The sequence below is a fragment of the Streptomyces sp. NPDC030809 genome, from assembly GCF_055572195.1.
This window is the reverse complement of record NZ_JBVIDV010000031.1, coordinates 8640-65246: the sequence shown is the minus strand read 5'-3', so window position 1 is coordinate 65246 and position 56607 is coordinate 8640. Positions and strand designations below refer to the sequence as shown.

The 56607-nt window shown below is 73.2% G+C and carries 52 protein-coding genes and 1 tRNA gene (1 of these 53 cut by a window edge); 29 read left to right on the top strand and 24 right to left on the bottom strand.

Annotated features, from left to right (window positions below):
- The 4 genes from ACZ407_RS31210 to bldG form a co-directional block, all read right to left on the bottom strand.
- Window positions 1-297, bottom strand: the 5' portion of a protein-coding gene (locus tag ACZ407_RS31210) for a small secreted protein (RefSeq protein ID WP_468134192.1). It extends 279 nt beyond the left edge of the window; 297 of the gene's 576 nt are visible here — the first part of the coding sequence; the start codon lies at window positions 295-297; its stop codon lies beyond the left edge, outside the window.
- 128 nt (window positions 298-425) lie between these two features.
- Complete coding sequence (locus tag ACZ407_RS31205) at window positions 426-2825, bottom strand: sodium-translocating pyrophosphatase (protein WP_468134190.1); 2400 nt, start codon at window positions 2823-2825, stop codon at window positions 426-428.
- Window positions 2826-3107: 282 nt separating this feature from the next.
- The gene (locus ACZ407_RS31200) at window positions 3108-3536 is read right to left on the bottom strand and encodes an ATP-binding protein (RefSeq protein ID WP_468134188.1); all 429 of its coding nucleotides are present in this window, start codon (window positions 3534-3536) and stop codon (window positions 3108-3110) included.
- Between the two features lie 98 nt (window positions 3537-3634).
- Entirely contained in the window at window positions 3635-3976 is a 342-nt protein-coding gene (gene bldG / locus ACZ407_RS31195) for an anti-sigma factor antagonist BldG (protein ID WP_046926810.1), read from the bottom strand.
- 81 nt (window positions 3977-4057) lie between these two features.
- On the opposite strand from bldG, the gene ACZ407_RS31190 reads away from it, so the two are divergent.
- Window positions 4058-6550 carry a DEAD/DEAH box helicase gene (locus tag ACZ407_RS31190; RefSeq protein WP_468134186.1) on the top strand — a complete coding sequence of 831 codons (2493 nt, stop codon included), beginning with the start codon at window positions 4058-4060 and terminating at the stop codon, window positions 6548-6550.
- Here the strand turns inward: ACZ407_RS31190 and ACZ407_RS31185 are convergent.
- The 7 genes from ACZ407_RS31185 to ssd form a co-directional block, all read right to left on the bottom strand.
- On the bottom strand, window positions 6477-7079 hold the full coding sequence (locus ACZ407_RS31185; RefSeq protein ID WP_468134184.1) for an Rv3654c family TadE-like protein: 603 nt from the start codon (window positions 7077-7079) through the stop codon (window positions 6477-6479). The two genes, ACZ407_RS31190 and ACZ407_RS31185, sit on opposite strands and share 74 nt — an antisense overlap.
- Window positions 7076-7435: a TadE family type IV pilus minor pilin gene (locus tag ACZ407_RS31180; protein WP_468134182.1), complete on the bottom strand. Its 360-nt coding sequence runs from the start codon at window positions 7433-7435 to the stop codon at window positions 7076-7078. The genes ACZ407_RS31185 and ACZ407_RS31180 overlap by 4 nt, the downstream gene beginning before the upstream one ends.
- Entirely contained in the window at window positions 7422-7646 is a 225-nt protein-coding gene (locus ACZ407_RS31175; RefSeq protein WP_468134180.1) for a DUF4244 domain-containing protein, read from the bottom strand. The genes ACZ407_RS31180 and ACZ407_RS31175 overlap by 14 nt, the downstream gene beginning before the upstream one ends.
- Before the next feature lie 91 nt (window positions 7647-7737).
- On the bottom strand, window positions 7738-8526 hold the full coding sequence (locus ACZ407_RS31170; protein ID WP_468134178.1) for a type II secretion system F family protein: 789 nt from the start codon (window positions 8524-8526) through the stop codon (window positions 7738-7740).
- Window positions 8523-9413, bottom strand: coding sequence for a type II secretion system F family protein (locus ACZ407_RS31165; protein ID WP_468134176.1), 891 nt, complete (start codon window positions 9411-9413; stop codon window positions 8523-8525). Before ACZ407_RS31165 ends, ACZ407_RS31170 begins: the two co-directional genes overlap by 4 nt.
- Window positions 9410-10558 carry a TadA family conjugal transfer-associated ATPase gene (locus ACZ407_RS31160; protein ID WP_468134174.1) on the bottom strand — a complete coding sequence of 383 codons (1149 nt, stop codon included), beginning with the start codon at window positions 10556-10558 and terminating at the stop codon, window positions 9410-9412. Before ACZ407_RS31160 ends, ACZ407_RS31165 begins: the two co-directional genes overlap by 4 nt.
- Window positions 10555-11805 carry a septum site-determining protein Ssd gene (gene ssd, locus ACZ407_RS31155; RefSeq protein ID WP_468134228.1) on the bottom strand — a complete coding sequence of 417 codons (1251 nt, stop codon included), beginning with the start codon at window positions 11803-11805 and terminating at the stop codon, window positions 10555-10557. Before ssd ends, ACZ407_RS31160 begins: the two co-directional genes overlap by 4 nt.
- Before the next feature lie 513 nt (window positions 11806-12318).
- Between ssd and ACZ407_RS31150 the strand changes: the two genes are divergently transcribed.
- Complete coding sequence (locus ACZ407_RS31150) at window positions 12319-13176, top strand: HAD family hydrolase (protein WP_468134172.1); 858 nt, start codon at window positions 12319-12321, stop codon at window positions 13174-13176.
- 424 nt (window positions 13177-13600) lie between these two features.
- Here ACZ407_RS31150 and ACZ407_RS31145 read toward each other — a convergent pair whose 3' ends face one another.
- Window positions 13601-14422: a Fic family protein gene (locus ACZ407_RS31145; protein WP_468134170.1), complete on the bottom strand. Its 822-nt coding sequence runs from the start codon at window positions 14420-14422 to the stop codon at window positions 13601-13603.
- Between the two features lie 102 nt (window positions 14423-14524).
- Between ACZ407_RS31145 and ACZ407_RS31140 the strand changes: the two genes are divergently transcribed.
- Window positions 14525-15541 (top strand): ATP-binding protein, encoded by a 1017-nt coding sequence (locus ACZ407_RS31140; RefSeq protein ID WP_468134168.1) that lies wholly within the window; start codon window positions 14525-14527, stop codon window positions 15539-15541.
- On the opposite strand, the gene ACZ407_RS31135 is transcribed toward ACZ407_RS31140, so the two are convergent.
- Window positions 15498-16811 (bottom strand): polysaccharide deacetylase family protein, encoded by a 1314-nt coding sequence (locus ACZ407_RS31135; RefSeq protein WP_468134166.1) that lies wholly within the window; start codon window positions 16809-16811, stop codon window positions 15498-15500. The two genes, ACZ407_RS31140 and ACZ407_RS31135, sit on opposite strands and share 44 nt — an antisense overlap.
- 287 nt (window positions 16812-17098) lie before the next feature.
- Here ACZ407_RS31135 and ACZ407_RS31130 point away from each other — a divergent pair, with 287 nt between their 5' ends.
- From ACZ407_RS31130 to ACZ407_RS31105, 6 genes are all read left to right on the top strand, one after another.
- Complete coding sequence (locus ACZ407_RS31130) at window positions 17099-19462, top strand: bifunctional SulP family inorganic anion transporter/carbonic anhydrase (protein WP_468134165.1); 2364 nt, start codon at window positions 17099-17101, stop codon at window positions 19460-19462.
- 146 nt (window positions 19463-19608) lie between these two features.
- Window positions 19609-21612: an acetate--CoA ligase gene (gene acs / locus ACZ407_RS31125; protein WP_468134163.1), complete on the top strand. Its 2004-nt coding sequence runs from the start codon at window positions 19609-19611 to the stop codon at window positions 21610-21612.
- Between the two features lie 213 nt (window positions 21613-21825).
- Window positions 21826-23238 carry a Na+/H+ antiporter NhaA gene (nhaA, locus tag ACZ407_RS31120; protein WP_468134161.1) on the top strand — a complete coding sequence of 471 codons (1413 nt, stop codon included), beginning with the start codon at window positions 21826-21828 and terminating at the stop codon, window positions 23236-23238.
- 52 nt (window positions 23239-23290) lie between these two features.
- Window positions 23291-23749 (top strand): phage holin family protein, encoded by a 459-nt coding sequence (locus ACZ407_RS31115; RefSeq protein WP_468134159.1) that lies wholly within the window; start codon window positions 23291-23293, stop codon window positions 23747-23749.
- Window positions 23746-24705, top strand: a complete 960-nt coding sequence (locus ACZ407_RS31110; protein WP_468134157.1) for an alpha/beta fold hydrolase — start codon at window positions 23746-23748, stop codon at window positions 24703-24705. The genes ACZ407_RS31115 and ACZ407_RS31110 overlap by 4 nt, the downstream gene beginning before the upstream one ends.
- 170 nt (window positions 24706-24875) lie before the next feature.
- A complete protein-coding gene (locus ACZ407_RS31105; protein WP_468134155.1) occupies window positions 24876-25055 on the top strand; it encodes a hypothetical protein in 180 nt (59 codons plus the stop codon).
- A 98-nt stretch (window positions 25056-25153) separates the two neighbouring features.
- Here the strand turns inward: ACZ407_RS31105 and ACZ407_RS31100 are convergent, their stop codons facing one another.
- The 3 genes from ACZ407_RS31100 to nth form a co-directional block, all read right to left on the bottom strand.
- Window positions 25154-26353 (bottom strand): MarP family serine protease, encoded by a 1200-nt coding sequence (locus ACZ407_RS31100; protein ID WP_468134153.1) that lies wholly within the window; start codon window positions 26351-26353, stop codon window positions 25154-25156.
- Window positions 26354-26366: 13 nt separating this feature from the next.
- The gene (locus ACZ407_RS31095) at window positions 26367-27077 is read right to left on the bottom strand and encodes an NUDIX hydrolase (protein ID WP_468134226.1); all 711 of its coding nucleotides are present in this window, start codon (window positions 27075-27077) and stop codon (window positions 26367-26369) included.
- 114 nt (window positions 27078-27191) lie between these two features.
- On the bottom strand, window positions 27192-27986 hold the full coding sequence (gene nth, locus ACZ407_RS31090; protein ID WP_468134151.1) for an endonuclease III: 795 nt from the start codon (window positions 27984-27986) through the stop codon (window positions 27192-27194).
- Window positions 27987-28350: 364 nt separating this feature from the next.
- Between nth and ACZ407_RS31085 the strand changes: the two genes are divergently transcribed.
- On the top strand, window positions 28351-29025 hold the full coding sequence (locus ACZ407_RS31085) for a Crp/Fnr family transcriptional regulator (RefSeq protein ID WP_468134149.1): 675 nt from the start codon (window positions 28351-28353) through the stop codon (window positions 29023-29025).
- Between the two features lie 129 nt (window positions 29026-29154).
- Entirely contained in the window at window positions 29155-29922 is a 768-nt protein-coding gene (locus ACZ407_RS31080) for a nucleotidyltransferase (RefSeq protein ID WP_468134147.1), read from the top strand.
- On the opposite strand, the gene ACZ407_RS31075 is transcribed toward ACZ407_RS31080, so the two are convergent.
- From ACZ407_RS31075 to ACZ407_RS31055, 5 genes are all read right to left on the bottom strand, one after another.
- Window positions 29856-30149, bottom strand: coding sequence for a hypothetical protein (locus ACZ407_RS31075; protein WP_468134145.1), 294 nt, complete (start codon window positions 30147-30149; stop codon window positions 29856-29858). The genes ACZ407_RS31080 and ACZ407_RS31075 overlap by 67 nt on opposite strands.
- A gap of 74 nt (window positions 30150-30223) precedes the next feature.
- Window positions 30224-31072: an MBL fold metallo-hydrolase gene (locus tag ACZ407_RS31070; protein ID WP_468134144.1), complete on the bottom strand. Its 849-nt coding sequence runs from the start codon at window positions 31070-31072 to the stop codon at window positions 30224-30226.
- Entirely contained in the window at window positions 31069-31992 is a 924-nt protein-coding gene (locus ACZ407_RS31065) for an NUDIX hydrolase (protein ID WP_468134142.1), read from the bottom strand. The genes ACZ407_RS31070 and ACZ407_RS31065 overlap by 4 nt, the downstream gene beginning before the upstream one ends.
- A 235-nt stretch (window positions 31993-32227) precedes the next feature.
- Window positions 32228-32692 (bottom strand): RidA family protein, encoded by a 465-nt coding sequence (locus ACZ407_RS31060; RefSeq protein WP_468134140.1) that lies wholly within the window; start codon window positions 32690-32692, stop codon window positions 32228-32230.
- Entirely contained in the window at window positions 32689-32847 is a 159-nt protein-coding gene (locus tag ACZ407_RS31055) for a DUF4177 domain-containing protein (protein WP_468134138.1), read from the bottom strand. The genes ACZ407_RS31060 and ACZ407_RS31055 overlap by 4 nt, the downstream gene beginning before the upstream one ends.
- Window positions 32848-32925: 78 nt before the next feature.
- Here ACZ407_RS31055 and bagA point away from each other — a divergent pair, with 78 nt between their 5' ends.
- Both bagA and bagB read left to right on the top strand, forming a co-directional pair.
- Entirely contained in the window at window positions 32926-33906 is a 981-nt protein-coding gene (bagA, locus tag ACZ407_RS31050) for an ATPase BagA (protein WP_468134136.1), read from the top strand.
- A 20-nt stretch (window positions 33907-33926) separates the two neighbouring features.
- The gene (gene bagB / locus ACZ407_RS31045; protein ID WP_468134224.1) at window positions 33927-35180 is read left to right on the top strand and encodes an ATPase BagB; all 1254 of its coding nucleotides are present in this window, start codon (window positions 33927-33929) and stop codon (window positions 35178-35180) included.
- Window positions 35181-35191: 11 nt separating this feature from the next.
- Here the strand turns inward: bagB and ACZ407_RS31040 are convergent, their stop codons facing one another.
- Complete coding sequence (locus ACZ407_RS31040) at window positions 35192-35542, bottom strand: WhiB family transcriptional regulator (RefSeq protein WP_468134222.1); 351 nt, start codon at window positions 35540-35542, stop codon at window positions 35192-35194.
- A 780-nt stretch (window positions 35543-36322) separates the two neighbouring features.
- Between ACZ407_RS31040 and ACZ407_RS31035 the strand changes: the two genes are divergently transcribed.
- Window positions 36323-38605 carry a transglycosylase domain-containing protein gene (locus tag ACZ407_RS31035; RefSeq protein WP_468134134.1) on the top strand — a complete coding sequence of 761 codons (2283 nt, stop codon included), beginning with the start codon at window positions 36323-36325 and terminating at the stop codon, window positions 38603-38605.
- Window positions 38606-38727: 122 nt separating this feature from the next.
- Here the strand turns inward: ACZ407_RS31035 and ACZ407_RS31030 are convergent, their stop codons facing one another.
- The gene (locus ACZ407_RS31030; protein ID WP_468134132.1) at window positions 38728-39189 is read right to left on the bottom strand and encodes a GatB/YqeY domain-containing protein; all 462 of its coding nucleotides are present in this window, start codon (window positions 39187-39189) and stop codon (window positions 38728-38730) included.
- Between the two features lie 68 nt (window positions 39190-39257).
- Between ACZ407_RS31030 and ACZ407_RS31025 the strand changes: the two genes are divergently transcribed.
- From ACZ407_RS31025 to ACZ407_RS31015, 3 genes are all read left to right on the top strand, one after another.
- Window positions 39258-40196: a metallophosphoesterase gene (locus tag ACZ407_RS31025; RefSeq protein ID WP_468134130.1), complete on the top strand. Its 939-nt coding sequence runs from the start codon at window positions 39258-39260 to the stop codon at window positions 40194-40196.
- 94 nt (window positions 40197-40290) lie between these two features.
- Window positions 40291-40364 (top strand) — tRNA-Pro (locus ACZ407_RS31020).
- A 565-nt stretch (window positions 40365-40929) separates the two neighbouring features.
- On the top strand, window positions 40930-42279 hold the full coding sequence (locus tag ACZ407_RS31015) for a hypothetical protein (RefSeq protein WP_468134128.1): 1350 nt from the start codon (window positions 40930-40932) through the stop codon (window positions 42277-42279).
- Here the strand turns inward: ACZ407_RS31015 and ACZ407_RS31010 are convergent.
- On the bottom strand, window positions 42276-44432 hold the full coding sequence (locus tag ACZ407_RS31010) for an ATP-binding protein (RefSeq protein WP_468134127.1): 2157 nt from the start codon (window positions 44430-44432) through the stop codon (window positions 42276-42278). The two genes, ACZ407_RS31015 and ACZ407_RS31010, sit on opposite strands and share 4 nt — an antisense overlap.
- 375 nt (window positions 44433-44807) lie before the next feature.
- Here ACZ407_RS31010 and kdpF point away from each other — a divergent pair, with 375 nt between their 5' ends.
- The 12 genes from kdpF to ACZ407_RS30950 all read left to right on the top strand — a co-directional run bounded on the left by kdpF (window position 44808) and on the right by ACZ407_RS30950 (window position 56477).
- Entirely contained in the window at window positions 44808-44897 is a 90-nt protein-coding gene (gene kdpF, locus ACZ407_RS31005) for a K(+)-transporting ATPase subunit F (RefSeq protein WP_468134126.1), read from the top strand.
- Between the two features lie 6 nt (window positions 44898-44903).
- On the top strand, window positions 44904-46568 hold the full coding sequence (kdpA, locus tag ACZ407_RS31000) for a potassium-transporting ATPase subunit KdpA (RefSeq protein WP_468134124.1): 1665 nt from the start codon (window positions 44904-44906) through the stop codon (window positions 46566-46568).
- Complete coding sequence (gene kdpB / locus ACZ407_RS30995; RefSeq protein ID WP_468134122.1) at window positions 46565-48676, top strand: potassium-transporting ATPase subunit KdpB; 2112 nt, start codon at window positions 46565-46567, stop codon at window positions 48674-48676. The genes kdpA and kdpB overlap by 4 nt, the downstream gene beginning before the upstream one ends.
- A gap of 5 nt (window positions 48677-48681) precedes the next feature.
- Window positions 48682-49359 carry a potassium-transporting ATPase subunit C gene (locus ACZ407_RS30990; protein WP_468134120.1) on the top strand — a complete coding sequence of 226 codons (678 nt, stop codon included), beginning with the start codon at window positions 48682-48684 and terminating at the stop codon, window positions 49357-49359.
- A gap of 1 nt (window position 49360) precedes the next feature.
- A complete protein-coding gene (locus ACZ407_RS30985) occupies window positions 49361-50050 on the top strand; it encodes a response regulator (RefSeq protein ID WP_468134118.1) in 690 nt (229 codons plus the stop codon).
- 175 nt (window positions 50051-50225) lie between these two features.
- Complete coding sequence (locus ACZ407_RS30980) at window positions 50226-50555, top strand: hypothetical protein (protein WP_468134116.1); 330 nt, start codon at window positions 50226-50228, stop codon at window positions 50553-50555.
- Window positions 50556-50818: 263 nt separating this feature from the next.
- On the top strand, window positions 50819-51016 hold the full coding sequence (locus ACZ407_RS30975) for a hypothetical protein (RefSeq protein ID WP_468134114.1): 198 nt from the start codon (window positions 50819-50821) through the stop codon (window positions 51014-51016).
- A gap of 59 nt (window positions 51017-51075) precedes the next feature.
- The gene (thyX, locus tag ACZ407_RS30970) at window positions 51076-51840 is read left to right on the top strand and encodes an FAD-dependent thymidylate synthase (RefSeq protein ID WP_468134112.1); all 765 of its coding nucleotides are present in this window, start codon (window positions 51076-51078) and stop codon (window positions 51838-51840) included.
- 32 nt (window positions 51841-51872) lie between these two features.
- The gene (locus ACZ407_RS30965; RefSeq protein WP_468134110.1) at window positions 51873-52433 is read left to right on the top strand and encodes an LOG family protein; all 561 of its coding nucleotides are present in this window, start codon (window positions 51873-51875) and stop codon (window positions 52431-52433) included.
- 15 nt (window positions 52434-52448) lie between these two features.
- A complete protein-coding gene (locus ACZ407_RS30960) occupies window positions 52449-53498 on the top strand; it encodes an isopenicillin N synthase family dioxygenase (RefSeq protein WP_468134108.1) in 1050 nt (349 codons plus the stop codon).
- 5 nt (window positions 53499-53503) lie between these two features.
- On the top strand, window positions 53504-54754 hold the full coding sequence (locus ACZ407_RS30955; RefSeq protein ID WP_468134106.1) for an ATP-grasp domain-containing protein: 1251 nt from the start codon (window positions 53504-53506) through the stop codon (window positions 54752-54754).
- Window positions 54755-54896: 142 nt separating this feature from the next.
- Window positions 54897-56477: a uracil-xanthine permease family protein gene (locus ACZ407_RS30950; protein ID WP_468134104.1), complete on the top strand. Its 1581-nt coding sequence runs from the start codon at window positions 54897-54899 to the stop codon at window positions 56475-56477.
- Window positions 56478-56607: the final 130 nt, after the last annotated feature.

Below are 56607 nucleotides of genomic sequence, written 5' to 3'. Positions count from 1 at the left end.
CTTGACCGGGGGGACCCCGGCGTCCTGCACGGCCTTGCCCATCGCCGCGTACGCCTGGGACATCGACTGGAAGGCCGCCGAGTCGGTCTTCTGGACCACGTCGGCCTTGCTCTGGTCGGTGGTCTCCTTCTGGATGGCCGCGTTGGCGTCCTCGATCTTCTTGACCTGGGGCTGCACCTGGTCGCAGACCTTCTTGGCCCAGTCGTTGACCTTCTTGTCGCCGTCGTCGCCGCAGCCGGACAGCACGAGTACCAGTACCGCACCGCCGGACACTGCGGCCATAAGCTTCTTGTTCACCGGATTGGTCCCTTCCAAGGCTCTCGGCCCCGGAAGATACACGCCCGTCCGCCGGGGACGCAGAAAGGCGGACGGACGGCGCGTCAGAGCGCACCGCCCGTCCGCCTTTCGGGCGCACGGCCTCCGGGTCAGGAAACGACCGCCGGGTCGGCCTGCTGGGCCACCCGCTCCGCGGCCCCGCCTTCGGCGTCGCCGACCGCGATACCTCGGCGCTTGGAGACGTACACCGCGCCGACGATGATCGTGAGCGCGATGATCGCGACCACCGCGCGGACCGCCGGGCTGGCGTCCTCGCCGTAGCTGAACTGCACCACCGCGGGGGCGATGAGCAGCGCCACCAGGTTCATGACCTTGAGCAGCGGGTTGATGGCCGGGCCGGCGGTGTCCTTGAACGGGTCGCCGACCGTGTCGCCGATGACGGTGGCGGCGTGGGCCTCGCTGCCCTTGCCGCCGTGGTGCCCGTCCTCGACCAGCTTCTTCGCGTTGTCCCAGGCGCCGCCGGAGTTGGCGAGGAACACGGCCATCAGGGTGCCGCAGCCGATCGCGCCGGCGAGGTAGGAGCCGAGGGCGCCGACACCGAGGGTGAAGCCGACCGCGATGGGGGCCATCACGGCGAGCAGGCCGGGGGTGGCCAGCTCGCGCAGGGCGTCCTTGGTGCAGATGTCCACGACGCGCCCGTACTCGGGCTTCTCGCTGTAGTCCATGATCCCGGGGTGCTCGCGGAACTGGCGGCGCACCTCGTAGACCACCGCGCCCGCGGAGCGGGAGACGGCGTTGATGGCGAGGCCGGAGAAGAGGAACACCACGGCGGCACCGAGGATCAGCCCGACGAGGTTGTTGGGCTGGGCGATGTCCAGGCTGAGGGCCATGTCCCCGGTCTTGACGCCGACCTCCTTGACCGCACCGGCGATCGCGTCGCTGTACGAGCCGAAGAGCGCGGCGGCGGCCAGCACGGCGGTGGCGATGGCGATGCCCTTGGTGATGGCCTTGGTGGTGTTGCCGACCGCGTCGAGGTCGGTGAGCACCTGGGCGCCCTCGCCCTCGACGTCGCCGGACATCTCGGCGATGCCCTGGGCGTTGTCGGAGACCGGGCCGAAGGTGTCCATGGCGACGATGACGCCGACGGTGGTGAGCAGGCCGGTGCCGGCCAGCGCCACGGCGAAGAGGGCCAGCATGATCGAGGTGCCGCCGAGCAGGAAGGCCCCGTAGACGCCGAGGCCGATCAGCAGGGCCGTGTAGACGGCGGACTCCAGGCCGACCGAGATGCCGGCGAGGACCACGGTCGCGGGACCGGTGAGCGAGGACTTGCCGATGTCCCGGACGGGACGCCGGTTGGTCTCGGTGAAGTAGCCGGTCAGCTGCTGGATGAGGGCGGCGAGCACGATGCCGATGGCGACGGCGACGAGCGCGAGGACCCGCGGGTCCCCGTCGTGGCCGGTGATGGCGGCCTCGGTGACGCCCTTCAGGTCCGCGTACGAGGACGGCAGGTAGGCGAAGACCGCGATGGCGACCAGCACCAGGGAGATCACGGCGGAGATGAAGAAGCCGCGGTTGATGGCGGTCATGCCGCTGCGGTCGGTCTGGCGCGGGGAGACGGCGAAGATGCCGATCATCGCGGTGACCACGCCGATGGCGGGCACGATCAGCGGGAAGGCCAGTCCCAGGTCGCCGAAGGCGGCCTTGCCGAGGATGAGCGCGGCGACCAGGGTGACGGCGTAGGACTCGAAGAGGTCCGCGGCCATGCCCGCGCAGTCGCCGACGTTGTCGCCCACATTGTCGGCGATGGTCGCGGCATTGCGCGGATCGTCCTCCGGAATGCCCTGCTCGACCTTGCCGACCAGGTCGGCGCCGACGTCGGCGGCCTTCGTGAAGATGCCGCCGCCGACACGCATGAACATCGCGATGAGCGCGGCGCCCAGGCCGAAGCCCTCCAGGACCTTCGGCGCGTCCGCGGCGTAGACGAGGACCACGCAGGAGGCGCCCAGCAGGCCGAGGCCCACTGTGAACATGCCCACCACGCCGCCCGTACGGAATGCGATCTTCATTGCCTTGTGCGCGACGGCCGTCAGGTCCTTCGCGGGTTCTCCCTCGCCGGGAGTGGCCTCGCGTGCGGCCGCGGCCACGCGGACATTCGCACGTACGGCCAGTCGCATGCCGATGTATCCGGTGGCCGCCGAGAACAGCGCGCCGACCAGGAAGAAGGCGGAACGCCCGGCCCGCTGGGACCAGTTGTCCGCGGGGAGCATGAACAGCAGGAAGAACACGACGACGGCGAATACGCCGAGGGTGCGCAACTGCCTGCCCAGATAGGCATTTGCGCCTTCCTGCACCGCGGCCGCGATCTTCTTCATGTTGTCGGTGCCTTCGTCGGCCGCGAGCACCTGGCGGACCAGGAGCTGGGCGACGACGAGTGCGGCCACGGCAACCGCCGCGATCACGATCACGATGAGCCGATTGTCATCGGTGAGTACTGCGGCTGCGAGCCCGGCATCGCGGGCTTGCGCGAGAGGGGTGAAGAGCCCCGTCATTCGTCCTCCTTGACGTGAAGAGCTCAAGATGTGGACGGATTGTAGGGAGCAGTTCCCGATCAAAACAGTACGCGGGAAACGGAATTGGCGAGCTCTCGCTCCTCAGCAATTGATCGTCGCGCCCCATTACCCTCGAAGGTGGTAATGGGGCAAAAGCATTGACGCCTGATCAATGATCTAGGTAAATGAAAAAAGACCCTGCTCAGCAGGGTCTTCAATAAGATCGGAATGTAGGACCGGAAACCCCTCCGCGGAAATGATCTCGGAGGAGAAAGCGATCTTTCAGGGAAGCTCCGGGGCGCCGGCCGCCGGCCAGCTCATCCGGATCACACCGCCGGACTCGCCGCTGGTGACCTCGTAGTCGTCGACGAGCCCGCTGATCACGGCGAGTCCCATGTCGTCCTCGCCTTCGGGGTCGGCCGCTGCCGCACCGCTGTCCGGGGCGCCGCCCGCGGCCGGGCCCGGCACCTCGTCGCCTACCTCGATGGAGAAGACCTTCTCCTCCTCGGTGAGCACCACTCGCACCGGCGCGGAGACCCCGCTGCCGCGGTGCAGCCCGACGGCGCGCGAGCAGGCCTCGCCGACGGCGAGCCTGACCTCGTCGAGCAGGGCTTCCTCCACCCCGGCCCGGCGCGCCACGGCGGCCGCCACCAGGCGGGCCGTCCGGACGTGTTCGGGCTGGGCGCTGAAACGGAGTTCAACGGTGGCCATGGGCTCCCCCTCGGACGTTCGGGCGTGCTGGGCAGGGGCCCCGGGCCTGGCCGGCCCGGTGCCCCGCTCTTCTGCTCCGGCTACTTCCGGTGAAAACGTCAGTCGGTGGCGCTGACGGCTTCGTCGACCGAGGTGTGGATGGGGAACACCTTGGTCAGGCCGGTGATGCGGAAGATCTTGAGAATGCGCTCCTGGTTGCAGACCAGGCGCAGGGAGCCCTCATGCGCGCGGACGCGCTTGAGACCACCCACGAGTACGCCGAGGCCGGTGGAGTCGAGGAAGTCCACCCGCTCCATGTCGACCACGAGGTGGTAGCTGCCGTCGTTCACCAACTCGACCAACTGCTCGCGCAGCTTGGGCGCGGTATACACATCAATCTCGCCACCGACCTCGACGACCGTGCGGTCGCCGACAGTGCGAGTCGACAGGGACAGGTCCACGGATCCTCCAGCACCTTGCTATCGAGCGGCGCCCCCCAGGGGCCTCCCCATCCGAAGGTAGGGGACGGATTGGCAGCCGCGATGGCATTCAATCACTTACCGGCAGGCGCGCACGACGCCTTCGGTCCATTGTCCTGCACGCCAGTGACACACTCGGTGGCGATGGCCAGCATTGAACCCCCCGGTCGGCCCACGGCGGCCGAGGACCCGCGACCTTCCCCCGGCACCGTCCTGGACCGGCTCTCACGGGGGCCGAACCGGGCTGCACGCGTCACCCATACGGAGCATTTGCCCCCTCGGGAGGGCCGCCATGCCGTCTGGCCGGATCGCATCCGAACAGATGTCGTGGCCGCCATCGGTCGGGCGGGCATCGCACACCCGTGGGCACACCAGGCCGCGGCGGCCGAGCTGGCCCTCGACGGGGAGTCGGTGGTCGTGGCCACCGGCACCGCCTCCGGCAAGTCCCTGGCCTATCTGGCACCGGTCCTGTCGGCCCTGGCCGACGGCGCCGAGGCCCCCAACGGCCGGGGCGCCACCGCCCTCTACCTGGCCCCCACCAAGGCCCTGGCCGCCGACCAGCGCCGGGCGGTACGGGAGCTCGCCGCGCCCCTGGGCAAGGCCGTCCGTCCCGCCGTCTACGACGGGGACACCCCGGTCGAGGAACGCGAATGGGTCCGCCAGTACGCCAACTACGTGCTCACCAATCCCGACATGCTGCACCGGGGGATACTCCCCGCCCACCCCCGCTGGTCCTCCTTCCTGCGCGCCCTGCGCTTCGTGGTCGTCGACGAGTGCCACACGTACCGCGGGGTGTTCGGCTCCCACGTGGCCCAGGTCCTGCGCCGCCTGCGCCGGCTCTGCGCCCGCTACGGGGCCGACCCGGTGTTCCTCCTCGCCTCCGCCACCGCGAGCGAGCCCGCGGTGGCCGCGCAGCGGCTCACCGGGCTGCCGGTCACGGAGGTCACCGACGACGCCTCCCCCCGCGGCGAGCTGGTCTTCGCCCTCTGGGAGCCCCCGCTCACCGAGCTGCACGGCGAGAAGGGCGCCCCGGTACGCCGCACCGCCACCGCCGAAACCGCCGACCTCCTCTCCGACCTGGCCGTGCAGGGGGTCCGCACGGTCGCCTTCGTCCGCTCCCGCCGGGGTGCGGAGCTGATCGCCCTGATCGCCCAGGAGCGGCTGGCCGCGGTGGACCGCTCCCTGCCGGGCCGGATCGCCGCCTACCGCGGGGGCTACCTGCCCGAGGAACGCCGGGCCCTGGAACGCGCCCTCCACTCGGGCGAGCTCCTCGGCCTGGCCGCGACCACCGCCCTGGAGCTGGGCGTGGACGTCTCCGGCCTGGACGCCGTCCTGATCGCCGGCTACCCGGGCACCCGGGCCTCCCTGTGGCAGCAGGCCGGCCGGGCGGGCCGCTCCGGCCAGGGCTCCCTGGCCGTGCTGGTCGCCCGCGACGACCCGCTGGACACGTACCTCGTGCACCACCCGGATGCACTGTTCCGGCGGCCGGTCGAGGCCACCGTGCTCGACCCCGACAACCCGTACGTGCTCGCCCCGCACCTGTGCGCGGCCGCGTCCGAGCTGCCCCTGACCGATGCCGACCTCGCCCTCTTCGGCCCTGCCGCCGCCGGTCTGCTGCCGCAGCTGGAGGCCGCGAAGCTGCTCCGCCGGCGGGCCACGGCCTGGCACTGGACCCGCCGCGAGCGGGCCGCGGACCTGACCGACATCCGGGGCGGCGGCGGCCGCCCGGTGCAGATCGTGGAGGCCGGCACCGGCCGCCTGCTGGGCACGGTGGACGAGTCCGCCTCCCACACCGCGGTCCACGACGGCGCCGTCCACCTCCACCAGGGCCGCACCTACCTGGTCAAACACCTGGACCTGGAGGATTCGGTCGCCCTGGTCGAGCAGGCGGACCCGCCCTTCTCGACCACGGCCCGCGACACCACCTCCATCGCGGTCCTGGAGACCGAGACGGAGATCGCCTGGGGCGACGCCCGGCTCTGCTACGGCTCGGTGGAGGTCACCAACCAGGTCGTCTCCTACCTGCGGCGCAAACTGATCACCGGCGAGGTGCTCGGCGAGGCCAAACTCGACCTGCCGCCCCGCACCCTGCGCACTCGGGCCGTGTGGTGGACGGTCACCGAGGACCAGCTCGACGCAGCCCGGATCAACCCGGAGATCCTCGGCGGCGCCCTGCACGCCGCGGAACACGCTTCCATCGGTCTCCTCCCCCTCTTCGCCACGTGCGACCGCTGGGACATCGGCGGCGTCTCCGTGCCGCTCCACCCGGACACCCTCCTTCCGACGGTCTTCGTCTACGACGGCCACCCCGGCGGGGCCGGCTTCGCCGAGCGCGCCTTCCACACCGCCCGCGCCTGGCTGACCGCGACCCGGGACGCGATCGCGGCCTGCGAGTGCGAGGCCGGCTGCCCGTCCTGCATCCAGTCCCCCAAGTGCGGCAACGGCAACGACCCCCTCCACAAGCGCGGCGCCGTCCGCCTCCTCACCCGCCTCCTCTCCGCGGCCCCACCGGAGCCGCCCTCACCCGAGCCCCCCGCTCAGCCCGCCCCTGCCTGACCGGCACGCGCACCGCGCCCGGGAGGCCGGGCCGCCCCGCGCCCGGGAGGCCGGGCCCCGCGCCCGGGAGGCCGGACCCCGCGCCCGGCGGACCCGGACCGGCGGCACCCGCGGCCGTGTCCGCCCCTGCCGGAACCACCCCCGTCGGGTCCCCCGGGTCCGCCCCCGTCGGGTCCCCCGGGTCCGCCGCCTCCGGGGGACCGGCGCGGGCACGGATCTCGGGGGTGAACGGGCCGGCCGGGGAGCGGGCCGCCACGTCGGCGATCTCGCCCGTCACCGCGCAGCGGACCAGCACCGCGGACTGCCCGCGGGCCACCCGGCCGGCCGCTGCGCAGGCCGCCCGCTCTCCGTCCTGCCAGCGGGCGGCCGCGGCGAGGGCAGCCAGATCGGCGGCGGAGGCCGCCTTGTGACGGGCCGCCACCACCTGGCCCAGCGTCAGCACCCCGCCGAACACCGCGCAGAGGACACAGGCCACCAGCACCGCCCACACACTGGCCGAGCCGCGCTCCCGGTCCACCCCGCGCCTCACGGCACCTCCCCCTCCCCCACCGCGTCCTCGGCGAGGGCCACCGCCTGCGCGCCCAGCCGCACCCGGAGGGCGCCCGGGCCGGGAGCGGGCGCCTCCACCCGCACCCGCCACAGCTCCCCGTCCCGCTCCAGCGCGATCCGGGCGCCCTCCGGCGCCGTCTCCCGGGCGATGGCGAGGGCCCGGCCGGCCGGCTCGGAGCGGGCCGCGGCCCGCGCCCCCGCCCGGGCGGCGTCCACGCAGCGGATCTGCGCGGCCGCCGCCATCAGGGCCCACACCAGCAGGGTCGCGAACACGACCAGCGCCGGGAGGACGAGCGCCGCCTCCGCCGTCACGTACCCCCGGTCAGAACGGCGCATCGAGTGCCTTCCCGATCGTCGCCTGCAAGGCCGCCGACACCGCCTCGCTCGTGACCACCTTGTAGAGCACCGCGGCGAACGCACACGCCGCGATGGTTCCCATCGCGTACTCCGAAGTCGACATCCCCCGGTCCTTCCCGGCACCCCGCCGGGCCGCCCGCAGCCTCCTCCCGAGCCACGCCCACGCCTTGGTCCGCATCCGCTTCTGCATGACAAGTCCTCCACTCCCGGTTCGTTCCGGATCCCTTGTGTTCCGGCATTCCGGCACCTGCCGGTACGGCAGCCGCCGGGTCCTTCCGTCCTCAGCGGCCGGAGAGCAGACCGGACGCGAGTCCGATCACCACCGGCGCCACCCCGACCGCCAGGAAGGCGGGCAGGAAGCACAGCCCCACCGGGGCCGTGATCAGCACGGCGGCCCGCTGGGCCCGGGTCAGGGCCGCCCGGGCACGCTCCTCGCGCAGGCCCGCGGCCAGCCGCGCGACCGGCTCGGCGGCCGGGGCCCCGGTCCGGGCCGCCCGCTCCAGGCAGGCGGCCAGCGGCCGCGCACCGGGTATCCCGGCGAGCCGGGCCCAGCCGTCGGCCGGTTCACCGCCCAGCCGGATCTCGGCCCCGGCCCTGGCCAGCTGCTCGCCCACCGGCCCGCCGAGCGACTCCCCGACCACCTCCGCGGCCTCCCGGGGACCCGCGCCCGCCGCCAGGCAGGCCGCCAGCAGATCGGCGGCCAGCGGAAGCTGACGGGCCGCCTCCACGGGATCCGGCCGGCCCTCCGGCGGCCGGGCGGCCCGGGCGCGGTGCAGCAGCCAGCCGGCCCCGGCACCGGCGAGTACGCCCCACACTCCGCCGAGCAGCAGCCAGCCGAGGGCCACCGCTCCCGGCAGCACCCACCAGGGCCGCCGCCCGGCCGCACGCCGCACCCCGGAGAACCGCCTGCGTCCCGGCGGCGGGTCCGGCGACAGCAGCCGCCGCGACCTGCGGCGGGCCGCCCGCTCCCGGAACGGCACGGCGACCAGCCACACCGCTCCCAGGACCGCGGCGGGCAGCCACACCGGCAGCCACACCGGCGGCCAGGCCGCGGCCGCCGGCCCGGTCACGACCGCTCCCCCGTCCGCACGATCCGCCAGGCCCAGGCCAGCCCCAGGCCCTCCAGCGCCAGCCCCGCACCCAGGCAGCCCAGGCCCAGCGGGGTGTGCAGCAGCACCCGCAGCGGTCCGGCCCCGAGGGCCGTGCCGATCAGCAGCGCCACCACCGGCAGCAGGGCCAGCACCACCGCAGTGGACCGGGCCCCCGCCAACTGGGCCCGCAGCGCCTCCCGCTGGTCCCGCTCGGCGCGCAACGCCCGCTCCAGGCGGTCCAGTCCGGCCGCGAGTCCCGCGCCCCCGTCCACCGAGACCTGCCAGCAGGCCGCCAGCCCGGCCAGTCCCGCCGCGCCGGGTTCCCGGGCCGCCTGCCGCAGTGCCTCCGGCACGTCCCCGCCGAACGCAGCCGCCGCGAGCACGGCCGCATCCGCGGGCCCCGGGCCGCCCCGGTCCTCCGCCGCCTCCCGCAGGGCGGCGGTCAGCGCCTGCCCCGGCTGGAGGCCGGCCCGCAACTCCCCGGCCACGGCCGCGCACACGGCCACCACCTCGGCGGCCCGCTCCCGGCGCCGGGCCGCCGCCTCCCGGGCCCGCAGCCACCGGCGCACCAGTACGACGGCCAAGCCCCCGCCCAGCAGCGGGATCAGGGACTCCGTCAGCCCGGCCAGCACGGCGCCGGCCACCAGGCAGGCCCACTCCCGCCGTCCGAGGGCCCAGGCCCGCAGCCGTCCGGCCCGGGCCTGCCAGGCCTCGCGCGGCTCGGGCACCGGGCCGGCCGCGCCGCCCGCCGGGAGCAGCCGGGCCCGCCGGGCGGTGCCGTCCCGGCCGCCGGCCTGCCACAGCAGGCCCGCGCACAGGACCGCCAGGAGCGCCGGCAGGGCGCCCGTCGCCCCCGCCGCGGTCACCGCGCACCTCCGAGCAGCGCTTCCAGTCGCTCCCAGCCCCGCTCGGGGGTGAATCCGCCGGCCGCCCAGCGCAGCGCGGGCACCGTCACGACCAGGCCCGCCGGGTCACGCTCCAGAACGTGCACCTCCGCCACGCGGCGCCGCCCGGTGCGGTCCCGTACGAGGTGGACGACCACGGACAGGGCCGCCGCCAACTGGCTGTGCAGTGCGGCCCGGTCCAGCCCGGCCGCCATGCCCAGCGCCTCCAGCCGGGCCGGCACGTGCGCCGCCGCATTGGCGTGCACCGTCCCGCACCCGCCCTCGTGGCCGGTGTTGAGCGCCGCGAGCAGGTCGGCGACCTCCGCACCCCGCACCTCACCCACGACCAGCCGGTCGGGCCGCATCCGCAGGGCCTGCCGGACCAGGTCCGCGAGGGTGACCAGCCCGGCCCCCTCCTGGTTGGCGGGGCGGGTCTCCAGCCGCACCACGTGCGGATGGTCGGGGCGGAGTTCGGCGGAGTCCTCCGCGAGGACGATCCGCTCGCCGGGCCCCACGAGCCCGAGGAGGGCGCTGAGGAGGGTGGTCTTGCCGGTGCCGGTGCCTCCGCTGATGACGAAGGACAGCCGGGCCTCGACGAGGGCGTGCAGCACCCGCTGTCCGCCCGGCGGCAGGGTTCCGGCGTCCACCAGCTCGTCGAGGGTGAAGGCCCGCGGCCGCACGACCCGCAGGGAGAGGCAGGCGGATCCCACGGCCACCGGCGGCAGCACCGCGTGCAGCCGGGTGCCGTCGGGGAGCCGGGCGTCCACCCAGGGCCGGGCGTCGTCCAGCCGCCGCCCGGCGACCGCGGCGAGCCGCTGGGCCAGCCTGCGCACGGCCTCGGCGTCGGCGAACCGCACCCGGGCCGGCTCCAGCCCGCCGCCGCGGTCCACCCACACCCGGTCCGGCGCGGCCACGAGCACGTCGGTGACCTCGGGGTCGGCCAGCAGCGGTTCCAGGGGGCCCGCCCCGACCAGTTCGGAGCGCAGTTCGCGGGCGACTCCGAGCACTTCGGCGTCCCCGAGCAGCCGCCCGCGGGCCCGCAGCGCGGCGGCGACCCGGGCCGGGGTGGGTTCGGCCCCGCTCTCGGCGAGGTGCTGCCGCACGGCGTCGAGCAGCCCGGCGCTCATGCCGCACCCGCCCCGGCGGTGGCACGGGTCCAGAACTCCGTGCAGAACCGGGCGAGGGGTCCGCGCCGCCGGGCGCCCGGGGGCTCCCCGCCTTCGAGGGCTTCGCGCAGGCCCGGTTCGGGCGGCAGCTCTCCGGCGAGGGGGAGTTTCAGCAACCGGGCGACGGAGTCGGGGTCCAGGCCGGGCGGGTAGGGGCCGCGCACCACCACCCGCAGGTCGCGGGCGACCATGGCGGCCGCCCCGGCGACCCGGCTGGCGGCGGCGACCGCGCGCAGCGTGGCCGGGACCACGAGGAGGGCGAGGTCCAGTTGGGCGAGGGCCTCGCCGGCGCCCTCGTCGATGCGGCGGGGCAGGTCGACCACGACGATCCCGCCGCGCCTGCGGGCCGCGGCGAGGACGGACCTCATGGCCGCGGGCGGGACGACCACCCGGTCGCCGCGGTCCCAGCTCAGCACCCGCAGGGAGTGGAGTTCGGGGAGGGATTCGGCCAGGGCTCCGGCACCGACCCGGCCGCGGGAGGCGGCGAAGTCGGGCCAGCGCAGGCCCTCGGCGCTCTCGCCGCCGAGCAGGACGTCCAGTCCGCCGCCGAGCGGGTCCCCGTCGATCAGCATGGTCTGCTCCCCGGCCCGGGCGGCGGTGACCGCGAGGGCGCAGGCGAGGGTGGAGGCGCCGGCGCCGCCGCTGCCGCCGATCACTCCGACGGCGAGGGCCGGGCGGCCGGCGCCTTCGGCGACATCGGCGATCCGGTCCACCAGCCAGGCTTCGTGCTCGGGGAGCCGCAGGACCCGCTCGGCGCCGATCTCGACGGCCTGCCGCCAGACCCGCGGGTCGTCCTGGTCCCGGCCCACGAGGAGCACCCCCGGGCGGCGCGGGGCGCCGCGGACCCGGCCCGCGGCGTCGTCGCCGACCAGGACCAGGGGAGCCCGCCCCCAGCCCGGACCGGCCCCGGCCCGGCCGCCGGACGCCCCGTCCGCGTGCTCCCCCGCACTGGCGTCACCGGAACCGCCACCGCCACCATCGGAGCCCCCACCGGAACCGCCACCACCGGAGCCTCCCCCGCTGCCGGCGGAACCCCCGCCGCCGCCTCCGGATTCCGTGGCGGAGCCCTGGCCTCCGGGGCCGTACGGTGTTTGCTCCGGCACCGCATGGTGCACGGACGGCTCGGCTCCGGCCGCGGCGCAGAGCCGCAGCAGGTCGTCGAGGAGGTCGGGGTCCTCGGTGATGATCAGCGGCGCGCCGGTGCGCACCGCCTCGGGAGCCGTCCGGCCCCACTGTCCACTCGTCTCACGCGACTTCGATCGGGACACGATCTCCGCCCCCTTCTCACTGCAAATCCCAAGACCGCGGACTTCGCGGCCGGAATCACCGTGCAGGGATCCGGAAAAAGATGTGGATCTTGCTCGAAATCTGTGGACAGTGCAGAAGCTGTGAATAACTTGGTCACTCTTTACGGCGACTTCCGGAGCGCACCGGAACCATCACCCACCGTCACGGAGTCGGACAGGGTGAGGGCGCCCGCATCGGGAGCCGTACGAGTGGAGGAGGGGACATGCGAGCGATTGCAGGCCCCGCAGGAGCGGACGCATATGCGTCCGGACATGCGACGACCCCCGCCGGGGGGGAGAGCGGGGGTCGTCCCCACGGTCCGACTCGGGGGGGGAGGAGCCAGACCGGGTTAGCACGGTCGCGAACGATCCGTGACTTCCATGGTGTACCCGAAGGCCTTCTCAGGCAAACCCACACGCCACACTTTACGCCGAATGGTTGGCGCATATGCTCGGGGCGTGGAAAACCACTCCTTGCCCCGCACAGCCGCCTTCTTCGATCTGGACAAGACGGTCATTGCGAAGTCGAGCGCGCTGACCTTCAGCAAGTCCTTCTACCAGGGCGGGCTGATCAACCGCCGCGCCGTACTGCGCACCGCGTACACGCAGTTCGTCTTCCTGGCCGGCGGCGCCGACCACGACCAGATGGAACGCATGCGCGAGTACCTCTCCGCCCTCTGCAAGGGGTGGAACGTGCAGCAGGTGCAGGAGATCGTGGCCGAGGCGCTGCACGACCTCATCGACCCGATCATCTACGACGAGGCGGCCTCCCTCATCGAGGAGCACCACACGGCCGGCCGTGACGTGGTGATCGTCTCCTCCTCGGGCGCCGAGGTGGTCGAGCCGATCGGCGAGATGCTCGGCGCCGACCGGGTCGTGGCCACGCGCATGGTCGTCGGCGAGGACGGCTGCTTCACCGGCGAGATCGAGTACTACGCCTACGGCCCGACCAAGGCCGAGGCCGTGCGGCAGCTCGCCGAGTCGGAGGGCTACGACCTGGCGCGCTGCTACGCGTACAGCGACTCGATCACCGACGTCCCCATGCTGGAGGCCGTCGGACACCCGCACGCGGTCAATCCGGACCGCGCGCTGCGCCGCGAGGCCGTGGCCCGGGACTGGCCCGTGCTGGTCTTCAACCGGCCGGTGCGGCTCAAGCAGCGGCTGCCCGGGCTGTCCATGCCGACGCGCCCCGCACTGGTCGCCGCGGCCGCGGTGGGCGCCGCCGCGGCCACGGCGGGCCTGGTCTGGTACGCCAGCCGGCGCCGCGCGGGCCTCGCGGCCGCGACGGGCTGACAAGCGGGGCGACGGGCGGGCCGACACCCGGCGCACCCCCTCCGACCTGCACCGACGCACCCCTGTCCGATTCCTTCCGATCGTCCCGGAAAGTAAAGAAGTGCGGCCAGGGGTTCCGCTTGTGTCCGATCGGAGGTACAAAGGATTCACGGCCCGCGAGACCTAAGGACATCCGAGAGGATCATCTTTAAGAACGCAGCAAGGCCCCACGGACCGAAGCATGAACGCCGAGCACCCACGCGACGTCGACCCGTCGATTACGGGCCAGCCGCACCAGGCCACGGGCAAAGTTCCCGGCCTGATGGGCAACTATCGAGGACGCTTGGTAACTGGGCGTGAATGCCAGCGGCGACACCATGAGCGAGACGGTGTCGCCGCAACCCTTTTCCGGCCCCGGGCCAGCGCCCGGGGCCTTCCGGCAGCCTCAGGCCGCCCCGCGCTGGAGCGCCTCGCAGACCGCCGTGGACTCGCGCACCCCGAGTTCGACCGCGCGGCCGCAGTGCGCGATCCAGGCCGCCATCCCCTCCGCGGTTCCGGAGACGTAGCCGTCGAGGGCCGCCGCGTACGCCTCCCGGCCCAGTTCCGCGTGGCCGACCTCGGCCGGGCAGATCGCCTTGGGGTCCAGCCCGCTGCCGATCAGCACGATCCGCTCCGCGGCCCGCGCCACCAGCCCGTTGTACGAGCCGAAGGGGCGCAGCGCGATCAGCTCGCCGTGCACCACCGCGGCCGTGACCAGCGCGGGAGCCGAACTCCCGGCGAGCAGCAGGCCCGCCAGGCCGTCCAGCCGGCCCGCCACCTCGTGGGCGTCCGGCAGCGGCAGGCCGATCAGCGGCTCGTCGACCGGCTCGCCCGCGAGCCGCGGCCGGCCCACCGAGTCCTCCGCGGCCCCCTTGCCGGCGGCGACGAGGTGCAGCCGGGCCAGGACGCGCAGCGGGGACTGCCGCCAGATGCTCAGCAGCTGGCCGGCCTCGGCGGTCAGGCGCAGGGCGGCGCCCACGGTCCGGTCCTCGGCGTCCGCGCCGAAGTCGGTGCGCCGGCGGACCTCTTCGAGCGCCCAGTCCGCCCCGGACAGCGCGGCGCTGCCGCGGGCCCCGCGCAGCGCGGCCTCGGAGGTGATCTCCGCGCTGCGGCGGCGCATCACGCGGTGCCCGTAGACCCGGTCCACGGCCTTGCGCACGGAATCCACGGACTCGGCGACGCCCGGCAGGGAAGCCAGAGCGGCCAGGGGATCGGCAGACGTACTCATAGGTAGGGAGCCTACGCACCCATAGCAGCCGCCCCACGTTGGAGTGGTCTTCTTCACTCACCTCGACCGCAGTGCGCGAGCAGGCCGCTACGCTTGGTGAACATGAAGATCGCTTTCGTAGGGAAGGGCGGCAGCGGCAAGACGACGCTGTCCTCCCTCTTCATCCGCCACCTCGCAGCCGCTGCAGCCCCCGTCGTCGCGGTGGACGCCGACATCAACCAGCACCTGGGGGCCGCGCTCGGCCTCGACCCCGCGGCCGCCGCGGAACTCCCCGCCCTGGGCGCGCACCTGCCGCTCATCAAGGACTACCTGCGCGGCTCGAACCCCCGGATCTCCTCCGCCGAGACCATGATCAAAACCACCCCGCCCGGCACCGGCTCGCGGCTGCTGCGGGTGGTCGAGGACAACCCCGTCTACGCGACCTGCGGCCGCCGGATCGCGCTGGACGGCGGGCCCGTCCTGCTCATGGCCACCGGGCCGTTCACCGAGGCGGACCTCGGGGTGGCCTGCTACCACTCGAAGGTCGGCGCGGTGGAGCTGTGCCTGAACCACCTGGCGGACGGCCGGGACGAGTACGTCGTGGTGGACATGACCGCGGGTTCGGACTCCTTCGCCTCGGGCATGTTCACCCGCTTCGACATGACCTTCCTGGTCGCCGAGCCCACCCTCAAGGGCGTGTCGGTCTACCGCCAGTACAAGGAGTACGCCCGGGACTTCGGGGTCGCGCTCAAGGTGGTCGGGAACAAGGTGCAGGGCCAGGACGACCTGGACTTCCTGCGCGCGGAGGTCGGCGAGGACCTGCTCGTGGCCCTGGGCCACTCGGACTGGGTGCGGGCGATGGAGAAGGGCCGCCCGGCCGCTTTCGAGCTGCTGGAGGCGGGGAACCGCCTGGCGCTGCAGACCCTGCAGGACGCGGTGGACGCGCGCTACCCGCTGCGCGACTGGGAGCGGTACACCGAGCAGATGGTCCACTTCCACCTGCGCAACGCCGAGAGCTGGGGCAACGCGAAGACCGGGGCCGACCTGTCGGCGCAGGTGGACCCCGGCTTCGTACTGCGCGAGGAGCCGGCCGCGGTCAGTCCTCCTCGCTCCGCCCTGCCTGCTCCGCAGCCGGCTTGACGGCCGCCGGCGCCGCGGGAGCGGCGGGCTTGGCGGCCGGACCGGCCGTCATGAACTTCGCCCAGCCCTCCTTCGGCGCCTCGCCGACCTCAAGGGTGCGCAGCCACTCCAGGACCTTCGGGTCCTGGGCGTCCAGCCAGTCGGCGAGCTCCCGGAAGGGCACGCAGCGGACGTCCTTCTGGGTGCAGACGCCCTTGATGGTCTCCTCGACGGCGCGCATGTAGGTGCCGCCGTTCCAGGACTCGAAGTGGTTGCCGATGATCAGCGGTGCGCGGTTGCCCTGGTAGGCCCGGTCGAACGCCTTCAGCAGGCCGTCGCGCATCTGGTCGCCCCAGTAGCGGTGCTGGGAGGGGTCGCCCTGCGAGGTCGTGCCCGACTGGTTGACCATGTAGTTGTAGTCCATGCTCAGCGTCTCGAAGGCGCGGCCGGGCATGGGGACGAGCTGGAGCGGCAGGTCCCACAGGCCGGCGGTGCGCTGGGGCCAGACCTGCTTGCTGATGCCGCTGGAGTCGTAGCGGAAGCCCATCTGCTTCGCCGCGAGCATGAAGTTCTTCTGGCCCTCCAGGCAGGGGGTCCGGGCGCCGATGAGCTCCTTGTCGTAGTCGAAGGGCAGCGCCTTCTCCTTCTGGAGGCCGGAGTTGGTCTTCCAGTTCTTGACGAAGGACTTGGCCTGGTTGATCTCGCTCTTCCACTCCTCGACCGACCAGGTGCCGACCCCGCCTTCGGGGCCGCAGAAGTGGCCGTTGAAGTGGGTGCCGATCTCGTTGCCTTCGAGCCAGGCGCCGCGCAGCTGGGCGGCGGTGTCCTTGATGCCCTTGAGGTCGCCGAAGCCGATGTCGGAGCGGCCGGGGCCGTGCTGCGGGGCGCGGTACAGGTCCCGCTTCTCCTCGGGCAGCATGTAGACGCCGCTGAGGAAGTAGGTCATGCGGGCGTTGTGCTTCCTGCCCACTTCGCGGAAGTGCGAGAAGAGCTGCTGGCTGTCCTCGCCGGCCCCGTCCCAGGAGAAGACGACGAACTGCGGGGGCTTCTCCCCGGGGGCGAGGCGGGTGGCGGTCGCGACGTTGGGCTGGCCGCCGGTGTACGAGGTCGAGCCGTCGCCGATGAGCCGGAGCACGCTGCCCGGTGCGACCGGGGCGGCGGCGCCCTTGGGCGGTGCGGCGCGCTTGGCGCCGGGGTGCCCGGCGGGGCCGCCGGGGCCGGAACAGCCGGCTGCGGCCATGACGAGTGCCGTGGCGGCGAGGCCGCCGGCGATCTTCTTCGAGGCGGCCATCCGCCCACCCTCTTCCTTGCAGGTCCGTCCGCGGTCGCCCGGGTCGGTCCGTCCGCGGTCGTCCGGGTCGGTGGTGCTGCCGACCCGGCGGGAGGCTGCAAGGTCGCACGAGGGTGCGATCCAAATACGTATGACAAGCCGTAAAAAATGCCTATTCACCCATGGGAGTCAAACGGTAGCCCGATTGCCCCTTTCCTCCTTCCCTCTTCTTTACTCTGCATTACGATCCGTTTACCGACTGTTGATACTCCCGCCGCTCGCCCCCTGCTTCGGAGGAGACGGGAACCATGCCCCCACGCATCAACCGCTCGCCCCTCGCCGCGGATCTCTCCGCTTCCGTGGCCGTGTTCCTGATCGCGCTGCCGCTCTCCCTCGGCATCGCCCTGGCCACCGGAGCCCCCCTGCAGGCAGGGCTGGTGGCCGCGGCGGCCGGCGGGATCGTGGCCGGACGCCTGGGCGGCGCGCCGCTCCAGGTCAGCGGCCCCGCCGCCGGGCTCACCGTGGTCACCGCCGAGCTCATCCAGCGGTACGGCTGGCGCACCACCTGCGCCATCACCGTGCTGGCCGGGGTGGCCCAGCTCGGCCTGGCCGCACTGCGCACCGCCCGGTCCGCCCTGGCGGTCAGTCCCGCCGTGGTCCACGGCATGCTCGCGGGCATCGGCGTGACCATCGCCCTGGCCCAGCTGCACATCGTGCTCGGCGGCAGCCCGCAGAGCTCCGCGGTGGACAACGTGCTCGGTCTGCCCGGCCAGTTGGCCGACCCGCACCCGATGGCCCTCGCCATGAGCGCGCTGACCCTGCTGGTGTTCCTCGGGTGGCCGCGGATCCCGGGGCGGACCGGCGAGGCCCTGCGGAAGGTCCCCGCCGCCCTCGCGGCCGTGGCCGCCGCCACCGCCGTCGCTGCGCTCGCCGGGCTCAGCCTGCCGCGGGTGGACCTGCCCTCCTGGAGCAGCCACGCCCTGCCGGGGCTGCCCGAGGGGCCGGTGCTGGGCATCCTCGCGGGCGTCCTGACCCTCACCCTGGTCGGCAGCGTGGAGTCCCTGCTCTCGGCAGTGGCCACGGACAAGCTGATCGCCGCCGAGCGGCGCACCGCCGACCGTCCTCGGCGCGCCGACCTCGACCGCGAGCTGCGCGGCCAGGGCGCCGCGAACATCGTCTCGGGAGCCCTCGGCGGGCTGCCCGTCACCGGGGTCGCCGTCCGCAGCGTGGCCAACGTCAAGTCCGGGGCGGTCAGCAGGCGCTCGTCGATCCTGCACGGCTTCTGGGTGCTGCTGGCAGCGGCCGTCATGGTGCCGGTGCTGGACCTGATCCCGCTGGCCTCGCTCGCCGCGCTGGTGATGGCGGTGGGCGTGCAGATGGTGAACATCACCCACATGCGCAGCGTCACCCGGCACGGCGAGGTGGGGGTGTACGCGGCGACCACGGTCTTCGTGGTCCTGCTGGGCGTGCTGGAAGGGGTGGCGATCGGCATCACGGCCGCGGTCGTGGTCGCCCTGCACCGGCTGTCCCGTACGCGGATCACGCAGGAGGTGCGGGACGGGGTGCACCACGTGCGGGTGCGCGGCCAGCTGACCTTCCTCGCGGTGCCGCGGCTCAGCCGGGTCCTGCTCCAGCTCCCGCCGGACGCACAGGTGGTGGTCGAGCTCGACGGGTCCTTCATGGACCACGCGGCGTACGAGACCCTCCAGGACTGGCAGGACTCGCACCGGGCGCACGGCGGCACGGTCGAGGTGACGGGCCGCTCCGGGGCCAGGCTGGCCGAGCCGGCGCGGGGCCCGCGGGGTGCGCACCAGTGCTGCCGGCCGTGGACCCCCTGGCAGAACCACTGCGACCACCGCAGGGACGAGGTGGCCGCGGAGGCGCCCCGGCGCGGGGCCGGCCGGCTGGCCTCCGGAATCAACGCCTTCCAGCGGGACACCGCCCCCCATGTGCGCGGTGAGCTCGAACGGCTGGCCCGCGAGGGTCAGCGCCCCTCCCAGCTCTTCCTGACCTGCGCCGACTCCCGCCTGGTCACCAGCATGATCACGGCAAGCGGTCCGGGGGACCTCTTCACGGTCCGCAACGTCGGGAATCTGGTGCCGCTGCCCGGTGCCGAGGCGGGCGACGACTCGGTGGCGGCGGCGATCGAGTACGCGGTGGACGTGCTGGAGGTGGACACCATCACGGTCTGCGGGCATTCGGGCTGCGGGGCCATGCAGGCCCTGCTCAATTCCGGCCCGGACGCCCCGGACGCCCCCGCCACCCCGCTGCGGCGCTGGCTGCGGCACGGGCTGCCCAGCCTGGAGCGGATGCGCAGCCGGCACGAGCCGTGGGCCAGGATCGCGGGGCGGATGCCGGCCGATGCGGTCGAGCAGCTCTGCCTGACGAACGTGGTCCAGCAGCTGGGGCACCTGCGGGCCCACGAGTCGGTGGCCCGGCGGCTCGCCGAGGGCACCCTCGAACTGCACGGAATGTACTTCCACGTGGGCGAGGCCCAGGCCTATCTGCTCACCGAAGGTGACGGTTTTTTCGACAACCACGTCTTCGACCAGGTGACCCCGGAGGCCGGACCGGCTGAGTCCGCATGCGGCCCGATGCCCTCCGTACGCGGCCCGGAGCAGCGGGGACCGGCGGATTTGCGCCATTCGGCGCTCGAAGAGGCACCTGCGTGAACCTGCGCGCGTCCTGATCCGTGAGACCGTATGGCCCCTTCCCGCACCCTGCAGCGGGGAGGGGCCGTCCGCATGCGCGGGAGCCCGCGATCTCAATAGGTCTAAACCAATTTCCGGTTACCCCTTGTCACCTGGGCATCTGACTGATGAGCTATGCCCGGGACACAACGGACACCCTGGGAAAGGGAGATGTCGTGAGCAACGAAAGCCTGGCCAACCTGCTCAAGGAGGAGCGGCGGTTCGCGCCGCCCGCCGATCTGGCCGCCGAAGCCAACGTGACGGCCGAGGCATACGCACAGGCCTCGGCAGACCGGCTGGGCTTCTGGGCCGAGCAGGCCCGCCGGCTGACCTGGGCCACCGAGCCGACCGAGACCCTCGACTGGACCAACCCGCCCTTCGCCAAGTGGTTCGCCGACGGCAAGCTGAACGTCGCCTACAACTGCGTGGACCGGCACGTCGAGGCAGGGCACGGCGACCGCGTCGCCATCCACTTCGAGGGCGAGCCCGGCGACAGCCGCGCGATCACCTACGCCGAGCTCAAGGACGAGGTCTCCAAGGCCGCCAACGCCCTGACCGAGCTGGGCGTCCAGGCCGGCGACCGGGTCGCGGTCTACCTGCCGATGATCCCCGAGGCGGTCGTCGCGATGCTCGCGTGCGCCCGCGTCGGCGCCGCGCACTCCGTGGTCTTCGGCGGCTTCTCCGCCGACGCCGTGGCCTCCCGCATCCAGGACGCCGACGCCAAGCTCGTCATCACCGCCGACGGCGGCTACCGCCGCGGCAAGCCCTCGGCGCTCAAGCCCGCCATCGACGAGGCCGTGGCCCGCTGCCCGCAGGTCGAGCACGTCCTCGTGGTGCAGCGCACCGGCCAGGACACCGCCTTCACCGAGGGCCGCGACGTCTGGTGGCACGAGCTGGTGGGCCGCCAGTCCGCCGAGCACACCCCGCAGGCCTTCGACGCCGAGCACCCGCTGTTCATCCTCTACACCTCGGGGACCACGGGTAAGCCCAAGGGCATCCTGCACACCTCCGGCGGCTACCTGACCCAGGCCGCGTACACCCACCACGCCGTCTTCGACCTCAAGCCGGAGACCGACGTCTACTGGTGCACCGCCGACATCGGCTGGGTCACCGGGCACTCCTACATCGTGTACGGCCCGCTGGCCAACGGCGCCACCCAGGTCATGTACGAGGGCACCCCGGACACCCCGCACCAGGGCCGGTTCTGGGAGGTCGTGCAGAAGTACGGCGTCACGATCCTCTACACCGCGCCGACGGCCATCCGTACGTTCATGAAGTGGGGAGACGACATCCCCGCCAAGTTCGACCTGTCCAGCCTGCGCGTGCTCGGTTCGGTCGGCGAGCCGATCAACCCGGAGGCCTGGGTCTGGTACCGCGAGCACATCGGCGGCGGCCGCTGCCCGATCGTGGACACCTGGTGGCAGACCGAGACCGGCGCCATGATGATCTCGCCGCTCCCCGGCGTCACCGAGACCAAGCCCGGCTCCGCGCAGCGCGCGCTGCCCGGCATCTCGGCCACCGTCGTGGACGACGAGGCTAACGAGGTGCCCAACGGCGGTGGCGGCTACCTGGTCCTGACCGAGCCGTGGCCCTCGATGCTGCGCACCATCTGGGGTGACGACCAGCGGTTCATCGACACGTACTGGTCCCGTTTCGAGGGCAAGTACTTCGCGGGCGACGGGGCGAAGAAGGACGAGGACGGCGACATCTGGCTGCTCGGCCGCGTGGACGACGTGATGCTGGTGTCCGGCCACAACATCTCCACCACCGAGGTCGAGTCGGCCCTCGTCTCGCACCCGTCCGTGGCCGAGGCGGCCGTCGTGGGCGCCGCCGACGAGACCACGGGGCAGGCGATCGTCGCGTTCGTGATCCTGCGCGGCACCGCCTCCGAGGGCGAGGGGCTGGTGGCGGACCTGCGCAACCACGTGGGTGCCACCCTGGGGCCGATCGCCAAGCCCAAGCGGATCCTGCCGGTCCAGGAGCTCCCGAAGACCCGCTCCGGCAAGATCATGCGCCGTCTGCTGCGCGATGTCGCGGAGAACCGCGAGCTGGGCGACGTCACCACCCTGACCGACTCCTCGGTCATGGACCTGATCCAGACCAAGCTGCCCGCCGCCGCCAGCGAGGACTGAGACCGGGCCCGTACGGGCCGTCCCGGGAGGGGCATCCGGCAGCGCGCCGGATGCCCCTTTCGCGCTTAAAGTGATGATCACCGGATACGTCCTTGCGCACCCCCTGTAAAGTGTTAAAAGCGTAAAGAAATATCTCAGGGTGCGCCGGGAAGTCTGGTCGGCAACTGCTTCTGCCATGCCATGCCGTCCAACTCCCCCCGGAGGTGCCTCCACGTGGCCGCGCCCAGCCGCACCGACCAGCAGCAGAACCGCAAGTTCCTCGGCAGGCTGTCCCTGCCCGAGCGGCGGTTCGTGGCCAACGCCCTGCGCGCCGAGACCGTCGGCGGGGTCCTGCTCCTCGCGGCCGCCATCGCCGCCCTCCTGTGGGCGAACATCCCCGCACTGACGGACAGCTACGACAGCGTCCGCAGCTTCCACCTCGGCCCCGGCTCCCTCGGGCTCGACCTCTCGCTCCAGCACTGGGCGGCCGACGGCCTGCTCGCCGTCTTCTTCTTCGTCGCCGGCATCGAGCTCAAACGCGAACTGGTCGCCGGGGACCTGCGCGACCCCAAGGCGGCGGTCCTGCCGGTCATCGCGGCGATCTGCGGCATGGCCGTCCCCGCCCTCGTCTACACCCTCGTCAACGTCACCGGCGGCGGCTCGCTCGGCGGCTGGGCGGTCCCGACCGCCACCGACATCGCCTTCGCCCTCGCCGTCCTCGCGGTCATCGGCACCTCGCTGCCCTCGGCCCTGCGCGCCTTCCTGCTGACCCTGGCCGTGGTCGACGACCTCTTCGCCATCCTGATCATCGCGGTCTTCTTCACCAGCGAGATCGACTTCGCGGCCCTGGGCGGCGCGGTGGTGGGCCTGGTGCTCTTCTGGTACCTGCTGCGCAGGCGGGTGCGCGGCTGGTACGTGTACGTCCCGCTGGCGCTCGTGATCTGGGGCCTGATGTACAACAGCGGGGTCCACGCCACCATCGCGGGCGTGGCCATGGGCCTGATGCTCCGCTGCACCCGCCAGGACGGGGAGGAGCACTCCCCCGGCGAGCACATCGAGCACCTGGTCCGGCCGCTCTCGGCCGGGCTCGCGGTGCCCCTCTTCGCGCTGTTCTCCGCAGGGGTCTCGCTCTCCGACGAGTCCATCGGACAGGTCTTCACCCGGCCCGAGACCCTCGGCGTGGTCCTCGGCCTGGTCCTCGGCAAGACCGCCGGCATCTTCGGGGGCACCTGGCTCGCGGCCCGCTTCACCCGGGCCGAGCTCAACGAGGACCTCGCCTGGCCGGACGTGCTGGCGGTGGCCTCCCTGGCCGGCATCGGCTTCACGGTCTCCCTGCTGATCGGCGAACTCGCCTTCGACGGCGATCCGGTGCTCACCGACGAGGTCAAGGCCGCCGTCCTCTTCGGCTCCCTGATCTCGGCGGTCGTCGCCGGAACCATGCTCAAGATCCGCAACAGCCGGTACCGGAAGCTCACCGAGGACGAGGAGCGGGACGAGGACCTCGACGGCATCCCGGACGTGTACGAGCAGGACAACCCCGAGTACCACCTGCGGATGGCCCGCATCCACGAGGAGAAGGCCGCGGACCACCGCAGGCGTGCGGAACTCGCAGCCGGGTCCCGCACCGGCGGCGAAGGTCCGGCATGATCTGACAGCAGACCGGATTCGTTGACGGACAGTCGAACAGAGGGAGAGACCGATGAGCGCAGCGGACCAAGGGGCCCCAGAGACCGAGCGGACGCTCGGCCAGCTGGTCGCCTCGGCCACCGCCGAGATGTCCGCCCTGGTGCACGACGAGATCGCGCTCGCCAAGGCCGAGCTGCGCCAGGACGTCAAGCGGGCGGGCATCGGCGGCGCGGCGATCGGCATCGCCGGCGTACTGGCCCTCTTCTCCCTGCCGGTGCTGAGCTTCGCGGCCGCGTACGGCATCCACAACCTGGGGCTCGGGCTGGCCTGGTCCTTCCTCATCGTGGGCGCGGCGTTCCTGCTGCTCGCGGGGCTGCTGGCGATGCTCGCGGTGTCGAAGTTCAAGAAGGTCAAGCCGCCGGAGAAGTCCATCGCGTCGGTCAAGCAGACCGCTGCGCTCGTCGGGACCGTCAAGCCGCACCCGCGGCCGGTCAGTGACAAGGCCCTGGGTGTGGCACGCTCGTCTGCATGACAGCGTCCACTCCGGAACCCGGCACTCCGCCCACTGCCGCCACGGCGGTGCGGCTCGACCTCCCCGGCGGGCGGCCGGTGACGCACCGGGATGTCGCGGCCAACGGCGCGCGCTTCCACGTGGCGGAGGCCGGGGACGGTCCGCTGGTGCTGCTGCTGCACGGCTTCCCCCAGTTCTGGTGGACCTGGCGGCACCAGATGACCGCCCTGGCCGATGCCGGATACCGGGCGGTGGCCATGGACCTGCGCGGGGTGGGCGGCAGCGACCGCACCCCGCGGGGCTACGACCCGGCCAATCTCGCCCTCGACATCACCGGGGTCGTACGCTCCCTCGGCGAGCCGGACGCCGCGCTCGTCGGGCACGACCTGGGCGGCTACCTGGCCTGGACCGCGGCCGTGATGCGGCCCAAGCTGGTGCGCCGGCTGGTGGTCTCCTCCATGCCGCACCCGCGCCGCTGGCGTTCGGCGATGCTGTCGGACTTCGCCCAGAGCCGCGCCGGTGCGCACATCTGGGGCTTCCAGCGGCCCTGGATCCCCGAGCGGCAGCTGGTCGCCGACGAGGGCGCGCTGGTGGGCGAGCTGATCCGGGAGTGGTCGGGCCCGCGGCTGCCGGAGGAGGCGGACGTGGACGTGTACCGGCGGGCGATGTGCATCCCGTCCACCGCGCACTGCTCGATCGAGCCCTACCGCTGGATGGTGCGTTCGCTGGCGCGGCCGGACGGGCTCCAGTTCAACCGGCGCATGAAGCGGCCCGTGCGCGTCCCCACCCTGCACCTGCACGGGTCGCTGGATCCGGTGATGCGCACGCGCAGCGCGGCGGGCTCCGGCGCGTACGTGGAAGCGCCGTACCGGTGGCGGCTGTTCGACGGGCTCGGGCACTTCCCGCACGAGGAGGACCCGGCGCTCTTCTCCGCGGAGCTCGTGAACTGGCTCAAGGACCCCGAGCCGGACCGCTGACCCTGACCCTCCGTCGGGTTCCGGCCCGGACTGCTTCCGCTGACGGTCCGTGACCTCCCGTGAACACCAAGGGAACGCTCGTCCTACGAACATTCAAATGCCTGGCGCATAGGCCAATTGGCCCTCCCCCGGGCGGTTACCGACCTTGGGCCACGGGCAGAGGTCGAAGTATGGGCTGGACGCACGACTACGGTGACTCCGCACGCAACCGCCGCTCGGCGCCTTCGCCGGGCAGCTTCGAGAGGTCGGGACGCTCGCATGACGGCGAGGACCACCGCCTCGGAATCCCGCGCATCCTGCGCCGCCGGGCCCGCTGGGTCTCGGCCCGGCTCCGGCACCCGCGCCCCTGACCGCGTCCCGGACCCGCACCTGCGCCCGTGCCCTCGTACGACGACGGCCGGCCCCCGCCCAGTGGCGGAGCCGGCCGGCGTACCCGTGAGAGCTGCGGCTACAGCGCGCAGCCCTGCGTGTTGACCCGGGTCTGGGCCTCCTTGCCGATCCGGATGTCGTCGCGGACCTCGTCCACGGTCAGCGCGTAGCCGGTGTTCGGGTCGTCGAGGGACTTGGCGAACACGACCCCGTACACCTTGCCGTCGGGGGTCAGCAGCGGGCCGCCGCTGTTGCCCTGGCGGACCGTCGCGTACAGGGAGTAGACGTCCCTGCGGACCGTGCCGCGGTGGTAGATGTCCGGGCCGTTGGCGTTGATCCGGCCGCGGACGCGGGCTGCGCGCACGTCGTAGCCGCCGTTCTCCGGGAAGCCGGCGACGATCGCGTCGTTGCTGCTGCGCGCGTCGGTCTCGGTGAAGTGGAGTGCCGGCGCGTCCAGCTTGGGCACGTCCAGGACGGCGATGTCGCGCTCCCAGTCGTAGAGCACCACGGTGGCGTCGTAGAGCCTGCCCTCGCCGCCTATCTGGACGGTGGGCTCCTGCACCCCGCCGACCACGTGCGCGTTCGTCATGACCTTGCCCGGGGCGAAGACGAAGCCGGTGCCTTCGAGCACCTTGCTGCAGCTGGGGGCGGTGCCGACCACCTTCACGATCGAACGCCTGGCCTGCTGGGCGACCGGGCTGGCGGCGAGGGCCGGGTCGGGTGCCCGGACCTCGGTGATCGGCTCGTTCGAGAACGGGCTGAAGACCTGCGGGAAGCCGTTCTGCGCCAGGACGGAGCTGAAGTCGGTGAACCACGTGTCGGCCTGGTCGGGCAGGACCCGCGAGACCCCCAGCAGCACCTTGGAGTTGCGGACCTCCTTGCCCAGGGTCGGCAGCGAGGTCCCTGCCAGTGCAGAACCGATCAGCCAGGCCACCAGCAGCATGGCGACCACGTTGACCAGCGCGCCGCCGGTGGCGTCCAGGGCGCGGGCCGGCGACCAGGTGATGTGCCGGCGCAGCTTGTTCCCCAGGTGGGTGGTGAAGGCCTGGCCGATCGAGGCGCAGACGATCACGACGACCACCGCGACCACCACGGCCGTGGTGGACACCTCGGCACGGTCGGTCAGCTGATCCCAGATCAGGGGGAGCAGGGACACGGCAATGAGGCCACCGCCCAGGAAGCCGATCACCGACAGGATGCCGACGACGAAGCCCTGGCGGTAGCCGACGATCGCGAACCACACGGCGGCGACCAGCAACAGGATGTCCAGCACGTTCACGTGGGCCACCGTCTCATGCGCGCCAGTCGATCGTGACCTGCCGGGAGCGGTCCCAGGGCTGCTCCCAGCCGGCGTAATGCAGGATCTTGTCGATCACTCCGGCGGTAAAGCCCCAGACCAGAGCCGATTCGACCAGAAATGCGGGACCTTGGTGGCCGCTCGGGTGCACCGCGGAGGCGCGGTGCTCGGGGTTCGTGAGATCCGCCACGGGAACCGTGAACACGCGGGCCGTCTCGGCCGGGTCCACGGCCTGCACCGGGCTGGGCTCGCGCCACCAGCCGAGCACCGGGGTGACGACGAACTCGCTGACCGGGATGTAGAGCCGCGGCAGCACTCCGAAGAGCTGCACCCCGGCCGGGTCCAGCCCGGTCTCCTCCTCGGCCTCGCGCAGGGCGGCGCGCAGCGGGCCGGTGGTCGCCGGGTCGCCGTCCTCGGGGTCGAGGGCGCCGCCCGGGAAGGAGGGCTGGCCGGCGTGGGAGCGCAGGGTGCCGGCACGCTCCATCAGGAGCAGCTCGGGGCCCCGCTCGCCCTCGCCGAAGAGGATCAGGACGGCGGACTGGCGGCCGGCACCGTCCTCGGGCGGGAGGAACCGGCTCAGCTGGCGGGGGCGGACGGTGCGCGCCGCCTCGGCGACCGGGTGCAGCCATGCGGGCAGCCCCCGGGTGGTGACGGCGACGCCGTCGCCGGGAGCCGTGTCCGCGGCCCCCGTGGTCTCGTCCCGCATCGCCCGGGTCATAGGCACCCCTGTCTGTTCTCCCCCATCACCGGCACAACGCGGCCCGGGGCCGGATTCGTTCCTGACGACGTGCGGGCCGGGCCGCCGCCGGCCCCCGCGCTCTCAGCCCGCCTCGCCGAGCGGGGGTGCGGGCAGCCCCGGGTAGTCGGCCGGCGGGTTCAGCCGCTGGCCCGGCCGGCCGCCCTTCTCGTACTTCAGCAGCTTGGCGGCCTTGTCCGGGTCGGTCTCCCCCTCCCCGTACGCCGGGCAGAGCGGGGCGATGGGGCAGGCCCCGCAGGCGGGCTTGCGGGCGTGGCAGATGCGGCGGCCGTGGAAGACCACGCGGTGCGAGAGCATGGTCCACTCGCTCTTGGGGAAGATCGCGCAGATCTCCGCCTCGACCTTCTCCGGGTCCTCCTGCTCGGTCCACTTCCAGCGCCGCACCAGCCGGCCGAAGTGGGTGTCCACGGTGATCCCCGGGACCCCGAACGCGTTGCCGAGCACCACGTTCGCCGTCTTGCGGCCGACGCCGGGCAGGGTGACCAGGTCCTCCAGCCGGCCGGGCACCTCCCCGCCGAAGCGGTCCCGCAGGGCCGCGGAGAGGCCGAGGAGGGACCTCGCCTTGGCCCGGAAGAACCCGGTCGGCCGGATGATCTCCTCCAGCTCCTCCGGGGCGGCCGCGGCCATGTCCTCGGGGGTGGGGTAGGCGGCGAACAGGGCCGGGGTGGTCTGGTTCACCCGCAGGTCGGTGGTCTGGGCGGACAGGACGGTCGCGACCAGCAGCTCGAAGGGGTTGCGGAAGTCCAGCTCCGGGTGGGCGTACGGGTAGACCTCGGCGAGCTCGCGGTTGATCCGGCGGGCCCTGCGCACCATCGCGAGGTGCGACTCGGGCTTCGCCGCCGCGCGCTTTCCGGACACCCCGGCAGCACTCTTGGCCGAAACTTTGCCCTCCGTCCCGGCGGAGCCCTTCCGGGCCGCCGGAGCCTTCTTCGCGGGGCGCGCGGGGGCCGACCCCACCCCTTGTTCGCCCACAGCAGAATGGGGGGCCGCGGCCACGCCCGCGAGCCCGTTGGCCTGTGCTCTCACCGGCTTATTGGACACTCGGCCAGCCTAAGCGCAGTCGCCGACATGGCGCCCGGACCAGAGGTAACACCACCCCGATGGGCCCCGGGCAGCACAGCACGCCCTTCCGTCCGGCATCCTTGTGATTGATCGCACTGTTTGAAGCGTCCTGCAAAATGGGGCATGGTCCCCTGAGCCGGTCGACATAGGAGAGACACTCGTGGACGACGTTCTGCGGCGCGCCCCGCTGTTCGCGGCGCTCGATGACGAGCAGGCCGCGGAGCTCCGCGCCTCCATGGGCGAGGTGACCCTCGCACGCGGCGACGCCCTGTTCCACGAGGGCGACCCCGGTGACCGGCTGTACGTCGTCACCGACGGCAAGGTGAAGCTGCACCGCACCTCCCCCGACGGCCGCGAGAACATGCTCGCCGTCCTGGGCCCCGGTGAGCTGATCGGCGAGCTGTCGCTGTTCGACCCGGGCCCGCGCACCGCCACGGCCACCGCGCTGACCGAGGTCAAGCTGCTCGGCCTGGGCCACAGCGACCTCCAGCCCTGGCTGAACGCACGCCCCGAGGTGGCCACGGCCCTGCTGCGCGCCGTCGCCCGCCGCCTGCGCAAGACCAACGACCAGATGTCCGACCTGGTCTTCTCCGACGTGCCGGGCCGCGTCGCCCGCGCCCTCCTCGACCTGTCGCGCCGCTTCGGCGTCCAGTCCGAGGAAGGCATCCACGTGGTGCACGACCTGACCCAGGAAGAGCTGGCCCAGCTGGTCGGCGCCTCCCGCGAGACGGTCAACAAGGCACTCGCCGACTTCGCGGGCCGCGGCTGGCTGCGCCTGGAGGCGCGCGCCGTGATCCTGCTCGACGTCGAGCGGCTGGCGAAGCGGTCCCGCTGACCGCCTCACCCGTTCGGCTCAGCCGACCGTGACCCCGTGAAGGGGCCCCACCCGCCGGGTGGGGCCCCTTCGCCGTTCCCCGGCGTGGGCAGCCGCCGCTCGGGGGGCGTACGGGCGCACAGTGGGGGCATGGAGCACACGCCGGGGTTCGTGGAGCGCGAGGGAAGCCTGGGGCGGATCGCGGCCGCGGACCGGCCCGTGGTGGCCGCCGCCCGGGCCCGGGTGGCGGAGGCCTTCGGCAGCCGGCTGCACAGCGCCTACCTGTACGGGCCGGTCCCGCTCGGCCGCCCCGGGCCCCTCGGGCTGCTGCTCGCCCTGCGGGCCGAACCGGGCCCGCAGGACCACGCGACCGCGCAGGCGCTGGCCGACGCCCTCGGCGCGGGCGCCCCGGCCGGGGTCGCGGTGCTGCTGCGCGGCAAGGAGACCGTGCTCGCCGAGGAGGAGCGGGACGGTCTGGGCTGGTTCACCGCCTGCCAGTGCGTCCCCCTGCTGGGCGAGGACCTGGCCGAGCACCTGCCCCGGTACCGCGCGGACGCGGGGCTGGGCGCCGCCCTGCCCCGCTGGCGGGAGCTGCCGCCCTCCCCGGAGCTGAGCCGGGCGGTCGCGCGCCGCCTGGTGCGGGCGGCGTTCACGCTGGTCGTGCCCGAGTGGGGGGCGTGGACGGACGACCTCGCCGAGGCGGCCGAGGTGTTCGCGCGCCTGCGTCCCGAGCGGGCCGCGGAGGTACGGGCCGCGGCCGCCGTGGCCCTGGACCCGGCCGGTGACCCGGCGGCCCTCGCCGGCTTCACCGGGGAACTCGGCCCCTGGCTGGCGGCCGCCGCGCAGGACCGCTACGGCACCAGCGCCTCCACGGCCGCCACGGCCTCGCGCAGGGGCGCTCCGGTCAGACCCCGGTAGACCTTGATCGCCTCGATCCTGCGGCCCTCCGCGGCCAGGGCGCGGACCCGGTCCAGGTCCTCGGCGGCGAGGCCTCCCGGGTCGGCGGCCCCGAGGTGGTCGAGGAGCAGGCCGACCCGGCGGTCGAGCCGGTCCACCGTGCGTTCGAGGGCCTTGAGCCGCAGGACGAGGGTGCCGGTCACGGAGGCCGCCGCGCCGGTCACGGCGAGCAGTATGAAGATCCACATGGCGGGCAGGCTAACCGGCCGGGGCCGGTCCGAAAGCAGCCGACACGGCCGCCGCCGCCGGAAGGATCCGCAGCTCAGAAGGGCCGGTCGTCCGGGATCAGCCCGTGCTCGCGCAGGTACTCCAGCTGGGCCCGTACGGACCATTCCGCGGCCGGCCACAGGGAGCGGTCCACGTCCGCGTACACGTGGGCGACGACCGCCTCCGGGGTGGTGAACCCGTTCTCCACCGCCGTCTCCACCTGGGCCAGCCGGTGCGCCCGGTGGGCCAGGTAGAACTCGACCGCGCCCTGGGCGTCGTCCAGCACCGGCCCGTGCCCCGGCAGCACCGTGTGCACGCCGTCGTCGACGGTCAGCGAGCGCAGCCGCCGCAGCGAGTCGAGGTAGTCCCCGAGCCGGCCGTCCGGGTGCGCCACGACCGTCGTGCCGCGCCCGAGGATCGTGTCCCCGGTGAGCACCGCGCGGTCGGCGGGCAGGTGGAAGCAGAGGGAGTCGGCGGTGTGGCCGGGGGTGGGCACCACGCGCAGCTCCAGGCCGCCCACGCGGACCACGTCCCCCGCGCCCAGTCCCTCGTCCCCGAGCCGCAGGGCCGGGTCGAGGGCCCGTACCTTCGTGCCGGTCAGCTCGGCGAACCGGCCGGCGCCCGCCGCGTGGTCGGAGTGGCCGTGCGTGAGGAGGGTGAGCGCGATCCGCTTGCCGGCCCTCTCGGCCGTGGCGACGACCTCGCGCAGGTGTACGTCGTCCAGCGGGCCGGGGTCGATCACGACGGCCAGCTCGGAGTCGGGCTCGGAGACGATCCAGGTGTTGGTGCCGTCGAGGGTCATGGCCGAGGGGTTGGGGGCGAGCACGTTGACCGCGCGGGCGGTCGCCGGGCCCGAGGCCACGACCCCGCGCGGCTGTCCGGGGAGGGCGGCGGCGTCCGTCATGCCGCACCTCCGCCCGGCCGTACCCGCTTGGTGAACTCGTTGTGGCCCGGCCAGCTCAGCACCAGCTCGCCGTTCTCCAGCGAGGCCTGGGCCAGCACCGGGGCCAGGTCCTGCCCGGCCGCGGCCGCCAGGGCCTCGGCGGCGGTGCCGTACGGCTCCAGGGAGCGCAGGGTGGCGATGGTCGGCGGCATCATCAGCAGCTCGCCCTTGTCGTAGCCGGCGGCGGCGTCCGCGGGCCGGGTCCACACGGTCCGGTCGGCCTCGGTGGAGACGTTCCGGGTGCGCTGGCCCTCGGGCAGGGCGGCGACGAAGAACCAGGTGTCGTAGCGGCGCGGCTCGAACTCGGGGGTGATCCAGCGGGCCCAGGCGCCCAGCAGGTCGGAGCGGAGCACCAGACCGCGCCGGTCCAGGAAGTCCGCGAAGGACAGGTCCCGGGACACGAGCGCCTGCCGGTCGGCCTCCCAGTCCTCGCCGGTGGTGTCGCCGACCACGGTGTCGGCGGTGGGCCCGGCGAGCAGCACGCCCGCCTCCTCGAACATCTCGCGGACGGCCGCGCAGACCAGGGCCTGGGCGCCCGCGCTGTCGGTGCCGAGCCGCTCCGCCCACCGGTCCAGGCCGGGCCCGGCCCAGCCCACGAGGTGGTCGTCGTCGCGCGGATCGACCCCGCCGCCGGGGTAGGCGTACGCCCCTCCGGCGAAGGCCATGGAGGCCCGGCGGCGCAGCATGTGGACCGCGGGTCCGTCGGGGGTGTCGCGCAGCAGCATGACCGTGGCGGCGCGCTTCGGGGCGACGGGGGTGAGGGTTCCGGCGGCGAGGGCGCGGATCCGGTCGGGCCACTCCGGCGGGTACCACTGGCCTCCGGCGGTGTCGCCGCCCGCTGCGGCCGTCCCCTGTGCGTGTCCGTTCTGACCATTCGGCATGGCCGGATGCTACGGCCATCCGCCCCGATGTTCGAGGGGGTCCCGGACGGGTCACGCCCACTTCGGCCTGCGGAGGGCCGCTCCGGGTTCCGGGTCCCGGGGCCGGGTCAGGGTCCGGAGCCGAGTCCGGGTCCGGGTCCGGGATGCACGACGGCGCCGGACCTCTGCGGTCCGGCGCCGTGGCGGTGGTGCGGCCGGGCGGGGCGCCCGGGCGGTCCCGTCCGAGGCGGCTGCCTCAGTCGGCCACCTCGATCTGGAACTCGACCTCGACGGGCGCGTCGAGCGGCAGCACCGAGACGCCGACGGCGCTGCGGGCGTGCACGCCCTTCTCGCCGAGGACCTGGCCGAGCAGCTCGCTCGCACCGTTGATCACGCCGGGCTGGCCGGTGAAGTCGGGGGCGGAGGCCACGAAGCCGACCACCTTCACGACGCGCACGATCTTGTCGAGGTCGCCGATGACCGACTTCACGGCGGCCAGGGCGTTCAGCGCGCAGGTGGCGGCCAGCTTGTTGGCCTCCTCGGCGGAGACCTCGGCGCCGACCTTGCCGGTGAGCGGCAGCTTGCCCTGCACCATCGGGAGCTGGCCCGCGGTGTAGACGTACGCGCCGGAGCGGACCGCCGGCTGGTAGGTCGCGAGCGGCGGGACGACCTCGGGGAGGGTCAGGCCGAGCTCGGCCAGCTTCGCCTCGGCGGCGCTCATGCCTTCTCCCGCTTCATGTAGGCGACGAGCTGCTCCGGGCCGTTCGGACCGGGCACGACCGCGACGAGCTCGTAGCCCTGGTCGCCCCAGCTGTCGAGGATCTGCTTGGTCGCGTGCACGAGCAGCGGAACCGTCACGTATTCGAACTTCTTCATGCAGGCGAGCGTAGCCCCTGCGGTCCGGTCCGCGAGACCTCGTGCACGCCGGGCAGGGCGAGTGGTTAGGCTCGGTGCGTGAGCAGGCTCCAGGTGGTCAGCGGCAAGGGCGGTACCGGTAAGACCACGGTCGCCGCGGCACTCGCGCTCGCCCTCGCGACCGAGGGCCGGCGGACCCTCCTCGTGGAGGTCGAGGGCAGGCAGGGCATCGCGGGGCTCTTCGGCACGGAGCCACTGCCGTACGAGGAGCGGAAGATCGCCGTGGCCCCCGGCGGCGGCGAGGTGTACGCCCTGGCGATCGACGCCGAGCGGGCCCTCCTCGACTACCTCCAGATGTTCTACAAGCTGGGGTCCGCCGGGCGGGCGCTGAAGAAGCTCGGCGCCATCGACTTCGCCACGACGATCGCGCCGGGGCTGCGGGACGTGCTGCTGACGGGCAAGGCCTGCGAGGCGGTGCGGCGCAAGGACAAGTCGGGCCGGTACGTCTACGACCACGTGGTCATGGACGCCCCGCCGACGGGCCGGGTGACCCGCTTCCTGAACGTGAACGACGAGGTGGCCGGGCTGGCCCGGTTCGGGCCGATCCACAACCAGGCGCAGGCCGTCATGAAGGTGCTCAAGTCCCCGGAGACGGCGGTGCACCTGGTGACCCTGCTGGAGGAGATGCCGGTCCAGGAGACCGCCGACGGCCGGGCCGAACTGGCGGAGGCGGGGCTCCCGTTGGGGCAGGTGATCGTCAACATGGTCCGCCCGCACCACCTCGACGAGGCGGCCGTACGGGCGGCCGCGGGCGAGCAGCGGGCCGAGGTGGCCCGGGCCCTGTCCCGGGCGGGGCTGGGCGGGGCGCGCCGCGGCGGTCTCGCGGAGCGGCTGGTGGACCCGCTGCTGGAGCAGGCCGCCGAGCACGCGGAGCGGGTCGGGCTGGAGCGGGCGCAGCGCGCCGTGCTGGACGGGCTCGGGGTGCCCACGTACGAACTGCCGCTGCTCGGCCGGGGGATGGATCTGGCGGGGCTGTACGAGCTGGCCACGGAGCTGCGGAAGCAGGTGAGCGCCGAGTGAGCGGGGCGATGACGGCGGCGATGGGGGCGGACGCCCCGGCGCGGCTGGACGTGGACCGGCTGCTGGACGACCGGACCACGCGGATCGTGGTGTGCTGCGGCGCGGGCGGGGTCGGGAAGACGACCACGGCGGCGGCGCTGGGGGTGCGCGCGGCCGAGCGGGGCCGGCGGGTGGTGGTCCTGACCATCGACCCGGCCCGGCGGCTGGCGCAGTCGATGGGCATCGACTCGCTGGACAACACCCCGCGGCGGGTGGCCGGGGTGGGTGCGGCGGACGGCGGCACCAGCGGTGACGGCGGTGCCGGGGGCGAGCTGCACGCCATGATGCTCGACATGAAGCGGACCTTCGACGAGATCGTCGAGGCGCACGCGGACCCCGAGCGCTCCCGGGCGATCCTGGAGAACCCCTTCTACCAGTCGCTGTCGGCGGGCTTCGCCGGCACGCAGGAGTACATGGCCATGGAGAAGCTGGGCCAGCTCCGCGCGCGGGACGACTGGGACCTGATCATCGTGGACACCCCGCCGAGCCGGTCGGCGCTGGACTTCCTGGACGCGCCGAAGCGCCTGGGGTCCTTCCTCGACGGGAAGTTCATCCGGGTGCTGATGGCGCCGGCGAAGGTCGGCGGCCGGGCGGGGATGAAGTTCCTGAACGTCGGCATGTCGATGATGACGGGCACGCTCAGCAAGCTGATGGGCGGCCAACTCCTCAAGGACGTGCAGACGTTCGTGGCTGCGATGGACACGATGTTCGGCGGCTTCCGGACCCGCGCGGACGCCACGTACCGGCTGCTCCAGGCTCCGGGCACGGCCTTCCTCGTGGTCGCGGCGCCCGAGCCGGACGCGCTGCGCGAGGCGGCGTACTTCGTCGAGCGGCTGGCCGAGGAGGACATGCCTCTGGCCGGACTCGTGCTCAACCGCGTGCACGGCAGCGGGGCGGTGCAGCTCTCGGCGGAGCGGGCACTGGCCGCCGCAGAGAATCTTGACGAGGGCGGCATTGTGGATCAGGAGCCCGGGAAGGCTGGAGTGGACCCCGGCACCACTCCCCGGGACGGCTCCCCCGCCGCAGTGGACGAGATCACGGCCGGACTGCTCCGCCTCCATGCCGAACGGATGCAGGTGATCGCACGCGAACAGCACACGCGCGACCGGTTCACCTCGCTGCACCCCGAAGTGGCGGTGGCCGAGGTGGCCGCCCTGCCCGGCGATGTGCACGACCTCGCCGGGCTGCGGGCCATCGGTGATCGACTCGCGGCCGGCGGTCCGGCCGGAGTGTAGGTTCCGCCGGCCTACCCGGCGGCTGCGTACGTCTCGTACGCGATCTCTGCGTCGGTGTCGACGTCAACGGTCAGGATGCCCGTGCTGCGCTCGTACTCCGTGCGCGCGGTTTCGAGCAGCCTGCGCCAGGAGGTGACCGTGGGACGGCGGCGTAGGAGTGCGCGCCTCTCCCGCTCGGTCATACCACCCCAGACGCCGAACTCGACGCGGTTGTCGAGTGCGTCCGCCAGGCATTCGGTCCGCACCGGGCAACCGGTGCACACCGCCTTGGCCCTGTTTTGCGCTGCACCTTGAACGAACAGTTCATCCGGATCGGTAGTGCGGCAGGCTGCCTGCGCACTCCAGTCGGTAACCCAGCCCATCTCGGCGCCGTCCTCTCCCGAATCGAGGCTCCCCCACGGCGGCAGCGGCATATTCACCGCTGCCAGTTGAGGACGTTACGGAAGGCGAGGACAGCGCAACACCCCCGACGGGCCCAATCTTGAATGGTCCGAACGGACTATGCGTAAGCGGCAGATCACCCGACGGAGTGACCGCACGACATGCCGGACCCTTCAGGCAATCCGGGTCAGACGACTCAACCCGGCGGGGCACCGACCGCGACATCCGGGGAATTCGGACATCAGTCCACCCTTTTCGGGAAGGGTGAAAGTCGCATCGAGGGGTTGATGTACGGCTGTGCTGCTGTGACAGTTGAGTGCAGCTTAGGCCAAGGGTGATGCCCCCTGGGTGACTTGTGCCTGCGCGCGGGGAAGAGGCGCGCCTTCACGTCTGCTCGGCCTTCCGGCCTTGCAGCATCACATCAGGGGCCGTCAAGCCGTGGCCACAACTGAACCTCTTGTCACTATAGGCATGCCGCGGGCTCCTGTCCGGCGAACGCGGAAATGCCCCGCCCGCCTGCGGTGACGCGAGGGCGGACCCGCCGGCCCGGACGCGACCGACCGCCCCGGGGCAGGGTCCCGGTCCGGCCGGACTGGCTCGATCGCTCCACTCGGGGCAACGAGCCGGATGTGACTTCGGTTGCGGCATCGGCGATGTGGATCACCATACATAGCCACAAAGCTGGACAACTCGGACATTCACCCATCGCAGGCCGCAGGCATACACGTATGTCCGGCGGAGGAGAACGTAGGCTTCCCCCCATGCCAAAGAAGCGCTCGGGCGGAGGGCTCACGGGGAGCCAGCAGGCCGCCAAGTTCCTCGGGGTCTCCGTTCTCTCCGGAGTCGTGCTGGCCGGTATCGCGATCCCCGCCGCGGGCGCGCTCGGCCTGGCGGCCAAGGGCACCGTCGAGGGATTCGACGAGATCCCCGCCAACCTCAAGACGCCGCCGCTGAGCGAGCGCACCACCATCCTCGACTCCGAGGGCGGGCTGATCGCGCAGGTCTACTCGCGCGACCGCAAGGTGGTCCCGCTGACGGCCATCTCCCCGTACATGCAGAAGGCGATCGTCGCGATCGAGGACTCGCGCTTCTACGAGCACGGCGCGATCGACCTCAAGGGCATCCTGCGCGCGGTCAACCGCAACGCCCAGGAGGGCGGCGCGGCCCAGGGCGCGTCCACGCTCACCCAGCAGTACGTGAAGAACGTCTTCGTGGAGGAGGCCGGGGACGACCCGGCCAAGGTCGCCGAGGCCCAGCAGAAGAGCCTCGGGCGCAAGGTCCGCGAGCTGAAGTACGCGATCCAGGTCGAGGAAGAGCTCGGCAAGAAGAAGATCCTGGAGAACTACCTCAACATCACCTTCTTCGGGCAGCAGGCGTACGGCATCGAGTCCGCCGCGCAGCGCTACTTCAGCAAGCCCGCCCGGGACCTCACCCTGCCGGAGTCGGCCCTGCTGGCCGGCCTGGTCCAGTCGCCGAGCCGGTACGACCCGGTGAACGACGAGGAGGAGGCCCGGCAGCGGCGCAACACCGTGCTCCAGCGGATGGCCGACATAAGGGACATCTCGCAGGCCGAGGCCGACCAGGCGAAGAACAGCCCGATCAAGCTGAAGGTCACCAAGCCCAAGAACGGCTGCATCACCGCCGTCAGCGGCGCCGGCTTCTTCTGCGACTACGTCCGCGCGACCTTCCTGTCCAACCCGGTCTTCGGGAAGACGAAGGAGGAGCGGGCCAAGATCTGGAACCAGGGCGGCCTGACCATCCGGACCACCCTCGACCCGCAGTCGCAGGAGTCCGTGAACGCCTCCATCAAGGAGCACGTCTACCAGAACGACAAGGTCGCGACGGCCGTCACCCTGGTGCAGCCCGGCACCGGCCGGGTGCTCGCGATGGGCCAGTCCCGCCCGTACGGCTTCGGCACCAACGAGACGCAGATCAACTTCTCGGTGGACCGCAAGCTGGGCGGCTCGAACTTCGGCTTCCCGACCGGCTCGACCTTCAAGCCGTTCGTCGCGGCCGCCGCCCTGGAGCGGGGCATGCCGGCCACGAAGATGTACGCCTCCCCGTACGAGATGGAGTACCCGAGCCCGGTCCAGACCTGCAGCGGCGACCCGTGGGTCAACACCAACGGCGAGCGGGTCCCGAACGAGTCCGAGTCCGAGGTCGGCCCGTACGCGATGAAGGAGGCCATGGCCAAGTCGGTCAACACGTACTTCGTGGAGATGATCGGCGAGATGGGCCTGTGCCCCCTCAAGGAGATGACCCAGAAGCTCCGCGTGATCCGCGCCGACGGCAAGAAGCTGCCCGACAGCCCGGCCATCTCGCTCGGCACCGAGGGCATGTCCCCGCTGACCATGGCGAACGCGTACGCGACCTTCGCCAACCGCGGCACGTACTGCTCGCCCGTCGCCATCGAGTCGATCACCGACTCGCGGGGCAGGGCGCTGACCGTGCCGAAGTCCACCTGCGAGCGCGTGATGTCGGAGAGGACCGCCGACACCGTCAACACGCTGCTGCTCGGCGTGGTCGACTCCGGTACCGGTCTGTCGGCCGGCCTGAGCGACCGCGACAGCGCGGGCAAGACCGGAACCACCGACTCCCGCCACAACGCCTGGTTCGTGGGCTACACCCCGAACATGGCTGGCGCCACGTGGGTCGGCTCGCCCGGCGACCACCAGGTCTCGATGGAGAACATCACCATCGGCGGCCAGTACTACGACAAGGTCTACGGCGGCGGGCTGCCCGGCCCGATCTGGAAGGACGCCGTGTCCGGCGCCCTGGCCGGCCGCGAGGCCCCCGGCTTCAACACCGTCAACATCCCCGACGCGCCGAACCCGGCGGGCGGCGGCAAGGGCAAGTCCGGCAAGAAGCGCAAGCCCGGCAAGGGCCGCGGCGGCGACGGCAAGCCCGGTGACGGCCGGCCCGGCGGTGCCGCGGCGGCCGGGATGACGGCCGGCGCGACCGGCGGCGAGGACGGCGGCGCCGGGGGGATCACCCTGCCGGAGCTGCCGACGGACCCGGGGCTGCTGGGCGGGACGGACGGCTGACGGCCTGAACGCGTCCTGCTGACGGCCTGAACGCGTCCTGCCCGGGACGAGGTGAAAAGGAGAGGGCCCGACCGCCGCAGCGGTCGGGCCCTCCTCTCGTGGTGCAGGCAGTGGCGCAGGCGTCAGGCCAGGAGCTGCTTGACGACGGCGGCGACGCGGCCGCCCTCCGCCAGCCCGGCCACCTTCGGGTTCACGATCTTCATGACGGCGCCCATGGCCCGCGGCCCCTCGGCACCGGCCGCCTTGGCCTCCTCGACGGCCTGCGACACGATCGCGTGCAGCTCCTCGTCGGTCAGCTGCTTGGGCAGGTACTCGGCCAGGACCTCGCCCTCGGCGGTCTCACGCTCGGACTGCTCGGGACGGCCGCCCTGCGCGAAGGCGTCGGCGGCCTCGCGGCGCTTCTTCGCCTCCTTGGTGATCACCTTGAGGATCTCCTCGTCGGAGAGCTCGCGGGCGACCTTGCCGGCGACCTCCTCCTTGGTGATCGCGGCGAGGGTCAGCCGGAGCGTGGACGAGCGCAGCTCGTCGCGCGCCTTGATGGCGGCGGTGAGGTCTTCCTGGAGCTTGGCCTTGAGCGTGGTCATGGCATTGAGTCTGCCAGGTGCCGGACCGATGGCGCCTACCGGTTTTCCGTGTCTGCGACCATGGGGGGATGCGCGCGCGTTACGGAACAGGGTTCAAGGTCACCGCTGGAATCGCCGCGGCGGGGGCCGCCGGACTGGCCTACGCGGCCGGGTTCGAGGCCCGGTCGTTCCGGCTGCGCCGGGTGACCGCGCCCGTGCTCCCGAAGGGCATGCGGCCGCTGCGCGTCCTCCAGGTCTCGGACATCCACATGGTCCGCGGGCAGCACAAGAAGAAGCGCTGGCTCCAGTCCCTGGCCGGGCTGCGGCCCGACTTCGTCGTCAACACCGGCGACAACCTCTCCGACACCGAGGGCATCCCGGACGTCCTGGACGCGCTCGGCCCGCTGATGTCCTTCCCCGGCGTGTACGTCTTCGGCTCGAACGACTACTACGGGCCCCGGCTGCGCAACCCCGGGCGCTACCTCGTGGAGAAGGTGCAGGGGCGGCACGGGCTGAACGGCAACAAGCCGGTGGTCGGGGCGGTGCACAACCCGTGGGAGGACCTGCGGGACGCCTTCGACGCGGCCGGCTGGATCAACCTCACCAACACCCGCGGCCGCCTGAAGCTGCCCGACCTGGACCTCGCCTTCACCGGCCTGGACGACCCGCACATCAAGCGGGACCGCTACGCGATGGTCGAGGGCGGCCCGGTGGCGGACGCGGACTTCTCGGTGGCGGTGGTCCACGCCCCGTACCTGCGGGCCCTGGACGCCTTCACGGCCGACGGGTACCCGCTGGTCCTGGCCGGGCACACCCACGGCGGCCAGCTGTGCATCCCCTTCTACGGAGCCCTGGTCACCAACTGCGACCTGGACACCGACCGGGTGAAGGGCCTGTCCACGCACGAGGCCGGCGGGCACCGCTCGTACCTGCACGTCTCGGCGGGCTGCGGCACCAACCGCTTCACCCCGGTCCGCTTCGCCTGCCCCCCGGAGGCCACCCTCCTGACCCTCGCCCCGGCCCCCTGAGCCCGGCCGCGAAAACCGGATTTCGTCTCCGGGCGCGGGTCCGCTAAAGTAATCGATGTCGCCAGGGCAGAGGACAGCTCACCAGGGCGGCGATCGGGGTGTAGCGCAGCTTGGCAGCGCGCTTCGTTCGGGACGAAGAGGTCGTGGGTTCAAATCCCGCCACCCCGACTTCGTAAGACCAGATCAGGGGCCTGATCCACGAAAGTGGATCAGGCCCCTGACTGGCGTTTGCAGCCCTTCGGTGTGGGAGGTGGCGGGTGGCCGAGCCCCTGGTGCGGGTGCCGGTCGGGGACGGGGCCGGGGCGTGGAGCAGCCGGGCGACCGCGCGCAAGGTGCTGCTGGTCGTGCACAACGTCACGTCAGCCGGGCGGCTGCTGGACGTGCTCCCGCTGTTCCGCGACGACTTCCGGGTGCAGCTGCTGGTGACCTCGACCGGGTCTTCGGTGTTCCAGGCGGGGGTGCGGGAGCTGTTCGACGGGCTGGAACTGCCCGTGCTGCCCTGGGAGCAGGCCCTGGCCACCCCGGTGGACCTGGCGGTGTCCGCGAGTTTCGGCGGTGAACTGCACGCGATTCAGGGCAAGTTGAGCATTCTGTCGCACGGTGTTGGATATACTAAGAAGCTGGCAAAAGCCGGGAGCCGGGAGCCGGGAGCCGGGAGCCGGGAGCCGGGAGCCGGGAGCCGGGAGCCGGGAGCCGGGAGCCGGGAGCCGGGAGCCGGGAGCCGACGTTCGGGTTGTCGGCCGAGTGGCTGCTCGCCGGGGGCGAGCCGTACGTGGACGGGCTCGTGCTGTCGCATCCCGAGCAGGTCGGGCGGCTGCGCCGGGCCTGTCCGGAGGCCGCGGGGGCGGCGGTGCTCGGCGGGGACCCGTGCTTCGACCGGATGCTGGCCGCCCGGCCGTACCGTGAGCGGTTCCGGCGGGCGCTGGGCGTGCGCCGCGGGCAGCGGCTGGTGCTGCTGAACTCCACCTGGAACCCGGAGGGTTTCTTCGGGAACGGCGGCGGACAGGACCTGCTGCCGGGCCTGCTCCCACGGCTGGCCGCCGAGCTGCCGGCCGACGGGTACCGGACGGCCGCGGTGCTCCACCCGAACGTCTGGTACGGGCACGGCCCCGGGCAGGTCCGGGCCTGGCTGGACCGGGCCCGCCGCGGCGGACTGGCCCTGATCGACCCCGTGCACGCTTGGCGGCAGGCGCTGCTGGCCGCGGACTTCGTGCTGGGCGACTTCGGTGCGGTCTCGTACTACGCGGCGGCGCTCGGGATCCCCGTGATGCTGGCGGCGGCCGGTGAGGACCGGCTGGACCCCGAGGCCCCGCTCGCGGAGTTCGTACGGGAGGCCCCGCGGCTCGATCCGCACGGGCCGCTGCGGGAGCAGATCGAGGGGGCCATCGCCGCGCACCGGCCGCTGCCCGGGCCGGCCGGGTTCACGAGCTCGGCCCCCGGTGCCTCGGCCGCCCTGCTGCGCCGGCACTTCTACGGGCTGCTGGAGCTGCCGGAGCCCGAGGGACCCGCCCTGCTGGAGCCGCTGCCGCTGCCGCCGTACGAGCCGCCCCGGCGCACGGTCCCGCTGCACGTGTGGACGTACGTCGACGGCGCGGAGGTCACGGTCGAGCGGACCGCGGCACGCCCGCAGCGGTCGGACGGGAGCGCGCACCTCGCGGTCCACGAGGACACCCTGGATCCGGAGGCCCTGGAGCAGGCCGCGGTGGTCTGGCGGGAAGGGAGCCCGGACGATCCCCGCTTCGGCGGAGCGGTGGCGTGGACCGCCGAGGTGCTGCGCCGGTACCGGCACGCCGCGGTGGCCGCGTACGTGACCGGGCCGCACGGGGCGACCGTCCGGGTGCGGGACCACGGGGTGTTCCGGCTGTCGGGCGGGCCGGGGGCCGACGCCGATCCGGCGGCCTGCGCCTCCGCGCTGGCCGCCTGGTGCGCCGCAGGCGGCCGGGTGCCGGCGGAGGGGACCGCCCTCCGGGTGCACGCGGGCGGCGGGGTGCACCCGGTGGCGGTGGCGCCGGACCCCGGCGGCCGCCGGCGCGAGCCGAGGCCTACATCACCCGCCCACAACCTCCCGGGACAGAACACCTAGCCCGCGACCTCGCAGCGCAGGCGCAGGGCCGCCAGGTAGCCGAGGTGCGGGACCGCGCCGGGCGGGAGGAGGCGTTCGGCGGTGGCGATCTCCGCGAGGGCCTCGGTGTTCGCGCCCTGGTCGTGGAGGGTCTCGGCCAGATCGGTGAGGGCGCGGGCCTGGTTGTACGCCTCTCCGCGCCCGGCGAAGAACTCCGCCGCGGCCGTCAGCAGGGCGCGGGCCTCTTCGTACCGGCCCATGCCGCGCAGGGCCCGCCCCCGGTGCCGCCCGGACAGGGCGAGGGCGCGCGGCAGGTCCTCCGCGCCCTCCGCGCCGGGGGTGATCCTGCCGTAGACGGCCTCGGCGGCGGCGAAGCGCTCGTGGGCCGTCTCGTAGCGCCAGCGCAGGAGCTGGTGCAGGCCCTGGAGCTCCACGCAGGAGGCCTCGCCGCGGAGGTGTCCGGCCTCGCGTTCGGCCCGCGCGGCGGCCTCGGCCGCCCGGTCCGCCTCCTCCCACCGGCCGAGTTCGCCCAGGCAGTGGGCGAGCTGGAAGTGGAGGGCGCCGGCGGTACGGGATCCGGGGTGGTGCTCGTCGGCGCAGCGGGCGGCGGCCCGGAGGGCGGGCAGCACCTCGTCCCAGTGGCCGGCCTTGAGCTGGAGGGGCCACAGGGCCCGGGCCAGGCGCAGGGCGGTGGTGGTGTGCCCGTACTCCTGGGCGAGGGACACGGCCCGGACCAGGTTGCCCGCCTCGGCGGCGAGCACGGCCACCGCCTCCGCCTCGTCGCGGTACGGGGTCCCGTGGGCGGGGGCCGGCTCGGTCCGCCAGCTCTGCGGCAGGGCGGCGTGGGCCGCGTGGAGGGCCAGGTCCCGCAGGCATTCCAGGGTGCGGGAGACGGCTGCGGAGCATGCGGGGATCCCGTGCTCGGCTGCGGCCGTGTCCGCGAGGTACCGGCGCACCCCGGGGCGGAAGCGGTGGCGCCCGTCGGGCAGGGGTTCCAGGAGTCCGGCGGCGGCCGCTTCGGCCAGGAGGGCGGCCGCCTCCGGCTCGGTGGTGCCCGCTGCGGCGGCGGCGAGGCGGGCGCTGACGGACGGCCAGCCGCCGAGGGCGGTCAGCCGGCAGAGCCGGGCGGTCCCGGGGCGGACCCGGAGGCAGGCGCCGTGTGCCGCGGTGCGGACCGGGTCGCCGGCCGCGGCCGCGGACCCGGGCTCGGGTGCGGACGGCCCGTCGGGGAGCGGCTCGTCCCGCAGGCGCAGGGCCGAGGACCTGAGGGCGTAGGCGTTCCCGGCGCAGCGGGCCAGGACGGCCGTCCGCTGCTGCCTGGCCCGCGCGGCCTGCTCCCGGCCGGCGACCCGCCCCACCAGCTTCCAGGCGTCCCGGTCGCCCAGCGGCGGCACGGGGACGGGCTCGGCTTCCAGGGGGAAGGGGGAGCCGGACACGACGACCAGCAGGAAGACCCCGGGGGTGGCCGGGATCAGGCCGCGGACCTGGGCCGGGGAGGAGGCGTGGTCGATCACCAGCAGCGCCCGGCGTCCGGCGAGCAGCTGCCGGCAGAGCTCCTCGCGGCCCGCCTCGGTGGGCGGGATCCGGTCGGGGGCGACCCCCATCCGGCGGAGCAGGCGCAGCAGGACCGCGGCCGGGGCCGGGCCGAGGTCTCCGGGGCCTTCGCGGAGGTCCACGTAGAACTGTCCGTCGGGGAACAGGTCGTGGCTGGTGGCCCCCAGGTGCAGGGCCGTCTCGGTGGTGCCGATGCCGGGCGGTCCGTAGAGCAGCGCGGCCCGCGGCCGGCCGGCGGCGGGGCGGGTGGCCTCGCGCCGGAGCTGCTTGAGGACGTCCTTGCGATCGGTGAAGTGCCGGGTGGCCGGGGGCAGTCCGGCGCCCACCGGGAGGGCCGCCCCGGGGTGCGGGCCGCGGGACGGGCCGTGGGGCGGGAAGCTCCGCAGGAGCAGGGACCACTCCGCGGCCTGCCGGGGGTCTTCGCCCAGCCGGGCGTGCAGCCGGCCGGCCAGCGCCTCCCAGCCCTCGGGGTCCTCGGGCAGCGGGGTCTCCCGGCCGGTGGCCCGGCGGGCGAGTGCGCCCGTGGACAGCAGGAGCTGTTTGCCCATTTCGCCGGCGGCGCCGTTGCCCACCGCGGTGAGGAAGGCGGTCAGCGCGCCGAGCGCCACGATCTCCAGCATGTCGGTCCCTCCCCAGGTCCCCGATCCGCCACTCGCCGGACTGTATCCCCGCACCGGCGGCCCGCGGATGCATTCGGGACAACACCGGCCCCGTGCCGGGCCGCAACGGGTTGCGGCGGCGGTTCCGGGGCGGCCGGACGGGCCGCGCGGGCCGGGCTCGTCAAGGAGGCGTTAAGCGCGGGGCGGGGGGCGTATGGAGGGCGTCAAAGGCGGTGGGGGCGGGGGTGGGGAGGGGGTGTGATGGGGGTGGCCGGTTGGCCGAATCCGTATCGTCCTCTCATTTCAGGAGCTTGCGATGGCCGATCTGGCCTTCGTTCTCACCACGGTCGCGGTCTTCGCGCTGGTGGGTCTCGCCGCCCGGGGGGTGGCGAAGCTGTGAGCGTCGAGAACATCGTCGGGCTCGTCGTGGCCGTGGCCCTGCTCGGCTACCTCGTCCTCGCCCTCGTCAAGCCGGAGAGGTTCTGAGCCGGCATGACTGCGCAGACCGCTGGGGTACTCCAGCTGCTCGCCCTGGCCGGCGCCCTCGCGCTGGTCCACCGCCCGCTGGGCGACTACATGGCCCGGGTCTACTCCTCCGAGCGGCACTACCGGCCGGAGAAGTGGATCTACAAGGCGATCGGGGCCGACCCGGACACCGAGATGCGCTGGCCCGCCTACCTGCGCGGGGTCCTGGCCTTCTCCGCCGTGAGCGTGCTCTTCCTGTACGCGCTGATGCGGCTCCAGGGGGTGCTGCCCGGCTCGCTCGGGTTCGCGTCCATCGATCCGGACCAGGCGTTCAACACCGCCGCGTCCTTCGTGGCGAACACCAACTGGCAGTCGTACGCCGGTGAGCAGGCCATGGGCCACGTGGTGCAGACCGGTGGGCTGGCGGTGCAGAACTTCGTGTCCGCCGCCGTCGGCATGGCCGTGGCGGTGGCGCTCGTACGGGGCTTCGCGCGCTCGCGTACCGGCGGACTGGGCAATTTCTGGGCGGACCTGGTGCGGGGCACCGTGCGGATCCTGCTGCCGCTGTCCGTCCTCGGCGCGCTGGTGCTGGTGGCCTGCGGGGTGATCCAGAACTTCTCCGGGATCCACGAGGTCGGCCAGTTCACGGGCGGCTCGCAGCAGTGGAACGGGGGCGCGGTGGCCTCGCAGGAGGTCATCAAGGAGCTGGGGACCAACGGCGGCGGCTACTTCAACGCCAACTCGGCCCACCCGTTCGAGAATCCGGGGCCGTTCTCCAACCTGTTCGAGATCTTCCTGATCCTCGTCATCCCCTTCGCGCTCACCCGGACCTTCGGCCGCATGGTCGGATCGGTCCGGCAGGGCTACGCGATCCTGGCGACGATGGCGACGATCTGGCTGGTCTTCACCGGCCTGATGATGGGGACCGAGTTCGCCCACCACGGCCCGGCGCTCCAGGCCGCCGGCGGTGCGATGGAGGGCAAGGAGACCCGCTTCGGGATCGGCGCCACCTCGATCTTCTCGGTGGCCACCACCCTCACCTCCACCGGCGCGGTGGACGGCTTCCACTCCTCCTTCACCGGCTTCGGCGGCGGGATCCAGCTGCTCGGCATGCAGCTGGGCGAGATCGCGCCCGGCGGGGTCGGCTCCGGGCTCTACGGCATGCTGGTCATGGCGGTCATCGCGGTGTTCATCGCCGGTCTGATGGTGGGACGCACCCCGGAGTACCTGGGCAAGAAGATCGGCACCCGCGAGATCAAGTTCGCGGCCTGCTACATCCTCGTCACCCCGGCGCTGGTGCTGTGCTTCACGGCCGCCGCGATGGCCCTGCCCATCCCGCCGCACTCGATGCTCAACTCCGGGGCCCACGGCTTCTCCGAGGTGCTGTACGCCTACACCTCCGGCGCCAACAACAACGGCTCCGCCTTCGGCGGCCTCAACGCCGACACCCAGTGGTACAACACCACGATCGGACTGGCCATGCTGCTGGGGCGCTTCCTGCCCATGGTCTTCGTCCTGGCCCTGGCCGGCTCCCTCGCCGGGCAGCAGCCCGTGCCCGAGACGGCGGGCACCCTCCGCACCGACAAGCCGCTCTACGCGGGCCTGCTCGTCGGCACGATCGTCATCGTCACCGGCCTCACCTACTTCCCCGCCCTCGCGCTGGGTCCGCTTGCCGAAGGGCTCGCCTCATGAGCACCATCACCCCCACCCGTACCCCGCACCAGGAGGCGCCCGCCGGCCGCGAGCCGGGCGAAGGGCGCGTGGGCGGCGGCCTGTTCGACCCGAAGCAGCTGCTGAAGTCCTTTCCGGAGGCGGTCCGCAAGCTCGATCCGCGGGTGATGGTCAAGTCCCCGGTCATGTTCGTGGTGCTGATCGGCTCGGTCCTCACCACCGCCCTCGCGGTCAAGGACCCGGGCGACTGGTTCGGCTGGGCGATCGCCGCCTGGCTGTGGCTGACCACGGTCTTCGCCAACCTCGCCGAGGCGGTGGCGGAAGGCCGCGGCAAGGCCCAGGCCGACACCCTGCGCAAGGCGAAGAGCGACACCGTCGCCCGCCGCCTGACGCAGGACGGCCGGGCCGAGGAGTCCGTGCCCGGCACCGGGCTGCGCATCGGCGACCTCGTGGTCTGCGAGGCCGGGGACGTCATCCCCGGGGACGGAGACGTGGTCGAAGGCGTCGCCTCGGTCGACGAGTCGGCGATCACCGGCGAGTCCGCCCCCGTCATCCGCGAGTCCGGCGGCGACCGGTCCGCCGTCACCGGCGGTACGAAGGTGCTGTCCGACCGGATCGTCATCAGGATCACCACCAAGCCCGGCGAGACCTTCATCGACCGCATGATCGGCCTGGTCGAGGGCGCTGCCCGGCAGAAGACCCCCAACGAGATCGCCCTCAACATCCTGCTGGCGTCTCTCACCGTCGTCTTCCTGCTGGCCGTGGTCACCCTGAAGCCGTTCGCCGTCTACGCCGGGGCCGACGGGCAGACCTCGATGATCGTGCTGACCGCCCTGCTGGTCTGCCTGATCCCCACCACCATCGGCGCCCTGCTCTCGGCCATCGGCATCGCCGGCATGGACCGCCTGGTGCAGCGCAACGTACTCGCCATGTCCGGGCGCGCGGTCGAGGCCGCCGGGGACGTGTCCACGCTGCTGCTCGACAAGACCGGCACCATCACCCTCGGCAACCGGCAGGCCGCCGAGTTCGTCCCCGTCAAGGGCACCACCGCGGCCGAGCTCGCCGACGCCGCGCAGCTGTCCTCGCTCGCCGACGAGACCCCCGAGGGCCGCTCGGTCGTGGTCCTGGCCAAGGAGGAGTACGGGCTGCGCGAGCGGCACCAGGGCGAGCTCGCCCACGCCACGTGGATCGAGTTCACCGCCCAGACCCGCATGTCGGGCGTGGACGTGGACGGCCGCAAGGTCCGCAAGGGCGCGGCCGGTTCGGTGATCGCCTGGGTGAACGAGCGCGGGGGCGAGGTCGCGCAGGACGCGCAGGCACTGTCCGAGGCGATCGCGCAGGCCGGCGGCACCCCGCTGCTGGTGGCCGTGGAGGACGCCGACGGGGCCCGGGTCCTGGGGGTCGTCCACCTGAAGGACGTGGTCAAGCCGGGCATGCGGGAGCGGTTCGAGGAGCTGCGCCGGATGGGCATCAAGACCGTCATGATCACCGGTGACAACCCGCTCACCGCGAAGGCCATCGCCGAGGAGGCGGGCGTCGACGACTTCCTCGCCGAGGCCACCCCCGAGGACAAGATGGCCCTCATCAAGCGGGAGCAGGCGGGCGGCAAGCTGGTCGCGATGACCGGCGACGGGACGAACGACGCCCCGGCCCTGGCCCAGGCGGACGTGGGCGTGGCGATGAACACCGGCACCTCGGCCGCCAAGGAGGCCGGGAACATGGTGGACCTGGACTCCGACCCGACCAAGCTGATCGAGATCGTGGAGATCGGCAAGCAGCTGCTGATCACCCGGGGTGCGCTGACCACCTTCTCCATCGCCAACGACGTCGCGAAGTACTTCGCGATCATCCCGGCCATGTTCGCGGTCGCCTACCCCGGGCTCGACAAGCTCAACATCATGGGGCTGGCCTCCCCCGAGTCGGCCATCCTGTCGGCCGTCGTCTTCAACGCCCTGATCATCGTGGCCCTCGTGCCGCTCGCCCTCAAGGGCGTGCGCTACCGGCCCACCAGCGCGGACCGGATGCTCCGCCGCAACCTCGGCCTCTACGGACTCGGCGGCCTGATCGCCCCGTTCATCGGCATCAAGCTCATCGACATGCTCCTCTCCCTCATCCCCGGAATCGGCTGACCGACATGAACACTTCCGTCTCCAGCACCGCCCGGCTGCTCGGCGCGGGCCTGCGCGCCCTGCTCGCCCTGACCGTGGTCTGCGGGGTGCTCTACCCGCTCGCCGTCACCGGCGCCGCCCAGGCCCTCTTCCGCCACCAGGCCAACGGCTCGGAGATCAAGGACGGGAGCGGCCGCGTGGTCGGCTCCTCCCTCATCGGGCAGGCCTACGACCTGCCGAAGAAGGACCCGGGCAACCCCGAGGAGGCCGCGAAGCCGGACCTGCGGTGGTTCCAGCCTCGGCCCTCGGCGGGACTGGGCACCAACTCCGTCAACACCCAGTACTCCCTGCTCCTGTCCGGCGCCACCAACAAGGCCGCCGACAACCCGGACCTGGTCGAGGCGGTCACCGCGGCCAAGGCGGCCGTCGTCGCCGACAACTCCACCCCCGGCCACCCGGTCCGGCCCCAGGACGTGCCCGCCGACGCCGTCACCTCCTCCGGCTCCGGACTGGACCCGCACATCTCGCCCGCGTACGCCGCGCTCCAGGTCCGCCGGGTCGCCGAGCGCAACCACCTCACCGCCGCGCAGGTCGGGAAGCTCGTGGCGGAGCACACCGAGGGCCGCACCCTCGGCTTCATGGGCGAGCCCCGCGTCAACGTGCTGGAGCTCAACACCGCCCTCAAGGCCCTGGCCGGAGCCTGAGGTGCCGGCCCGGGTCCTCGTGGTCGAGGACGACCCCCAGCTCGTGCGCGCACTGAAGATCAACCTCGCGGCACGGAAGTTCGAGGTGGAGGAGGCCCGCGACGGGGCCGGTGCCCTGCGGCTGGCCGCCTCCCGCCGGCCCGACGCGATCCTGCTGGACCTCGGCCTGCCCGACATGGACGGCATCGAGGTGATCCACGGGGTGCGCGGCTGGAGCCGGGTCCCGATCCTCGTGCTCTCCGCCCGGCACACCTCGGAGGAGAAGGTACGGGCCCTGGACGCGGGCGCCGACGACTACGTGACCAAGCCGTTCAGCATGGACGAGCTCCTGGCCCGGCTGCGCGCGGCCACCCGCCGCGGGGCCGCGGCCGCCGGGCCGGACCGCCGGGTCACGCGGGTGGAGACCGCCGACTTCACGGTGGACCTGGCGGCCAAGAAGGTCCGGCGCGGGGAGGTGACCGTACGGCTCACCCCGACCGAGTGGCACCTGCTGGAGATCCTCGTCTCGCACCCGGGCCACCTGGTCGGCCGGCACCGGCTGCTCCTGGAGGTGTGGGGACCGTCGTACGGCGACAACAGCAACTACCTGCGGGTCTACATGGCGCAGCTGCGCCGCAAGCTGGAGTCCGACCCCTCGCACCCCCGCTACCTCATCACCGAACCGGGCATGGGCTACCGCTTCGAGCCCTGAGCCCCGGCGCAGCGGCGAGGGCCCGCCGTCGGACGGCGGGCCCTCGCCGCGTGCCGTCCCGGGCCGACGTTCAGGTCCGTGCAGGTGCATTCCTCTGACCCTTACGGCGGACCGCCCGCGGGCGCACAGTCTCCCTGGGCCGGAACCGCGCCCCGTCACCCAGGAGGTCGGAGAGTTGGACACCAAGGAGAGCGCCCTGAGCGCTGCGGAACTGCTGGAGACCGCGCACAAGGCGGTCCAGCAGGGCTTCCCCTGCGACGACCGGCTGGCCCGGGCCGCGCTGCACCTCATCGAGTGCGCCACGGACGTCGTCGTACGGCTGCCGGACCGCGATCTCGACTCGGCCCGCGAGGCGCTCGGCCTGGCCCGGGCGGCGGTGGTGACGGCCACCACCGCCGTCCGGGAGGTGCACGACCGGGCGCGTACCGCACCGCTGGAAAAACCGCTCGCCGAACCAGGCATTCCGCCCGGTAACCCGCGGGTGTTCTGCGGAATTGACCGATAGCGGCGCCCATTCGCGCCACCCGGACCGGCCCTGCGCCCGTCGTCGGCTTGATGCCGGCGGCGGGCGCAGGGCTTTGTCATGTGTTTCCGGCACGTGCCCGCGAGGCCGTCGAGCTGCATCTCCGTGCACCGGCTGCACGTCCGTGCACTGGATTCAGACTTGTGCACTGCACAAGTCTGACCTTATTGGCCCTCAAGCGGTTTCCAAGAATGAACTCGTGAGCGGACGAGCCGCCCACACACCGGGAAGAGGAGCCCCCGAGCATGTCGGTCACCGCCCTGAAGTCGAAGACCTCCGCCGCCCGCCGCGTCGCGCAGACCGCGGTGATCGCCACTGCCGCCGCCTTCGCCCTCGTCACCGCCGGCGGGCTCGCCGCCGCCGACGAGCAGGCGGCCTCGACCGCCCCGGCCGCCACCGCGGGGCCCGCCGAGGTCGCACCCGAGGACCACGGCTGGGACTGACCGGAACCCGGATCTCCAGCCGCTTTTCCCCACACCAGCACACCGGAGGAAGCACCACCATGACGATCAGCCCCGCCCTTGAGACCGAGCACGGCGACCTCGACCTCTTCGGTCCCGAGATCGAGCTGCGCAGCCGGATCACCGTGGAGCTCGTGGACCACACCGCCTCCGACCTCGGCGTCGTACGGGCCGCCCGGGTCTCCACCGCAGGTGAGGAGGCACACCGCGAGGAACGCGGCGAGGAATACATGGGCGGACTCATCCGCTATTTGATGCGCAGCCGCCACGGCAGCCCCTTCGAGCACAATTCCATGACGTTCCTGGTGCACGCGCCGATCTTCGCGATCCGCCACATGATGCGGCACCGGATGTGGTCCTTCAACGAGGAAAGCGCGCGTTACAAGGACCTGAAGAACGTGTTTTACGTCCCGGACCGCGACCGCGCCCTCAAGCAGGAGGGAAAGCCCGGCCACTACCAGTACGTTCCGGGCAGCGAGCAGGACTACGAGCTCATGAGCGAGGCCACCAGCGGCGCCTACCGGGCGGCATTCCGCGAATACCAGCGCATGCTCGACGCCGGCATCTCCCGCGAGCTGGCCCGCATGGTCCTGCCGGTCGCGACCTTCTCCACCGTCTACGCCACCTGCAACGCCCGCTCCCTCATGCACTTCCTGGGCCTGCGCACCAACCGCGCCGACGCGGCCTACGTATCCCACCCGCAGCGCGAGATCGAGGTCGTCGCGGAGCAGATGGAGGCGGAGTTCGCCCGGCTCATGCCGCTCACCCACGCCGCGTACGAGAAGTTCGGGCGCGTCAGCCCCTGACCGGCACCGCCGGGGATACGGAGGTCTCATCCGTGCGCGTCACGGTCTACGCGGGATCGGCCCTGGGAAACCGGGCCGCCTACAGCGACGCCGCAGCCCTCTTCGCCAAGGAGCTGGTCGCGGCAGGGCACGACATCGTCTACGGCGGAGGCGCGGCGGGCCTCATGGGCGTGGTCGCCGACTCCGCCCTCGCCGCCGGCGGGCGGGTCACGGGAGTCATCCCCGCCCACCTCGTCGACGCGGAGGTCGCCCATCCGGGGCTGACCGAACTGCACGTGGTCGACACCATGCACCAGCGCAAGCAGAAGATGGCCGACCTGGCCGACGCCTTCGTGGCGCTGCCGGGCGGAGTGGGCACCGTCGAGGAAATCCTGGAGGTGTGGGCCTGGCTGATCCTCGGCCGGCACACCAAGCCCATGGCGCTGCTGAACGTCGAAGGCTACTGGGACCGCATGCACCGGCTGATCTGCCGCATGTCGTCCAGCGGCTTCCTGCGCGAGCAGGAGGTCGGCACCCTCGCGTCCGTGGGCGACGCGGCCGGCTTCCTGGAGCTCGTACGGGACTGGGAGCCCCCGCCACCGCGGTGGGGCTGAACGAGAGAAGAAGCCATGTCGGTACTGAATGTGGAGAGCGCGGCCGGCACGGCTGCCCAGGTGACCGTGGTGGACGGCTACGTCCCGGTCATCGACCTGAGCTCGGCGCGCACGAGTGAGGCGGCGGACCGCCGGCTGGCCGCGGTGATCGACGAGGTGTGCCGCACCAGCGGCTTCCTCGTGATCGTCGGCCACGGGGTCCCCGAGGACACCATCGCCGGAATGTACCGGGCCACCCGCGAGTTCTTCGCGCTGCCCGCGGAGGTCAAGAACGGCCTGCTGGCCGACCCCTCCGACCCCCTCATGCGGGGCTTCGGGCGCAAGGGCAGCCTGGCCGCCTCCAACGCGGACGCCGAGGTCGAGCAGGAGCGCGCGCTCCCCGACATCTCGGAGACCTTCACGGTCAACCGGCTGGGCGAGCCGGACGGCGGGCAGGCCCTGCCGGCCGACGCCGACCCGGCGCTCGCCACCCCGAACCGGTGGCCCGAACTGCCCGGATTCACCGAGGCGTACCGGGGCTACTACGCGGCGATGGAGGTCCTCGCCGGGGACGTCATGCGGCTGTTCGCCCTCGCCCTCGGCCTGCCCGAGGACTGGTTCGAGGACAAGATCGAGCGCCACATGACCAACCTGACCGCCAACTACTACCCGCAGCAGCCGGAGCCCCCGGCCCCGGGCCAGCTGCGCAAGGGCGTCCACAGCGACTGGGGCAGCCTGACGATCCTGTACCAGGACCAGGGGGCGGGCGGCCTCCAGGTCCTGGACAAGGCGGGCCAGTGGCTCGACGTGCCGTACATCGAGGGCTCGTTCGTCGTGAACATCGGCGACCTGATGGCGATCTGGACGAACAACCGGTGGGTGAGCACGGTCCACCGGGTGGTCAACCCGCCGCGCGAACTGGCGGGCCAGGAGCGGTACTCGGTGCCCTTCTTCCACCAGCCCGCGTACGACGCGCTCATCGAGTGCATCCCCACGTGCACGGGCCCGGGGAACCCGCCCCGGCACGAGCCCGTCCGCTCGGGCGCGTACATCACCGGCAAGTTCCGCCGGGCGTACGGGAACTGACCGGCATGGCCGCCAGACCGGTCCTGCTGCTCGGTTCGGCGGACGACACGGCGCAGTGCCTGCTGACGGCCGCCCGGTCCCTGGGCGTCCCCGTCCACCTGGCCGGCCATCCGGAGGCGGGAGGGGACGCCGGCGGGCTGCGCGGGCAGTGCGCGGGCACGGTCCTGGCCGATTTCCGCCGCCCCGCCCAGGCCGTCGGACGGCTCGCCGCGTACTGCTCCCGGCAGGGCATCGGCGGGGTGGCCGCCGGCGGGGAGCCCCTGGCCCCGCTGGCGGCCGCGGTGGCGGACGCACTCGGGCTGCCCGGCCATCCCCCGGGCCGGGCGGCCGCCGCCGGCGACCGGTGGCGGACCGCGCAGACCCTGCTGGCCCACGGGGTGCCCGGTCCGCGCACCCTGGCCGTCCGCTCCCCCGGGACGGCCGAGGCGCGGCGGCGGGCCGCCGGGCTGGGCTTCCCGGTCGTGGTCCGGTCCGCCGGGAGCGCGGGCCCGGCCGGCGCCGCGGTCGTGTGGTCGGCCCGGGAGCTCCCGGAGGCCGTACGGCGGGTGCTGGAGCGGTCCGGTGGTCCGGCGCCCGGGACCGGCCCGGCGCCGGTGGCGCTCGTCCAGGAGTACCTGGAGGGGCCCGAGTACCGGGTGGAGACCCTGCTGCGGTCCGGCCGGTGCGGGCACCTCGCGATGCTGCGGACCGCCGACGGGGACGGGCCGGTACGGCGGCCGGCCGGGCACACCCTGCCCGCGGGGCTGCCGGACGGGACCGCCTCGGCGGTGCTGTCCGTGGTCGAGCGCGGGCTGGCGGCGCTGGGCCTGCGGGACGGGCTGGCCCGCACCGCACTGCGGATCACCGCGGCCGGGCCGCAGCTCCTGACCGTGGGCACCGCCGCTCCCGAGGCGCCGGTGGTGCAGCTGATCGAGCAGGCCACCGGGGTCAGCACGGCCCGGGTGTACCTGCAGGCGGTGCTCGGCGAGCGGCCGGAGCTCCTGCCCCACCCGGTGCGGCCCGCCGCCCTCCGCTTCGTGACCACCACGCGGCACGGGGTCTTCCACGGCCTGCGCGGACTGCTCGCCAGCCCGCACGTGGCGGCCGTCCGCTCGTACGTGGATCACGGCGAGCGGGTCGGCGAGGGGCCGGGCGGCGCGCCGGAGCCGGTCCCGACGCGGCTCGGGCACGTGATCGTCACGGCGGCCGGGCCCGACCAGGCCGACGCGCGGGCGGCCGAGGCCCTGGCGGGCATCTCGGCGCACGTCGGCGGCTGAACCCGCGCTCCCCGCTCCCGCGTACGCCCCCCACACGTACGCACCCCCCACTCACGCACGTACGCACCTCCCCCACTCGCGCACGTGCCATTCGCGCACGTCCCCACATCCCCATCGAACGGCACCGACCGGAGGAACGACCATGAAGGGAACGCAGGATCCGGTACGGCGGATCCTCGGCATCGGCTGGCGGCTGCACGGTGACGGCCGGGCCCCGCGGCCCGGCGCGGCCGTGCTGCCGGACGAGCGGCTCTCCTGGCCGCGCACGGTGGGCCTCGGGGCCCAGCACGTGGTGGCGATGTTCGGCGCCACCTTCGTGTTCCCGGTGGTGATGGGCCTCGACCCGAACCTCGCGATCATGATGTCGGGCGTCTCCACCGCGGTGTTCCTGCTCGTGGTGCAGGGCAGGATCCCGAGCTACCTGGGCACGAGCGCCTCCTTCGTCGGCGCGGTCACCGCGATCCGGGCGGCCGGCGGCAGCTCCGCCACCGTGACCGGGGCGGTGCTCGTGGCGGGGCTGGTCCTGGCCGCCGTCGGCCTGCTCGTCCACTTCGCCGGGCCGGGCCTGGTCAACAAGGCCTTCCCGCCGGTGGTCGCGGGGGCGGTGGTGCTGCTGATCGGGCTGAACCTGGCGCCGGTCGTGGCCGACATCTACTGGCCGCAGGACCAGTGGACCGCGCTCGCCACCATGGCCGTGGTGATCGCCGCCGGGGTGCTGCTGCGCGGCTTCTGGAGCCGGCTGGCCGTCCTGGCGGGCCTGGTCTTCGGGTACGTGCTCTCCTGGGTCCTCGACAAGGCCGCCGGGCCGATCACCGCGGCCGGGCCCACCGGCGAGGTGACCCGCCACCTGCGGGTGCAGCTCGGCGAGGTGGCGAAGGCCGACTGGTTCGGGCTGCCCGCCATGCACGCGCCCGGCTTCAGCACCTCCGCGATCCTGCTCGTCCTGCCCGGTGTCATCGCCCTGCTCGCCGAGAACACCGGCCACATCAAGGCGGTCTCCGAGATGACCGGCAAGGACCTCGACCCGGTCCTCGGCCGCGGCATCCTCGGCGACGGGCTCGCCACCGTCGTCTCCACCGCGGTCGGCGGCGCGCCGACGACCACGTACGCGGAGAACATCGGCGTGATGGCCGCGACCCGCGTCTACTCCACCGCCGCCTACTGGATGGCGGCGGCCGCGGCCCTGGTCTTCGGCCTGTGCCCGAAGTTCGGTGCGCTGGTCGCCGCCACCCCGGGCGGGGTGCTCGGCGGGATCACCGTCGTGCTCTACGGGATGATCGGGCTGCTCGGCGCCAAGATCTGGATCAAGGCGGGGGTGGACTTCTCCGACCCGGTCAACCTGGTCCCGATCGCGGCCGGTTCGGTGCTCGGCATCGGCGGGGTCACCCTCCAGGTGACCGACACCTTCTCGGTCAGCGGGATCGCGCTCGGCACCCTGGTGACCCTGGCCGGATACCACGCGCTCGCCCTGGTCCGCGGCCCGGGCCGGACGGCGGACGCGGCAACCACGGGCGCGGCGACCAGGGCCGCGGACACCTCCGCGAGCACGGCCGCCGACCCGGACCCGGCCGTCGTGCCGGACCCGGCCGTCGTGCCGGACCCGGCCGCCGACCCGGACCCGGCCGTCGTGCCGGCCCCCGCGCCGGACGCATCGGCCGCACCCGCCGCGCCACCGGCCGCGGTCCCGGCCGCCGCCAAGACCCCCGCCGGGGTCGGCGGCTGACCGGAACGGCGTCCTCCCGCACCACGACGGGCGGGGGGGGGGGGGGGGGGGGGGGGGGGGGGGGGGGGGGGGGGGGGGGGGAGGGTGGGGGGGGGGGGGGGGGGGCAGAGAAGAGAGCAAGGGAGAGAAG

What these genes read in the sequence shown, in the direction of transcription:
- ACZ407_RS31205 (WP_468134190.1), bottom strand. Translation starts at nt 2,825, where the DNA reads ATGACGGGGCTCTTCACCCCTCTCGCGCAAGCCCGCGATGCCGGGCTC.
- ACZ407_RS31200 (WP_468134188.1), bottom strand. Translation starts at nt 3,536, where the DNA reads ATGGCCACCGTTGAACTCCGTTTCAGCGCCCAGCCCGAACACGTCCGG.
- ACZ407_RS31190 (WP_468134186.1), top strand. Translation starts at nt 4,058, where the DNA reads ATGGCATTCAATCACTTACCGGCAGGCGCGCACGACGCCTTCGGTCCA.
- ACZ407_RS31180 (WP_468134182.1), bottom strand. Translation starts at nt 7,435, where the DNA reads ATGCGCCGTTCTGACCGGGGGTACGTGACGGCGGAGGCGGCGCTCGTC.
- ACZ407_RS31175 (WP_468134180.1), bottom strand. Translation starts at nt 7,646, where the DNA reads ATGCAGAAGCGGATGCGGACCAAGGCGTGGGCGTGGCTCGGGAGGAGG.
- ACZ407_RS31160 (WP_468134174.1), bottom strand. Translation starts at nt 10,558, where the DNA reads ATGAGCGCCGGGCTGCTCGACGCCGTGCGGCAGCACCTCGCCGAGAGC.
- ACZ407_RS31150 (WP_468134172.1), top strand. Translation starts at nt 12,319, where the DNA reads ATGGTTGGCGCATATGCTCGGGGCGTGGAAAACCACTCCTTGCCCCGC.
- ACZ407_RS31145 (WP_468134170.1), bottom strand. Translation starts at nt 14,422, where the DNA reads ATGAGTACGTCTGCCGATCCCCTGGCCGCTCTGGCTTCCCTGCCGGGC.
- ACZ407_RS31140 (WP_468134168.1), top strand. Translation starts at nt 14,525, where the DNA reads ATGAAGATCGCTTTCGTAGGGAAGGGCGGCAGCGGCAAGACGACGCTG.
- ACZ407_RS31135 (WP_468134166.1), bottom strand. Translation starts at nt 16,811, where the DNA reads ATGGCCGCCTCGAAGAAGATCGCCGGCGGCCTCGCCGCCACGGCACTC.
- ACZ407_RS31130 (WP_468134165.1), top strand. Translation starts at nt 17,099, where the DNA reads ATGCCCCCACGCATCAACCGCTCGCCCCTCGCCGCGGATCTCTCCGCT.
- acs (WP_468134163.1), top strand. Translation starts at nt 19,609, where the DNA reads ATGAGCTATGCCCGGGACACAACGGACACCCTGGGAAAGGGAGATGTC.
- ACZ407_RS31115 (WP_468134159.1), top strand. Translation starts at nt 23,291, where the DNA reads ATGAGCGCAGCGGACCAAGGGGCCCCAGAGACCGAGCGGACGCTCGGC.
- ACZ407_RS31110 (WP_468134157.1), top strand. Translation starts at nt 23,746, where the DNA reads ATGACAGCGTCCACTCCGGAACCCGGCACTCCGCCCACTGCCGCCACG.
- ACZ407_RS31105 (WP_468134155.1), top strand. Translation starts at nt 24,876, where the DNA reads ATGGGCTGGACGCACGACTACGGTGACTCCGCACGCAACCGCCGCTCG.
- ACZ407_RS31095 (WP_468134226.1), bottom strand. Translation starts at nt 27,077, where the DNA reads ATGCGGGACGAGACCACGGGGGCCGCGGACACGGCTCCCGGCGACGGC.
- ACZ407_RS31080 (WP_468134147.1), top strand. Translation starts at nt 29,155, where the DNA reads ATGGAGCACACGCCGGGGTTCGTGGAGCGCGAGGGAAGCCTGGGGCGG.
- ACZ407_RS31075 (WP_468134145.1), bottom strand. Translation starts at nt 30,149, where the DNA reads ATGTGGATCTTCATACTGCTCGCCGTGACCGGCGCGGCGGCCTCCGTG.
- ACZ407_RS31070 (WP_468134144.1), bottom strand. Translation starts at nt 31,072, where the DNA reads ATGACGGACGCCGCCGCCCTCCCCGGACAGCCGCGCGGGGTCGTGGCC.
- ACZ407_RS31065 (WP_468134142.1), bottom strand. Translation starts at nt 31,992, where the DNA reads ATGCCGAATGGTCAGAACGGACACGCACAGGGGACGGCCGCAGCGGGC.
- ACZ407_RS31060 (WP_468134140.1), bottom strand. Translation starts at nt 32,692, where the DNA reads ATGAGCGCCGCCGAGGCGAAGCTGGCCGAGCTCGGCCTGACCCTCCCC.
- ACZ407_RS31055 (WP_468134138.1), bottom strand. Translation starts at nt 32,847, where the DNA reads ATGAAGAAGTTCGAATACGTGACGGTTCCGCTGCTCGTGCACGCGACC.
- bagB (WP_468134224.1), top strand. Translation starts at nt 33,927, where the DNA reads ATGGGGGCGGACGCCCCGGCGCGGCTGGACGTGGACCGGCTGCTGGAC.
- ACZ407_RS31040 (WP_468134222.1), bottom strand. Translation starts at nt 35,542, where the DNA reads ATGGGCTGGGTTACCGACTGGAGTGCGCAGGCAGCCTGCCGCACTACC.
- ACZ407_RS31035 (WP_468134134.1), top strand. Translation starts at nt 36,323, where the DNA reads ATGCCAAAGAAGCGCTCGGGCGGAGGGCTCACGGGGAGCCAGCAGGCC.
- ACZ407_RS31030 (WP_468134132.1), bottom strand. Translation starts at nt 39,189, where the DNA reads ATGACCACGCTCAAGGCCAAGCTCCAGGAAGACCTCACCGCCGCCATC.
- ACZ407_RS31025 (WP_468134130.1), top strand. Translation starts at nt 39,258, where the DNA reads ATGCGCGCGCGTTACGGAACAGGGTTCAAGGTCACCGCTGGAATCGCC.
- ACZ407_RS31010 (WP_468134127.1), bottom strand. Translation starts at nt 44,432, where the DNA reads ATGCTGGAGATCGTGGCGCTCGGCGCGCTGACCGCCTTCCTCACCGCG.
- kdpA (WP_468134124.1), top strand. Translation starts at nt 44,904, where the DNA reads ATGACTGCGCAGACCGCTGGGGTACTCCAGCTGCTCGCCCTGGCCGGC.
- kdpB (WP_468134122.1), top strand. Translation starts at nt 46,565, where the DNA reads ATGAGCACCATCACCCCCACCCGTACCCCGCACCAGGAGGCGCCCGCC.
- ACZ407_RS30990 (WP_468134120.1), top strand. Translation starts at nt 48,682, where the DNA reads ATGAACACTTCCGTCTCCAGCACCGCCCGGCTGCTCGGCGCGGGCCTG.
- ACZ407_RS30975 (WP_468134114.1), top strand. Translation starts at nt 50,819, where the DNA reads ATGTCGGTCACCGCCCTGAAGTCGAAGACCTCCGCCGCCCGCCGCGTC.
- thyX (WP_468134112.1), top strand. Translation starts at nt 51,076, where the DNA reads ATGACGATCAGCCCCGCCCTTGAGACCGAGCACGGCGACCTCGACCTC.
- ACZ407_RS30960 (WP_468134108.1), top strand. Translation starts at nt 52,449, where the DNA reads ATGTCGGTACTGAATGTGGAGAGCGCGGCCGGCACGGCTGCCCAGGTG.
- ACZ407_RS30955 (WP_468134106.1), top strand. Translation starts at nt 53,504, where the DNA reads ATGGCCGCCAGACCGGTCCTGCTGCTCGGTTCGGCGGACGACACGGCG.
- ACZ407_RS30950 (WP_468134104.1), top strand. Translation starts at nt 54,897, where the DNA reads ATGAAGGGAACGCAGGATCCGGTACGGCGGATCCTCGGCATCGGCTGG.